55 protein-coding genes, 1 pseudogene and 1 riboswitch (1 of these 57 only partly in view) are annotated in these 57,671 nt (G+C 44.1%); of the genes and pseudogenes, 39 read left to right on the forward strand and 17 right to left on the reverse strand.

The genetic code is table 11. The annotated features are described in order from the left end of the window. From RB160_RS12645 to RB160_RS12680, 8 genes are all read left to right on the forward strand, one after another. On the forward strand, window positions 1-249 hold the end of the coding sequence (locus RB160_RS12645) for a branched-chain amino acid ABC transporter permease (protein WP_059172343.1). It extends 624 nt beyond the left edge of the window; 249 of the gene's 873 nt are visible here — the last part of the coding sequence; its start codon lies off the left edge, out of view; the stop codon is at window positions 247-249. Window positions 250-252: 3 nt separating this feature from the next. Further along, complete coding sequence (locus RB160_RS12650) at window positions 253-1,257, forward strand: branched-chain amino acid ABC transporter permease (RefSeq protein ID WP_316570747.1); 1,005 nt, start codon at window positions 253-255, stop codon at window positions 1,255-1,257. 2 nt (window positions 1,258-1,259) lie between these two features. After that, the gene (locus RB160_RS12655; protein WP_316570749.1) at window positions 1,260-2,042 is read left to right on the forward strand and encodes an ABC transporter ATP-binding protein; all 783 of its coding nucleotides are present in this window, start codon (window positions 1,260-1,262) and stop codon (window positions 2,040-2,042) included. Next, window positions 2,035-2,742 (forward strand): ABC transporter ATP-binding protein, encoded by a 708-nt coding sequence (locus tag RB160_RS12660; RefSeq protein ID WP_316570751.1) that lies wholly within the window; start codon window positions 2,035-2,037, stop codon window positions 2,740-2,742. Before RB160_RS12655 ends, RB160_RS12660 begins: the two co-directional genes overlap by 8 nt. Before the next feature lie 69 nt (window positions 2,743-2,811). Continuing rightward, complete coding sequence (locus RB160_RS12665; protein ID WP_316570753.1) at window positions 2,812-4,062, forward strand: ABC transporter substrate-binding protein; 1,251 nt, start codon at window positions 2,812-2,814, stop codon at window positions 4,060-4,062. Between the two features lie 495 nt (window positions 4,063-4,557). Further along, complete coding sequence (locus tag RB160_RS12670) at window positions 4,558-5,361, forward strand: alpha/beta fold hydrolase (RefSeq protein ID WP_316570755.1); 804 nt, start codon at window positions 4,558-4,560, stop codon at window positions 5,359-5,361. Window positions 5,362-5,411: 50 nt separating this feature from the next. Next, a complete protein-coding gene (locus RB160_RS12675) occupies window positions 5,412-6,455 on the forward strand; it encodes a 3-oxoacyl-ACP synthase (protein WP_316570757.1) in 1,044 nt (347 codons plus the stop codon). After that, complete coding sequence (locus tag RB160_RS12680) at window positions 6,439-7,779, forward strand: acetyl-CoA hydrolase/transferase family protein (RefSeq protein ID WP_316570758.1); 1,341 nt, start codon at window positions 6,439-6,441, stop codon at window positions 7,777-7,779. The genes RB160_RS12675 and RB160_RS12680 overlap by 17 nt, the downstream gene beginning before the upstream one ends. A gap of 185 nt (window positions 7,780-7,964) precedes the next feature. Here the strand turns inward: RB160_RS12680 and RB160_RS12685 are convergent, their stop codons facing one another. Then, window positions 7,965-9,317, reverse strand: coding sequence for a uracil-xanthine permease family protein (locus tag RB160_RS12685; RefSeq protein WP_316570761.1), 1,353 nt, complete (start codon window positions 9,315-9,317; stop codon window positions 7,965-7,967). A 299-nt stretch (window positions 9,318-9,616) separates the two neighbouring features. Here RB160_RS12685 and RB160_RS12690 point away from each other — a divergent pair, with 299 nt between their 5' ends. From RB160_RS12690 to RB160_RS12710, 5 genes are all read left to right on the forward strand, one after another. Then, entirely contained in the window at window positions 9,617-10,594 is a 978-nt protein-coding gene (locus tag RB160_RS12690; protein ID WP_316570763.1) for a Rieske 2Fe-2S domain-containing protein, read from the forward strand. A 483-nt stretch (window positions 10,595-11,077) separates the two neighbouring features. Then, a complete protein-coding gene (locus RB160_RS12695; RefSeq protein ID WP_316570765.1) occupies window positions 11,078-12,772 on the forward strand; it encodes a serine hydrolase domain-containing protein in 1,695 nt (564 codons plus the stop codon). A 381-nt stretch (window positions 12,773-13,153) separates the two neighbouring features. Then, entirely contained in the window at window positions 13,154-14,419 is a 1,266-nt protein-coding gene (locus RB160_RS12700) for an exo-beta-N-acetylmuramidase NamZ family protein (protein ID WP_316570767.1), read from the forward strand. Window positions 14,420-14,549: 130 nt separating this feature from the next. Continuing rightward, window positions 14,550-14,702, forward strand: a complete 153-nt coding sequence (locus RB160_RS12705) for a hypothetical protein (RefSeq protein WP_316570769.1) — start codon at window positions 14,550-14,552, stop codon at window positions 14,700-14,702. Window positions 14,703-14,816: 114 nt separating this feature from the next. After that, complete coding sequence (locus RB160_RS12710; protein WP_316570771.1) at window positions 14,817-16,277, forward strand: protein adenylyltransferase SelO; 1,461 nt, start codon at window positions 14,817-14,819, stop codon at window positions 16,275-16,277. Window positions 16,278-16,320: 43 nt separating this feature from the next. Here RB160_RS12710 and RB160_RS12715 read toward each other — a convergent pair whose 3' ends face one another. After that, a complete protein-coding gene (locus RB160_RS12715) occupies window positions 16,321-16,584 on the reverse strand; it encodes a hypothetical protein (protein ID WP_316570772.1) in 264 nt (87 codons plus the stop codon). A gap of 169 nt (window positions 16,585-16,753) precedes the next feature. On the opposite strand from RB160_RS12715, the gene RB160_RS12720 reads away from it, so the two are divergent. The 17 genes and pseudogenes from RB160_RS12720 (at window position 16,754) to RB160_RS12800 (ending at window position 31,138) form a co-directional block, all read left to right on the forward strand. Further along, on the forward strand, window positions 16,754-17,371 hold the full coding sequence (locus tag RB160_RS12720) for a LysE/ArgO family amino acid transporter (protein ID WP_316570774.1): 618 nt from the start codon (window positions 16,754-16,756) through the stop codon (window positions 17,369-17,371). A 239-nt stretch (window positions 17,372-17,610) separates the two neighbouring features. Then, window positions 17,611-18,714, forward strand: coding sequence for an ABC transporter ATP-binding protein (locus tag RB160_RS12725; protein WP_316570776.1), 1,104 nt, complete (start codon window positions 17,611-17,613; stop codon window positions 18,712-18,714). After that, a complete protein-coding gene (locus tag RB160_RS12730; RefSeq protein ID WP_316570778.1) occupies window positions 18,711-19,523 on the forward strand; it encodes an ABC transporter permease in 813 nt (270 codons plus the stop codon). Before RB160_RS12725 ends, RB160_RS12730 begins: the two co-directional genes overlap by 4 nt. Beyond that, entirely contained in the window at window positions 19,516-20,319 is an 804-nt protein-coding gene (locus RB160_RS12735; protein WP_316570780.1) for an ABC transporter permease, read from the forward strand. The genes RB160_RS12730 and RB160_RS12735 overlap by 8 nt, the downstream gene beginning before the upstream one ends. Then, a complete protein-coding gene (locus RB160_RS12740) occupies window positions 20,316-21,389 on the forward strand; it encodes an ABC transporter substrate-binding protein (RefSeq protein WP_316570782.1) in 1,074 nt (357 codons plus the stop codon). Before RB160_RS12735 ends, RB160_RS12740 begins: the two co-directional genes overlap by 4 nt. 272 nt (window positions 21,390-21,661) lie before the next feature. Continuing rightward, on the forward strand, window positions 21,662-22,444 hold the full coding sequence (locus RB160_RS12745; protein ID WP_316570784.1) for an amino acid ABC transporter substrate-binding protein: 783 nt from the start codon (window positions 21,662-21,664) through the stop codon (window positions 22,442-22,444). Between the two features lie 80 nt (window positions 22,445-22,524). Continuing rightward, window positions 22,525-23,184, forward strand: coding sequence for an amino acid ABC transporter permease (locus RB160_RS12750; protein ID WP_316570786.1), 660 nt, complete (start codon window positions 22,525-22,527; stop codon window positions 23,182-23,184). A 15-nt stretch (window positions 23,185-23,199) separates the two neighbouring features. Beyond that, window positions 23,200-23,946, forward strand: coding sequence for an amino acid ABC transporter ATP-binding protein (locus tag RB160_RS12755; protein ID WP_316570788.1), 747 nt, complete (start codon window positions 23,200-23,202; stop codon window positions 23,944-23,946). Between the two features lie 24 nt (window positions 23,947-23,970). Then, window positions 23,971-24,576 (forward strand): class I SAM-dependent methyltransferase, encoded by a 606-nt coding sequence (locus tag RB160_RS12760; RefSeq protein ID WP_316570883.1) that lies wholly within the window; start codon window positions 23,971-23,973, stop codon window positions 24,574-24,576. Between the two features lie 426 nt (window positions 24,577-25,002). Beyond that, complete coding sequence (locus tag RB160_RS12765) at window positions 25,003-25,170, forward strand: hypothetical protein (protein WP_316570790.1); 168 nt, start codon at window positions 25,003-25,005, stop codon at window positions 25,168-25,170. A gap of 15 nt (window positions 25,171-25,185) precedes the next feature. Further along, a pseudogene (locus RB160_RS12770) lies at window positions 25,186-25,503 on the forward strand (redoxin domain-containing protein); the annotation flags it as partial. Between the two features lie 153 nt (window positions 25,504-25,656). Then, window positions 25,657-27,870, forward strand: coding sequence for a sensor domain-containing protein (locus RB160_RS12775; RefSeq protein ID WP_316570792.1), 2,214 nt, complete (start codon window positions 25,657-25,659; stop codon window positions 27,868-27,870). 133 nt (window positions 27,871-28,003) lie between these two features. Continuing rightward, complete coding sequence (locus tag RB160_RS12780) at window positions 28,004-28,168, forward strand: hypothetical protein (protein ID WP_316570794.1); 165 nt, start codon at window positions 28,004-28,006, stop codon at window positions 28,166-28,168. Further along, window positions 28,128-29,177, forward strand: coding sequence for an aldose epimerase family protein (locus tag RB160_RS12785; RefSeq protein ID WP_316570796.1), 1,050 nt, complete (start codon window positions 28,128-28,130; stop codon window positions 29,175-29,177). The genes RB160_RS12780 and RB160_RS12785 overlap by 41 nt, the downstream gene beginning before the upstream one ends. A gap of 14 nt (window positions 29,178-29,191) precedes the next feature. Then, entirely contained in the window at window positions 29,192-30,184 is a 993-nt protein-coding gene (locus RB160_RS12790) for a LacI family DNA-binding transcriptional regulator (RefSeq protein WP_316570798.1), read from the forward strand. Window positions 30,185-30,234: 50 nt separating this feature from the next. Beyond that, the gene (locus RB160_RS12795; protein WP_316570800.1) at window positions 30,235-30,732 is read left to right on the forward strand and encodes an NUDIX hydrolase; all 498 of its coding nucleotides are present in this window, start codon (window positions 30,235-30,237) and stop codon (window positions 30,730-30,732) included. Window positions 30,733-30,757: 25 nt separating this feature from the next. Then, window positions 30,758-31,138, forward strand: a complete 381-nt coding sequence (locus RB160_RS12800; protein WP_316570801.1) for a YbaN family protein — start codon at window positions 30,758-30,760, stop codon at window positions 31,136-31,138. A gap of 161 nt (window positions 31,139-31,299) precedes the next feature. On the opposite strand, the gene RB160_RS12805 is transcribed toward RB160_RS12800, so the two are convergent. Next, window positions 31,300-31,788 carry a QueT transporter family protein gene (locus tag RB160_RS12805; RefSeq protein ID WP_316570802.1) on the reverse strand — a complete coding sequence of 163 codons (489 nt, stop codon included), beginning with the start codon at window positions 31,786-31,788 and terminating at the stop codon, window positions 31,300-31,302. 6 nt (window positions 31,789-31,794) lie between these two features. After that, a riboswitch (PreQ1 riboswitch) is annotated at window positions 31,795-31,839 on the reverse strand. Window positions 31,840-32,013: 174 nt separating this feature from the next. Between RB160_RS12805 and RB160_RS12810 the strand changes: the two genes are divergently transcribed. Together RB160_RS12810 and RB160_RS12815 are read left to right on the forward strand one after the other, a co-directional pair. Then, window positions 32,014-32,715, forward strand: coding sequence for a glycosyltransferase family 2 protein (locus RB160_RS12810; protein WP_316570804.1), 702 nt, complete (start codon window positions 32,014-32,016; stop codon window positions 32,713-32,715). Window positions 32,716-32,783: 68 nt separating this feature from the next. After that, entirely contained in the window at window positions 32,784-34,022 is a 1,239-nt protein-coding gene (locus RB160_RS12815; protein WP_316570805.1) for a glycosyltransferase, read from the forward strand. A 54-nt stretch (window positions 34,023-34,076) separates the two neighbouring features. Here RB160_RS12815 and wecB read toward each other — a convergent pair whose 3' ends face one another. The 10 genes from wecB to RB160_RS12865 form a co-directional block, all read right to left on the reverse strand. Continuing rightward, window positions 34,077-35,207, reverse strand: coding sequence for a non-hydrolyzing UDP-N-acetylglucosamine 2-epimerase (gene wecB / locus RB160_RS12820; protein ID WP_316570806.1), 1,131 nt, complete (start codon window positions 35,205-35,207; stop codon window positions 34,077-34,079). Window positions 35,208-35,252: 45 nt separating this feature from the next. Continuing rightward, complete coding sequence (locus tag RB160_RS12825) at window positions 35,253-35,621, reverse strand: hypothetical protein (RefSeq protein WP_316570807.1); 369 nt, start codon at window positions 35,619-35,621, stop codon at window positions 35,253-35,255. A gap of 118 nt (window positions 35,622-35,739) precedes the next feature. Next, window positions 35,740-36,813, reverse strand: coding sequence for a glycosyltransferase family 4 protein (locus RB160_RS12830; protein ID WP_316570810.1), 1,074 nt, complete (start codon window positions 36,811-36,813; stop codon window positions 35,740-35,742). Between the two features lie 9 nt (window positions 36,814-36,822). Then, a complete protein-coding gene (locus RB160_RS12835; protein WP_316570812.1) occupies window positions 36,823-38,073 on the reverse strand; it encodes a protein kinase domain-containing protein in 1,251 nt (416 codons plus the stop codon). A gap of 47 nt (window positions 38,074-38,120) precedes the next feature. Further along, entirely contained in the window at window positions 38,121-39,134 is a 1,014-nt protein-coding gene (locus RB160_RS12840) for a glycosyltransferase family protein (protein ID WP_316570814.1), read from the reverse strand. Window positions 39,135-39,166: 32 nt separating this feature from the next. Continuing rightward, window positions 39,167-40,111: a CgeB family protein gene (locus RB160_RS12845; RefSeq protein WP_316570816.1), complete on the reverse strand. Its 945-nt coding sequence runs from the start codon at window positions 40,109-40,111 to the stop codon at window positions 39,167-39,169. A gap of 149 nt (window positions 40,112-40,260) precedes the next feature. Next, entirely contained in the window at window positions 40,261-42,024 is a 1,764-nt protein-coding gene (locus RB160_RS12850) for a glycosyltransferase family protein (protein WP_316570818.1), read from the reverse strand. A 60-nt stretch (window positions 42,025-42,084) separates the two neighbouring features. Beyond that, window positions 42,085-43,920: a heparinase II/III domain-containing protein gene (locus RB160_RS12855; RefSeq protein ID WP_316570820.1), complete on the reverse strand. Its 1,836-nt coding sequence runs from the start codon at window positions 43,918-43,920 to the stop codon at window positions 42,085-42,087. 14 nt (window positions 43,921-43,934) lie between these two features. Beyond that, entirely contained in the window at window positions 43,935-45,191 is a 1,257-nt protein-coding gene (locus RB160_RS12860) for a nucleotide sugar dehydrogenase (RefSeq protein WP_316570822.1), read from the reverse strand. Window positions 45,192-45,347: 156 nt separating this feature from the next. After that, a complete protein-coding gene (locus RB160_RS12865) occupies window positions 45,348-45,812 on the reverse strand; it encodes a hypothetical protein (protein ID WP_316570824.1) in 465 nt (154 codons plus the stop codon). 116 nt (window positions 45,813-45,928) lie between these two features. Between RB160_RS12865 and RB160_RS12870 the strand changes: the two genes are divergently transcribed. The 5 genes from RB160_RS12870 (at window position 45,929) to buk (ending at window position 53,070) form a co-directional block, all read left to right on the forward strand. Continuing rightward, complete coding sequence (locus tag RB160_RS12870) at window positions 45,929-47,047, forward strand: YheC/YheD family protein (RefSeq protein WP_316570826.1); 1,119 nt, start codon at window positions 45,929-45,931, stop codon at window positions 47,045-47,047. Window positions 47,048-47,532: 485 nt separating this feature from the next. Further along, complete coding sequence (locus tag RB160_RS12875) at window positions 47,533-48,867, forward strand: hemolysin family protein (protein ID WP_316570828.1); 1,335 nt, start codon at window positions 47,533-47,535, stop codon at window positions 48,865-48,867. Window positions 48,868-49,134: 267 nt separating this feature from the next. Then, on the forward strand, window positions 49,135-50,496 hold the full coding sequence (locus tag RB160_RS12880) for an amino acid permease (RefSeq protein ID WP_316570830.1): 1,362 nt from the start codon (window positions 49,135-49,137) through the stop codon (window positions 50,494-50,496). A 555-nt stretch (window positions 50,497-51,051) separates the two neighbouring features. Next, on the forward strand, window positions 51,052-51,975 hold the full coding sequence (locus RB160_RS12885) for a phosphate acyltransferase (protein WP_316570832.1): 924 nt from the start codon (window positions 51,052-51,054) through the stop codon (window positions 51,973-51,975). 12 nt (window positions 51,976-51,987) lie between these two features. After that, window positions 51,988-53,070, forward strand: coding sequence for a butyrate kinase (gene buk / locus RB160_RS12890; RefSeq protein ID WP_316570834.1), 1,083 nt, complete (start codon window positions 51,988-51,990; stop codon window positions 53,068-53,070). Window positions 53,071-53,113: 43 nt separating this feature from the next. Here the strand turns inward: buk and RB160_RS12895 are convergent, their stop codons facing one another. From RB160_RS12895 to RB160_RS12905, 3 genes are all read right to left on the reverse strand, one after another. Then, window positions 53,114-53,725 carry a LysE family translocator gene (locus tag RB160_RS12895; RefSeq protein WP_316570835.1) on the reverse strand — a complete coding sequence of 204 codons (612 nt, stop codon included), beginning with the start codon at window positions 53,723-53,725 and terminating at the stop codon, window positions 53,114-53,116. A gap of 111 nt (window positions 53,726-53,836) precedes the next feature. Then, window positions 53,837-54,385, reverse strand: coding sequence for a hypothetical protein (locus RB160_RS12900; protein ID WP_316570836.1), 549 nt, complete (start codon window positions 54,383-54,385; stop codon window positions 53,837-53,839). Window positions 54,386-54,546: 161 nt separating this feature from the next. After that, on the reverse strand, window positions 54,547-54,666 hold the full coding sequence (locus tag RB160_RS12905) for a DUF4023 domain-containing protein (RefSeq protein ID WP_316570837.1): 120 nt from the start codon (window positions 54,664-54,666) through the stop codon (window positions 54,547-54,549). Between the two features lie 121 nt (window positions 54,667-54,787). On the opposite strand from RB160_RS12905, the gene RB160_RS12910 reads away from it, so the two are divergent. Then, a complete protein-coding gene (locus RB160_RS12910; protein WP_316570838.1) occupies window positions 54,788-54,934 on the forward strand; it encodes a hypothetical protein in 147 nt (48 codons plus the stop codon). A gap of 63 nt (window positions 54,935-54,997) precedes the next feature. Then, entirely contained in the window at window positions 54,998-56,674 is a 1,677-nt protein-coding gene (locus RB160_RS12915) for an SWIM zinc finger family protein (protein WP_316570839.1), read from the forward strand. Window positions 56,675-57,042: 368 nt separating this feature from the next. Here RB160_RS12915 and RB160_RS12920 read toward each other — a convergent pair whose 3' ends face one another. After that, complete coding sequence (locus RB160_RS12920; protein WP_316570840.1) at window positions 57,043-57,558, reverse strand: hypothetical protein; 516 nt, start codon at window positions 57,556-57,558, stop codon at window positions 57,043-57,045. Window positions 57,559-57,671: the final 113 nt, after the last annotated feature.

Consider the following 57,671-nt stretch of genomic DNA (forward strand, 5'->3'; position numbering starts at 1 on the left):
ACAACCAACGTGTCGACGACGATGATGGGAGAAGTACATTTGAAATCATTCATTGCTGCCGTCCTTGGCGGTTTCGGATCCTTTGTCGGTCCAGTTGTGGGCGGTTTTGTTATCGGGGTTTTTGATAACCTTGTTGGCTACTACATCTCGCTGCAATGGAAAACAGTCATCGTCTATGCTTTATTGATCATCATCCTAATCGTCAAACCTACTGGACTCTTTGGCAAAGTTCACCGGAAGAAGGTGTAAGGCATGAAGGGATTGTTAAAAAACAAACCATTCCTCTATATAGTGGCCGGGCTGATTGTCGCGATGATTCCATTACTGGTTGAGATGGATCGGTCGACGATGACGATGATGAACCTGATCGTCATTTATGCAATCGTTGCGATCGGCTTTAATATCCTTCTCGGCTATGCAGGACAAATCTCGCTTGGCCATGCGGCATTTATGGGACTCGGAGCCTATTTATCAGCTTATATTACTGCAAACTACGAACTTCCGTTTTTAGTTAGTCTCTTCTTATCCGGATTGATTCCGATGGTTATCGGGCTCATCCTTGGACTAGTGGCGCTTCGCCTTGAGGGCCATTACCTCGCGATTGCGACACTTGGCTTTGGCGTTGCCATCCAACAGACCTTTAAGGAATGGATTGCCTTTACGAATGGGTTCTCCGGGGTACGGGCGGCCACCCCTGAAATTTTTGGCTTTGCTTTGAGGGAACGTGAACACTTCTTCGTTTTGGCGGTCATCATCTGTGTTTTGCTCATTCTGTTTGCCCATAACCTTTTGTCCTCAAAAACCGGACGCGCCCTGATTGCGATCCGTGATAGTGAGCATGCAGCCCAGGCGATGGGCGTCAGCTTATTCAAATATAAATTGATTGCCTTTGCACTTAGCGCTTTTTACGCCGGGATCGGCGGTTCTTTATATGTACACTTGATCCGATATACAGAGCCGAATCAATGGGGAATCGACCTGTCACTGAATTTATTGGCGATGGTCGTTATCGGAGGTCTGGCCTCCATACCGGGAAGCGTATTGGGTGCAGCATTTATCGTATTTGTTCCTGAATTCGTAAAAGACATTGAATGGCTGCAGAACATCAAGAACGTTGCCAGCATTTTTACTGGGGTGGCGCTTGTCCTTGTCATCATGTTTTTCCCGTATGGGCTTGCGAGAATTGGATCGCAGCTTAAATCACTATTCATTGGCAGGCCGAAGCACACGAAACCGACGAAGGGAGTGGAGGGATAAAGATGGAACCGATTTTACAGGTAGAGGACCTGTCCATTTCTTTCGGAGGCTTAAAGGCAATAGACAATCTAAGCTTCACCGTTGAAAAAAATGCAATCTATGGCCTTATCGGACCAAATGGCGCAGGGAAAACAACCGTATTCAATTGCATCAGCCGATTCTATACTCCTGACAAAGGAAAACTCACCTTTCAAGGGCATATAAATCTGCTCGATTATAAGGTTCATCAAATGGTCAACATCGGTTTGGTACGGACCTTCCAGAATGTCGAACTTTTTAAAAACTTGACTGTCCTGGAAAACCTGATCATCGGCCAGCACAGCATGACAAAGGGAGGAATCCTCTCACAGGGCTTCCGCCTCCCGTTTGTAAAAAAGGAAGAAAAGCGTATCCGCGAAAAGGCCCTCGATATTATGGATTTCCTGGGCATTCGCGGGATTGAACACTATCCAGGGGCAGCCCAGCCATACGGGGTCATGAAGCTGATCGAACTCGGGCGGGCGCTGATGTCCAATCCGAAAATGATCATCCTCGATGAACCAGCTGCCGGGATGAACCATAGTGAAACACAAACACTAACCAACCTTATAAAAAAAATAAGGGAAGAATTTAACGTCACCATCATCCTCGTTGAACACGATATGAACCTCGTTATGGAGGTTTGCGAAAAAATTTGCGCGATAAACTTTGGCTCCAAGATTGCAGAAGGCAGCCCAAAGGAAATCCAAAATCATCCGGCTGTACAGGAAGCGTATCTTGGCAAGGAGGATGAGGTACATGCTTAAGCTCGAAAACATCAATGCCTATTATGGTTACATCCATGCCCTTAAGGATGTATCGCTTGAAATAAAGGAAGGGAATATTGTAACCCTCCTGGGTGCGAACGGGGCAGGGAAAACAACGATATTAAAGGTTATTTCCGGGTTGATCAAGCCTCAAAAGGGCGGCATCACCTTTGGCAATAAGAGTTTGACAGGACAATCCCCCGAAAGGATCGTGAAGTCCGGGATTGTTCAGGCACCAGAGGGAAGGCAAGTTTTCCCCGAACTGACCGTAAAAGAAAATCTGCAAATCGGCGCGTATACACAAAAAGATCGAAAGGAAGCGGCCAAGTCCCTCGAAAAAGTTTTTACATATTTTCCGAGATTAAAAGAGAGGGAAAAGCAGGATGCCGGGACCTTATCCGGAGGGGAGCAGCAAATGCTGGCCATTGGAAGGGCATTGATGGCCAAACCTAAACTACTTTTACTCGACGAGCCTTCCCTGGGTCTCGCACCGCTGATTGTAAAAGACATTTTTTCGATAATCCGGGAAATCAACCATGAGGGGACCACCGTTTTCCTAGTCGAACAAAATGCAAACTTAGCCCTGTCCATCAGCCATCATGCCTATATCCTCGAAACAGGGAAAGTTATTCACCACGGGCCCGCACAATTGATAAGGAATGATCCGAAAATCAAACAGGCCTATTTGGGCGGCCATTAACCCACGGCATTTACTAAGCGAATGCTTAGATGCATAGTTGAAAAAATTTAAAAAAGGGAGATCAAAATCATGGGGAAAATTTTCAAAAAAGGTTCATTGTTGGCTTTAGTACTCACTCTTCTGTTTTCGGTAGCGGCATGTTCAAACAGTGAAAAAACAAAGGGCAAGGACGGGAAGGACGAACCAGAAAAAGTGGAACTGGCCCAGGGTGTTACAGATAAGTCGGTAAAAATCGGAACCATTGGCGTCCAATCAGGTGCGTTAGCATTCATTGGGACTCCATACTTTCAAGGAATGGAAGCGTATTTGAAAGCAGTGAATGATGAAGGTGGAGTAAATGGCAGGACCGTTGAGCTAATTAAGAAAGACGATGAATTCAAGCCGGATAAAGCCGTAAAGGCAATGGAAGAACTCGTTTATGATGATAAAGTTTTCGCTGTTGTCGGCCAGCTTGGCACACCGGGAGTCATGGCGGCTCAAAGCATTGTCCAAGAAGAAGGAATCCCTGCCGTCTACTTCGGCTCCGGTGCAAAGCAGCTCACACAAGCCGGGAAAAACTTCTTCCCTGTCCAGCCAAACTATTTCTATGAAGGCAAGCTGATGGCTAAATATGCAGTTGAAAAATTCAGCGCTAAAAACGTTGTCGTCATTTATCAAAATGATGATGTGGGCCGCGATGGTGTCGAAGGTTTCGCGGAAGGCTTAAAAGCGCTTGGCCAGGAAGGCATCCTTAAAGAAGAAGGCAAATTGGCAATCGGAGCCGCGGATACAGACTTCACCGTTCCAGTCCAAAAAGCAAAGAGCCTTAACCCTGATGTCGTAATCGTCTACAGCCTTGCAGGCGCTACAACTGGCGTTTTGAAAGAATTCGAGAAAGTGAACTTCAACGTTCCAATGATCACAACCTATTCAAATGCAGATGCATCCTTCCTTGCACTGGCAGCACCAGGAGCTCCGAATGTAATCAAGAACCTCTATGTCATGGGCTGGGTAAATGCCGATGCAGCAAAGCTTCAACCGCTGATGGACGCAATGGCAAAATACTTCCCGGAACAAAAGGTAATCAATGCTTACACAATGGCTGGCTGGGTTGCAGCTGAAACATTTATTGCAGGACTGAAAGCAGCAGGGGATAACCTGTCATGGGATGGCTTTGTGGAAGCAATGGACGGCATGACATTCACAGACGGCCTTGCTCCCGAAATCAGCTATGTAGATGGCAAGCGTGAAGGCGTAACCAAAATGGCTCTGAGCAAAGTCGCCCAGGATGGAGGCAACTTCATCTTTACCCTGGATTCCGAGTTCACAGAATTCGAATAAATCTGGCCAGGAGAATTAATTGGAACTGTTGGGTACTGAATTTCTGTGGCCTTATGTTCTAAAAGTAAGGGTTCCTAAATGCTCTTTCCTGGCATTTAGGAAACCCTTATTCAAATAGAGGGTCAAATGTTCGATTTCTGAACAGTGTCCAGGAAACCGACAGGGCCGATCCAAAAGGCCAGGAACGGCTTTTTCATTTTTAAGAAAACAAAGTCTTTCATAAACTTTAACTATATCGGGTTGGAAAAAATTTTTACACACTATTCCATTTTGAATGTAAGTTGATTGGAGCGGAAGGCACCGACTCCTGCGGGATGCAGCGGCAAGGTGGAGACCCCACAGGCGCTAGCGCCGAGGAGGCTCCACTGACGCCCCGCGGAAAGCGTGTGCCTGTAGCGGAAATCAACCGCAAGGTTACTTTAGTATATAAAATCTATGATTCAACATATATAGAACGGTTTCCTATAAAAGCTTCAAGGAAGGGAGGTATTGAGAATGCCAAAAGTAAAAGCCAATGGAATTGAATTTTACTATGAAATACATGGAGAAGGTCCGGCCCTTGTCTTATTGGAGGGGCTTGGGTATGCAAGCTGGATGTGGAGACGGCAAGTAGAGGAGTTATCCAGCCATTTTAAGGTTGTTATCTTTGATAACCGGGGTGTAGGGCATACCGATAAGCCTGAAATGGAATACTCGATCCAGCTGTTTGCGGAAGACACGGCTGAGGTTCTTAAAGCTTTGAATATTGATAAAGCGCATATTTTAGGAGTTTCAATGGGAGGCTTCATCGCTCAGGAATTTGCCATTTCCTATCCCGAAATGGTTGATAAATTAATTCTTTGCTGCACCTCATTCGGAGGCGCCAATAGTATCCCGATCCCGAAAGAAACACTCGAAATCATGCTCCAGGGTGCAAGCAAGGATCGTACTCCTGAAAAAGCGAGATACGCTGTTTCCACCGCTTTAAACGAAGGGACATTGAACGAAAATCAGGACATTCTTGATTTTATCCTACAAGAGCAGAGAAATAATTCACAGCCAAAACATGCTTATCAGCGACAGCTGTTTGCCGGTGCGTCCTTTAATAGCGAGAACAAGGTAGACACGATAGTTGCTGAAACGCTCATACTCGCAGGTCGAGGTGATCGAGTCGTACCTTTTGAAAATGCACAGCTTCTTCATGAAAAAATTGCCCATTCAAGAGCATTCATCTTAGATGATGCCGGACATCTGTTTTTTATGGAGAAACCCAAACAAACAAACAAATTAATCATAGATTTTTTGAAAGATAACAATTGAAACTAAGCGCTAAAAACAGTCTGGATAATTATAGACAGGAGGCGTTAAGAATGACAACCAATCATGTTGGAATTGTCGGAACAGGCATCTATATCCCAGACCATAGAATGACCGCGAAGGATATTGCCGATGCAACAAACGGTGTTTGGACGGAGGAAGCCATCACCCAAAAGCTGGGGATCAAGGAAAAACGGGTTCCCGGCGAAAATGACGGGACACAGGAAATGGGCGTCCGCGCAGGCCTCGATGCACTCAAGAACACCGGAATCGACCCGAAGGAAATCGATCTGGTCATCTCAATCGGTGAAGAGTGGAAGGAATACCCGCTAACCACTTCCGCAATTTACATCCAGGAACAAATCGGCGCAACCAATGCGTGGGGCATCGATCTCCAGCAGCGCTGCTGTACAGCAGTTTCGGCCATGAAAATAGCAAAGGACATGATGCTTTCAGACGAGGACATTAACACCGTCATGATTGTAGGCGGCTACCGAAATGGCGATTTCGTCGATTACACCGACCGGGCGATGTCAATGATGTATAACCTATCAGCAGGGGCCGGAGCGATTATTTTAAAAAAGAACTACGGACGCAACCTCCTATTAGGCTCGCATATTATGACAGACGGAACAATGTCGCGCGACGCCGGGGTGGAATTCGGTGGAACCGAAAAGCCGATCACCAGTGAAAATCTTAACGAAGCCTACAAATCTTTAAGGCTATTCGATGAAAAGCATATGAAGGATCGCTTGAACGAGGTGTCCATGCCTAACTGGCTGCACTGCATCGACCGGGCATTTGAAAAGTCGAAAGTGGCCAAAGAAGAGCTCGGCTATCTGGCAGTCCTTCATTTCAAATATTCCATGCACAAGTATCTGCTCGACCTTCTTGGCCTGACTGAAGACCAATCAATCTATTTAAGCGAATATGGCCATATGGGCCAGGTGGATCAGATTCTTTCCCTACACTTGGCATTAGAGCAAGGCAAGGTGGCTGACGGTACCGTGGTTTCAATGATTTCAGCGGGAATTGGCTATGCCTGGGCAGCGAATGTCATTAAATGGGGGCCGATAGAAAATGAACGCTATGTCTAAAACGAATAAGTATCAAGACCTTTATTTTTCAAAAAAAATAACAGTGGAAAAAGCATTGAGCTTCGTCAAAACCGGGGACCATATCGTCTCGGCACTTGCGGCTGCTGAACCGAGGAATATACTTTCCAAGCTCCATACGATTTCTGAGGATATTACCGATGTAAGAGTTTCAACGTGTTTGCCAATCCTTGAATATCCGTACTTTTGCGACCCAGCATATAAAAATCAATTTCTGATGGAGGGTTGGTTTTATATGCCTGCTGTAAGAAAGATGCACGAGGCGGGCACGGTTTCCTACATCCCAAACCATCTCCATTTTGCGGGGGTCAGGCGGAACGAACACCGCCATACCAACATCTTTATCGGCACCGCTTCACTGATGGATGAGCATGGCTATCTGTCGCTTTCCTTAAGTGCGACCTATGAAAAAGAAATTGCCCAGGTTGCTGACCTTGTGATTCTGGAGGTCAACCCGAAGATGCCAAGGACCTTTGGAGACACAATTATTCACATTTCCGAAATTGACTATGTGGTTGAAGCCGATTACGATATCCCACTTTTTCAATCGCCTGAACCGAACGAAAAAGATAGGATAATCGGTAGGCAGATTGCAGAATTGATTGAAGACGGCTCCACGATCCAGCTGGGCATCGGCGGCATCCCGAACGCTGTCTCGGCCGAGCTCATGAATAAAAAAGACCTCGGAATCCATACCGAAATGTTTACCGACGGAATGGTTGATTTATTTGAAGCGGGCGTTATAACCGGCAGGAAAAAAACATTGCAGCCAGGCAAGATGGTCGCAACCTTCGCGCTCGGTACGAAGAAGCTGTACGATTTTATCAACAACAATCCAGGGATCGTCATATTGAATGGCAGTTACGTAAATGATCCATATGTCATCGGCCAGAACCACAAAATGGTTTCCATTAACACGACCCTGGAAATCGACCTGACAGGCCAATGCTGCTCTGAATCAATCGGCCACCGCCAATTCAGCGGAACCGGCGGCCAGGCGGACACAGCAATCGGCGCCCAGCTTTCAAAAGGCGGCAAATCATTCATTGCCCTTTATTCAACGGCTAATATCAGAGTCCCTGGCAGCAACGAGCGGAAAACGATTTCGAAAATTGTACCTAGGCTTACTCCCGGTGCCGTCGTTTCGCTGTCCCGAAACGATGTCGACTACGTTGTAACCGAATATGGCGTTGCCCACCTAAAAGGCACCTCCATTAGGGAAAGGGTAGAAAAGCTGATAGCCATTGCCCATCCTGATTTCCGGGAGCAACTAAGGCGTGAAGCAAACGAATTAATGATTTGGTAAATAGCCTAATAGATAAGAGAAAGGTTTTTACCATTCTCTTATTTTATAAGGGAATTATGTGAAGTTTTGAACAAAGTTAAAGGAGTAACCAACCAATGGGAGTTCGAAATAAGTTCAGCCTTTAATAAAAAATCACCCCGGCTCCAGCAAAAAGCGGCGGAGCAAGGGTGATTTTTTTGGTGTGCCTATGCATCCTGGGAAACAGTTTTTGCCTCTGTTGTAGCGGCTGATTTCCGTTCGTGAGGGACAACCAAATTTAGAATGAGCACCGCGATGGCACCGACGGCCGTTCCGGATGATAGGATGTAATTCGCAAAGTCGGGTACGCTGTACAGGACTTCTTTTGGAAGGACCATTGTGCCCACCGTTAAAAGGATTGGGACTCCGATGACGATCATATTTCGGTCATCGATTTCGACATGTTGGATGACTTTAAGCCCGTTCATAACGATGGCAACACAGACGACACCGAATATTCCCTGAATGACAGGCTGGGGAACACAGGTGATGATTGCCGATAATTTAGGAACAAGCCCGAGTGCGATGAGGATGATTCCGGCGGCGATAATCGCCATCCTGCTCGCGACACCTGTGATGGCGATAATGCCGGCATTGGAGGAATACCCCGTCATTGGCGTTCCGCCGAAAAGGGAACCGACGAAGCAGCCAAGGCCTTCACCAAAAGAAGCCTTGTTCAATCTCTTTTCATTCAATTCACTGCCCGTGACAGTAGAAACAACAAACCAGGTTCCTGTTGTTTCGATAAGAATAATCATGTAAATAAAAATCATCGTCAGGATTGCCTGCAAGTCAAAAACCGGTTTTCCAAATGGGAAGAGGCTTGGGAACGAAATCCACGCCGCATTTTTAACAGAAGAAAAATCGATGGTGCCAAAAAACGATGCTGTTATGGTTCCGGCGACAATCGCCAGGATAACGGAGACGAGGCGGAAAAACGTTCCGTATCCCTTCGCTTTTCGTCCTAGAAGAATGCAAGTGACAAGAACCGCGGCAGATACAAATGCAATCAAAACGTTGTGCCCGACATTTCCGGGAGAAGTATAAATGCTATTAAAAGCACTTGGCATTAACGAAATGCCTACGATGACAATGACCGTTCCTCCGACAAGAGGCGGGATGATTTTTTTGACAGCCTTCGCGAACCACTTCAACGGATATCCGAGAATCGCGATAAGCAAGGCGCCTGGCAAAAGGCTTCCGAAAACAGCTCCCATTCCAAGCTTTCCGCCAATCGCGGCCAAAGCGCCGATCGGTACATAGGATGGCCCCTGGACAACTGGAAGGCGCAAGCCGCCAATTGTCTGAATCAATGTCGCCAGTCCGGCTGCAAGAAAACACATTTGAATAAAGAAGGTTGTGTTCATTGAATCCAGCGAAAGCAATCCAGCAATAATAATTGGCGCGATGTACAGGTCCATTGCAAGTACATGCTGCATGCCGAGCAGGAACGCCTTCCTCCAACTGATTTTTTCGTCAATCCCTACTGTAATGTTCGTGTTTTGCCTGTTTTGGTCCACTGAGTAAAACTCCTTTATTATTATTTTTTGGTTTAATAGAACGATAGGATTGGCAAATTGGTCATTCGATTAGTACGTTTGAACTGTAATTTGGCCTGTTATTTGGACTTGAAGAATTCATTGCTATCTAAAAATTTGAAAATTATAGTTGAATTATAAATAAGGATTTACAAGATGTAAACCCTAAAAGCGTATATTTATTTATTTAAAAATATTAATGTTCGTGTTTCGTATTGACTTTAAATGATGTCCTCCACCATAATATATAGATAGTGAGACTATTTGAAGGAGTGGTAAAAGTGCTAGTGGAGGATAATGTTTTACGCAGCGACTGGATAGTAGCTAGTAAAATAGAAGATGTAAAAGAGAAGCCGCTACAGGTGATTGTTATGGGGGAGAGAGTGGTTCTTTTTCGGAATGAAGAAGGAATCCATGCTTTTAAGGATTTATGTATTCACCGAGGCGCCGCATTGTCGCTTGGTTGCGTTAAAGACGGAAATCTTGTCTGCCCATATCATGGTTGGGAATACAACTCGGAAGGTGCCTGTACAAAAATTCCCCAGCTCCCGGAAGGAAGATCGATTCCTTTAAAGGCAAGAGCTTTCAAATATGCCTGCAAGGAAGCGTATGGGTTTGTTTGGATTAATTTTAACAACAACAACCCGGAGTTCTTTTCCTACCCCCAATATGGCGAAGAAAGTTACCGCAATATCCTTTGGGGCCCGCAGCAGGTCAATGCAAAGCCGCCAAGGGTTGTCGAGAACTTCCTTGATGTTGGCCATTTGGCCTTCATCCACGAAGGCTTCCTTGGGGTGCAGGAGCATCCTGTTATCGGGGATTATGAAGTCCATACTGAAGGAAACAGGATATACAGTGATGAAATCGCGATTTTCCAACCGGACCCGGATGGCACGGGGGTGGCCAAGGATGTTTATTATACGTATGAAATTCTCAGTCCATTGACAGTCCTTTTCACCAAAAGGGACCCTGAAACGGATAACAAAATGACCATTTTACTAACCATCCTCCCGGTTGATGAAAGCAAGTCCGTTGCGTATGGAATCATGTCGTTTAATTATGAAACAGGGACAACCGACCAGGAAGCCATTGAGTTCCAGGACATGATTTTTGCCCAGGATAAGCCGATAGTGGAGAACCAGAAGCCGGAGGACCTTCCGCTTGACTTGCAGGCTGAGCTGTCATTGAAATGCGACCGGATGAGCATTGCCTACAGACAATATTTGAAGAGAGTTGGCGTAACGCTTGGGACTGACTAAGCTGGTAGCTTGTTAATAGTTTGAAAGACAGGAACAGATCCGTTCCTGTCTTTTTTTTGTAAAAAAACGCCCGGCATTCCTGTCGGGAAAAACAGTCCCTTCGCATTGCGCTTTTATAGCGTATAAATAATCAGGCAGATGTGGGTAGAATAGTTCATTGCAACAAATAGGATAAAGCTTTGAATGGCAATTCTGATTTTGCCCATCCCTCCAATTGCCTAATTTTCCGACAGGGAAGATGGGACCAAAAGCAAGGTGTGGGGTGGAGGAAGTTAGCTGAAAAGGCTCGGTTTCCAGGTAACCTTCCTTAGTTGCGTAATTATTTTTGGAATTTTGTCGAATGGACAGTGCTTTATTCCTACGAGATGTCCTAGCTATAAAAGCTTTGTCCCATAGTTGGGTCCAAGGTGGTATAGACACCTAGTTAGTACATTCGCTAAGCTGAGAATATTAATGAAAGCCTTTTCATTTCTGGGAGGGAGCATGATGAAGAAAACAATTACAATCGCGGTGGCCGCTGTTCTAAGCTGTGGCGCGCTAATTCCGCTCACTGGCGCGGAAGCAAATCAGGGTCCGCGAATGTCGGAAGAGACAAAAACGGTAAAAGCCGCCGGTGATAGCATTCATCCTGTTTTTACCTGGGGTAATCCTGGTCCGCTTTCGCCAATCCTCCATAAGGGCTCAATCAAGGGAGCGGGAATGATTCAACAGCCACTGGACGGAATTGATGCCCAATTGAACAAATTCATTTCCGAAAGGGCGATGCCTGGGGCGGTGGCGTTTGTAGCGCGGAGCGGCCATATTGTAAAGCATGATGCCTATGGATATGCCTACCGGTATGAGGATGATCAATTCACGGAGTCTGAAAATCCAATTAAGATGAGGGAAGATACGATTTTCGACCTTGCCTCGATCAGCAAAATTTTTACGACAACAGCAGCGATGATCCTCTATGACCAAGGGCAGTTCGGCCTTGATGACAAGGTTGCGGAGTATATCCCTGAATTTGCGGCCAATGGAAAGGAAAATGTAACCATTCGCCAGCTGATGACCCATACCTCGGGGTTCGCCGCATGGATACCCCTTTATACAAAAGGGAACAGCCGTGAAGACAGGATCAAGCTCGTTTTAAACGAGCCGTTAAGCAATCCTCCGGGCAGCAAGTATACATACAGTGATTTGAACATGATAACACTCGGGGTTTTAATCGAACGGCTATCAGGAAAGAGACAGGATGAATTTGTCAAAGAGTATATTACGGAACCATTGGAAATGAAGGATACAATGTACAACCCGCCGGCCGCATTGAAAGACAGGATTGCCGCAACAGAGTACCAGCCGTGGACGAACAGGGGGATTGTTTGGGGCGAAGTCCATGATGAAAATGCATGGTCGCTAGATGGCGTGGCTGGGCACGCGGGTGTCTTTTCGACCGCTGAGGATTTGTCGAAACTGGCCCACATGTATTTGAATGACGGCCGCTATGGGGACAAGCAAATCTTGAGGACGGAAACAGTCAGTATGCTTGTGGAAAACCAGATTCCCGAATTTCCGGGGAATGAGCATGGATTGGGATGGGAAATCGGCCAGGGATGGTTTATGGATGCCCTCGCGGATGAATCCGCGCTTGGCCATACAGGCTACACGGGTACTTCCATCGTTGTGAACAGGGCTAATGATACAATCTCGATTTTCCTTACCAATAGGGTGCATCCGACCCGGAATACAGTTACGACCAATACGGCAAGGAGAGCTTTTGCGAGGCAGGTTGCGGACGCCATTCCGGTTTCAATTCCCGATGGACAAGCATGGTTTTCGGGTTATGGGGACAAAATCCAGCATGCATTAACAGCGGCTGTGGATGTGGAACAGCCGGCGAAAATTTCTTTTAAAACATGGTATCGGACAGAAAAGGATTCGGATTATGGCTACCTGGAATGGTCCATTGACGGCTTGAACTGGACGAAGGCAAAGCAATTTACTGGCAACAGCGATGGCTGGGTCGATGTTGAGGCGCACTTGCCGGCAATCGCCAAATTCGTCCGATTCAGATATGAAACCGATAACACAGTGAACGGCCGCGGATGGTATGTCGATGACATCAAGATTGAAGATGTTGGCGGAAAAACCGTTGAGCCAAGTTTCAAAGGAGAAGGTTGGGAACAGCGAAGCTATTAGGGTTGTATTAGTTAGATTGATATAAAATTCTGCACAAATTAGCTTTGAATGGGAATTGATTGGAGCGGAGGGCACCGACTCCTCGAAAACGCTACCGCGTTTCCTTAGTGCGTGGGCAGATTCGAGGATGCCATTCAGTGTCCTGCAGGATGCAGCGGCAAGGTGGAGACCCCACAGGCGCATGCGCCGAGGAGGCTCCACTGACGCCCCGCGGAAAGCGTGTGCCTCGGGACAGGCAAAAGGCAGCCTGTCCCTGCGATGATTATTCTTGGGAGCTTTCCTTATGTAGCGGAAATCAACCGTAAGGTTCTCATTAGAATAAATCTTTGATTCAACCTATGTAGCAATGAAAATGAAAATTTTAAAACAGGGGTGATTATTTTGAAAAAATGGCTATCTGCAGTTGTAACGGTAATCCTGATCCTCTCAACCTTAACAGTGGCTTTGGCAAACCATGACAAGGGCAATGGGAAAAGCCAGGACCATAAGAAATTCATGGTTGGAGCCGAAGTGTTGCTGAAGGAGCATAAGGATTTAATAAAAGGAAAGCGGGTCGGCTTAATCACCAATCCGACTGGAGTCGACCAAAATCTCGTCAGCGTGGTTGATTTATTGTTCAATGACCCGGATGTGGAGCTGACGGCATTGTACGGCCCGGAGCATGGGGTTAGGGGAAGCGCCCAGGCTGGCCAGTATGTTGAGTATTATATTGATGAAAAAACGAAACTTCCTGTATACAGCCTTTACGGAAAGACGAGAAAGCCAACTCCGGAAATGCTGGAAAATGTAGATGTCCTCCTGTTTGATATCCAGGATGTGGGGACAAGGTTCTATACGTATATTTATACGATGGCGTATGCGATGGAAGCAGCGAAGGAAAACAATATTCCATTCATCGTCCTTGACCGCCCGAACCCGCTTGGAGGCACAAAAGTAGAAGGCCCAGTGCTTGATGCATCGAAATATACTTCCTTTGTCGGGAATTATCCGATTCCGCTTAGGCATGGGATGACCGTTGGCGAGCTTGCGATGCTGTTCAATAAAGAATTCAACATCGGGGCGGATTTGACGGTCGTTGAGATGAATGGCTGGAAGCGCAACATGTACTTTGATGAAACCCCGCTTGAATTTGTGATGCCATCTCCTAATATGCCAACATTGGAAACAGCATTGGTGTATCCTGGTGCGGCATTGATTGAAGGGACGAATGTATCGGAAGGGCGAGGGACAACGAAGCCGTTCGAGCTGATCGGCGCTCCATTTATTAATGCCGATGACCTGGCGGCGAAACTGAACGCCTTGAAGCTGCCGGGAGTGAAGTTCAGGGCAGCGTCGTTCATTCCGACGTTCTCGAAGCATTCCGGGGTTCTCTCCCACGGAATCCAAATCCATATCACTGACCTTGATTCGTTCAAACCAGTTGAAACAGGCCTTCATATTGTAAAGGCGATTCATGACATGTATCCAAATGACTTCCAATTCAGGGCGCCGGACAGCAAAGGCATTTCGTTCTTTGATTTACTGATTGGAAACGGCTGGGTACGGGAAGCGATTGAAAACGGAAAGACAGTCGATGAAATGAAGGCGCAGTGGCAAGGCGGCCTTGAAGAATTCAAGCAGGTTAGGGAGAACTATCTGATCTACTAATTTTTGGGTAAATCGCCGTTCCGGTTGGGGCGGCGGTTTTTTGTGGCCAATTTTAACAGAACCGTATGTCCCGCATAGCTAAAGCTGTTTCTTGGGATAGTAAAAAGGAAACTTGAAGGAGGCGGCGGAAATGGATAAGGACATTAAGCAGGATGAAAGAAAGCCGGATAAATCGAAAGCTGGCATGATCCACGTTGGGTATCGTTTTACGAATGAAAAGGACGGAAATGCCCAGCAGGACGGCTTTCGCTATGATTATGACGACTCGTCCGATTTAACTTAACTTGGTCGGAAAAATCGGTTACTAACATGGAACGCAAATAGGCGTCTATTGATAAAAGAAAGGGTATAATGAATCAACTGGTAAATGAAAAAAGGCAATTAGGAAGGAGATTCCATGGGTAACGAAATAGGCTGGAATTTTGACAACAGTTATATAAGGCTTCCGAAGCCATTTTATACGATGCTGGACCCTGATCCGGTCCGTGATCCGAAGCTCGCGGTCCTTAATGGCCCGCTTGCGGAATCACTCGGGCTTGATGCGAAGGAGTTGTCTACGGACGATGGCGTTGCGGTTTTGGCTGGGAACCGGGTACCCGAAGGCGCGGTACCATTGGCCCAGGCCTACGCCGGCCATCAGTTCGGCCATTTTACAATGCTCGGGGACGGGAGGGCTATCCTCCTTGGAGAGCATATCAGCCCCGATGGAAAAAGGTTTGATATCCAGCTGAAAGGCCCGGGCAGGACGCCTTATTCGCGCGGGGGTGACGGACGCGCGGCGCTAGGCCCGATGCTTAGGGAATACATCATTAGTGAAGCGATGCATGCACTTGGCATCCCAACGACCAGGAGCCTGGCGGTTGTGGAAACAGGGGAACCGGTATACCGGGAAACCGAGCTTCCCGGGGCAATCCTCACCCGGGTGGCGGCAAGCCATCTTCGCGTCGGCACGTTCCAATATGCTGCCGGTATGGGAGAAATCGATGAATTACGAGCCCTTGCCGATTATGCGATTGAGAGGCATTATCCGGAGATTGAATCCGAAGGGAATAAGTATTTGTGGCTTCTAAAGGAAGTCATAAAGCGCCAGGCCCGACTGATATCCCAATGGCAGCTTGTGGGCTTCATCCACGGTGTCATGAATACCGACAACATGACGATTAGCAGCGAGACGATTGATTATGGGCCGTGCGCCTTCATGGATGTGTACGACCCGGCGACTGTATTCAGTTCAATCGACAGGGAGGGCCGCTACGCCTATGGCAATCAGCCGTATATCGGAGCATGGAACCTCGCCCGTTTTGCCGAAACGTTATTGCCACTTCTCCATGAAGATGAGGAGGAGGCTCTTAAAATGGCCAATGAGGCGATTTCCGGTTTTGCGAAGCAGTTTCAACAGTACTGGCTGGACGGAATGAGGGCAAAGCTTGGGTTGACAAATGAGGAGGCGGAGGATGAAACACTCATCAGCGATCTTCTCAATTTAATGGAAAAATATCGTGCTGATTATACAAATACGTTCCGTGCTCTAACCTTCGACAAGCAGGAGGATACGCTCTTGCATGGAAAAGAAGAGTTTAAAAAATGGCATGCGCGCTGGCAGGAACGTCTTGGCAGGCTAAAGGATTCGAAGGAAGTTTCCCTTGAGTTGATGAGGCGAAGCAATCCAGCAGTCATCCCCAGGAACCATCGGGTGGAAGAGGCGCTTGACGCGGCGGTAAAGAAAGGGGATTACAGCGTGATGGAGAATCTCCTAACAGTATTGTCGAATCCATACGCCCATTCCCCTGAGCAGGAAGAGTACTGTAAACCGCCTGAACCAACGGGCTTGCCTTACAGAACTTTTTGCGGGACATAATATGAAAAGACGAACGGCTTACACGGCTGTTCGTCCTTTTTTCTTAACTCCAGCGATTTTCTATACCGAGCTCTTTATCTTCATATTCTTTCTTTGCCTTTTTTCTATATTGATACGATGTAAATATGAAACCAGCTAAAATAGCAAGAGTCCAATAATAATAGCTTTTTCCCTCATGGGAGGAAAAGGCTCTAAAACCAATATTCATTCCAATAATGATGAAAAATAGGGACAAAAAATAATAGAAGCGAACTCTCCAGCTAAACATGTATAGGCCAAGCGCCCACCATTTTTTCCGTTTCCCCATGCCGTTCTCCCTTTTTGCTTTTTGTTTATTATAGGGAGTAAGAGCCAGCTTTTCAATTAAGTGGATTTCGGACATGGCAGTTAGTGATTTGCTTTTTTTAAAAGGATGGTTTAGATTTACAAAATATATTGATAAGGAAAGAGTTTTTAATAGAAGGCAGGGGGATTGGATGGAAGCGCTCGTACATGGGATTTTATTGGCCTTTGGCTTAATTTTGCCGCTTGGCGTTCAGAATGTATTTATCTTTAATCAGGGGGCGACCCATAAAAAATTCTCAGAGGCCGTTCCGGCGGTTGTAACAGCAGGGATATGCGACACACTATTGATTTCAATGGCGGTTGCGGGCGTGTCTGTCATCGTCTTTAATTTCGGATGGATAAGGAATTTGTTTTTTCTAATAGGATTTTTATTCCTCGCATACATGGGCTGGTCCATTTGGAAATCTGCTGGCGATGGGGTCCGAAACGACGCACAGGCATCTTTTTCCGCTAAGCGGCAGGTCATATTCGCGGCATCGGTCTCGCTTCTAAACCCACATGCCATTCTAGACACAATCGGGGTAATCGGGACCGCATCCCTCGTTTATGTTGGATCTGAGAAGTGGCTGTTCACGCTAGCTTGTATAACCGTATCCTGGATCTGGTTTTTCTCGTTGGCGGTTGCTGGCAGGAGGGTTGGGCAGTTTAGCCAGAAAGGAATATTCCTGAAACGCCTAAACCAGGTGTCCGCATTCATTGTCTGGGGGATGGCAATATATATGGGATTTCAGATTCTCACTTACATATAATAGTACTCTATTAAATAGTCATGGGCCTTTTCCTCTTGGAGAAGGCTTTTTGGCTTATTAAAGAGGTTTTTATTATTATTTGCTCGCATTTTTTGTAAAAAATAGAAAGAATATTGAATTTTTGTCCCCCTCATGTATAATTGTTCCGAATGTACCATAGAGATTTGTCGAAAATCGACATGATTTGCCGGGAATAAAAGAGTTGTAATCATAAATAACGCCCGGAAAAGGAGGCTGCCATGAATAGTTCCGTAATTATTCAATTTGAGAATGTAACAAAGCAATACGACCAGGACCGCCCCGTACTCGATAACGTTAGCTTTGAGATTGAGAGAGGGAAGTTTTATACCCTGTTAGGTCCCTCAGGTTGCGGCAAGACGACCATTTTGAGGCTGATTGCTGGATTTACGGAGGCAACCTCCGGTGACATTTTTTTTAACGGGAAGAGAATTAACAGCCTTCCAGCGAATAAACGCCAGGTAAATACCGTTTTTCAGGATTATGCGCTGTTCCCTCATTTGAATGTGTTTGAAAATGTCGCGTTTGGCCTCCGAATTAAGAAAATGAAGGAAGCCGATATTAAAGTGAAGGTAAAGGAAGCCCTTCAGTTTGTAAACCTTGTTGGCTATGAAAATAGGGAAATTACAGAAATGTCCGGCGGCCAGCGCCAGCGTGTCGCGATTGCAAGGGCCATTGTCAATGAGCCAGAGGTCATCCTTCTCGATGAGCCGCTATCGGCGCTGGATTTGAAGCTGCGCACAGAGATGCAGTATGAATTGCGGGAACTTCAGCGCAGGCTTGGCATCACGTTCATCTTCGTCACGCACGACCAGGAAGAGGCGCTCGCGATGTCGGACGAAATCTTTGTCATTAATCATGGGAAAATTCAGCAGAGCGGTAGCCCGACTGATATTTATGATGAGCCGATCAACCGCTTTGTCGCCGATTTTATTGGAGAATCGAATATTGTCAAAGGGACAATGATACGCGATTATCTAGTTGAATTTACAGGCAAGCAGTTCGAGTGCGTCGACCAGGGGCTAAACCCGAATGAGCCGGTTGAAATTGTTATCCGTCCGGAGGATTTGGAAATCACCTCGCTTGAAAAGGGCAAGCTTCAGGTTCAGGTTGATTCCCAACTTTTCCGAGGCGTCCATTATGAACTGAGCTGCTACGACAATGCCGGTAACGAGTGGCTTGTCCACTCGACAAAAAAAGCGGCCGTTGGCGACCAGATTGGCTTGTATTTTGAGCCGGAAGCAATCCATGTTATGCGATTGGGTGAAACGGAAGAGGAATTTGACCGGCGGTTAGAGGCTTATAAGGATGGGGAAGGCGAATGAACCGGAACCTGACGCGCCAGCTATATATGCTGCCCTATACACTGTGGATGGTTTTCTTTGTCATTGTTCCTATTTTACTCGTAGTCTACTATTCTTTTCTTGATATTGACGGCCATTTTTCCCTGGAGAATTACCAACGGTTCTTTACGCCGGTCTATTTGAAGATGACCCTCAGTTCCTTTTGGTATGCATTTTTGATTACGCTGTTTTCCTTGCTTGTCGCTTATCCAACTGCGATGCTGCTGACGAAGACAAGGCATAAGCAGCTTTGGCTTTTGCTCATCATTGTTCCGTCCTGGATTAATTTGCTTCTAAAGGCATATGCATTCCTTGGCATTTTCGGCACGTATGGGGCAGCCAACCAGTTCCTTGAGACGATCGGGATCGGGACGAAGCAAATCCTGTTTACTGATTTCAGCTTTATTTTTGTTTCGGTTTATATTTTTATCCCGTTTATGATTATGCCAATCTTCAACTCGCTGAATGAATTGAACCCAGCGCTCATCGATGCAGCTAACGATCTTGGCGCATCGAAGTGGACGACTTTCAGCCGTGTAACCTTCCCGCTCACAATCGAAGGGGTAAAATCAGGCTGCCAGGTTGTCTTCATTCCGGCCCTTTCCCTGTTCATGCTGACAAGGCTGATTGCCGGAAACAGGGTTATCACGCTCGGAACAGCGATAGAGCAAAACTTCCTAGTAACCCAGGATTGGGGAATGGGTTCGACAATCGCGGTGTTTTTAATTATTGCGATGTTTGCCATTATGGCGATGACAGGCATCCGAAAGCGGGGTGTTTCACGTGGATAAAAGGCTGTCCCCACTCTCAAAACTGTTTTTGGCCCTGATATTCTTTATCCTGTATGCACCTATTTTCTTCCTGATCCTTTACTCTTTTAACAGCGGGGGGAAAATGTTCGGCTTTGAAGGGTTTACCCTAGAGTGGTACAAGGAATTGTTCAATGATACACGCCTGTTGATCATTGTCCTGAATACACTCGTCGTGGCGCTGCTTTCCGCGCTAATTGCTACGATTATCGGTGTCGGCGGCGCGCTTGGAATTCACTACATGAGAAAGCGTACGACGAAAAACACGTTATTGTCGCTTAATAATGTATTGATTGTCAGCCCTGACGTCATTATTGGGGCATCGTTCCTGATTTTATTTACCGTTTCTGGTTATAAACTCGGATTTTACTCGGTGCTGTTATCCCACATTGCGTTCAGCGTGCCAATCGTCGTCCTGATGGTCCTCCCTAAGTTGACCGAAATGAGTCCCACCTTGGTCGATGTTGCTAAGGACTTGGGAGCAAACAGCTGGGACGTGTTGACGAAGGTAGTTTTGCCTTATCTGACGCCGGGAATCATGGCTGGATTCTTCATGGCGCTGACCTATTCGCTTGATGATTTTGCAGTAACATTTTTTGTAACAGGTAACGGATTCAGTACGCTTTCGGTAGAAATTTATTCACTTGCACGCCGGGGCGTTTCCCTGAATATCAACGCTCTTTCGACGCTGTTGTTCCTGTTCACGGTCATTCTTGTGGTGGTTTACTACTTCATTACGCAACGGCAAAGGCCGGCCGGAATGGGGGTCCGTAAATGAAACAGCTAATGCGATTATTTATTTCAATCGTCCTTGCATCGGCCCTTTTGCTCGGGATTATCTCAAAACTCAATGCGTCCAAAGGGTATTCAGGCGGCAACACTTTGACGATTTACAACTGGGGAGATTACCTTGACCCCGATTTGATCAAGCGGTTTGAAAAAGAAACCGGCATCAGCGTTGTCTATGAAACTTTCGATTCGAACGAAGCGATGATGACAAAGATCAAGCAGGGCGGGACAGCCTATGATATTGCTGTTCCTTCTGAATATATGATCGACAAGATGCGTGAGGAGGATTTGCTGATCCCCCTCGACCATTCCAAGCTTCCGAATCTAAAAAACATCGATCCGCGTTTCATGGATTTGCCATTCGATCCCGAAAATAAGTATTCAGTTCCTTATTTCTGGGGGACGGTTGGAGTTGTCTATAATCCAGAAATGCTTGGTGGAAAAAAGATTACAAGCTGGAACGACCTATGGGATCCGGATTTGAAAAATGAAATCCTTTTGATCGATGGCGCCCGTGAGGTAATTGGCATGGGGCTGAACAGCCTTGGCTACTCGCTGAATGATACGGACAAAAACCACCTCCAACAGGCAAAAGCTAAGCTCGATAAGCTAACGCCGAATATCAAGGCGATTGTCGGCGATGAAATCAAGATGCTGTTGGAGAATGAAGAAGCTGCAATCGGGATTGTTTGGTCCGGGGTGGCTGCTGATATTATGGGAGAAAACGAAGACATTGAATATGTCGTCCCAAGTGAAGGATCGAATCTATGGTTCGATAACATGGTCATACCGAAGACGGCGAAAAACACAGAAGCAGCCCATAAGTTCCTCAATTTCATACTTGACGCCAAAATTGCCGCCCAGAATACGGAATGGGTATATTATTCAACACCGAACAAGGAAGCCCTGAAGTATATGCCGGAGGAAATGACGTCAGACGAGCGCTTCTATCCTTCCGAAGAACTGACAGAAAAACTTGAGGTGTACGAAAACTTAGGACCGCGGAACCTGGCCTATTACAACCAGCTCTTCCTAGAATTTAAAATGCACAGAAAATAAATTTTGAAGGCACCCGGTTGGGTGCCTTTCTTTGTTGAGAAATGCGAACAGTGCCTGTCACCCTTCCCGAAAAATCTTGTTTCACAGTAGTCTTTTCGCCCCGAATAAATGCCCCCTCCTATGTGAATGCCCCTCTAATTGGTAATTTTGTGAATATTATTTGGGCTATTGTCCAATATATATTTTAGTGTTATAATCTGATAGTGTGATAATATGGTAACGTACTAAAGCGATTTTAACTAAAATAAACTTACAAAAAGGATGGTCAACATATGAAACGTTTAGCGATGATTACATTTCTTGTCTCAGCGTTGTTTATGGTTCTTACAGGATGTTCGGGCAGTTCCACTTCAGGAAAAGGGAACGGCGATACGCTCGTAATTGGAATTGATGATAAGTTCGCGCCGATGGGCTTCCGTGATGAAAACAACGAGCTTGTCGGGTTTGATATCGATTATGCCAAAGCAGCGGCGAAGGAAATGGGTATGAAGGTGAAATTCCAGCCAATCGACTGGAAAACAAAGGAGTCTGAGCTTAGCAGCGGACGGATTGACTTGATTTGGAACGGTTACACTATTACGGACGAACGAAAGAAAAAGGTTCTTTTCACAAAGCCTTATCTTGAAAATGCACAGGTAGTCGTAACACTTGCCAATTCAGACATCGAAACTCTCGCTGACCTGGAAGGAAAAGTCGTTGGGCTGCAATCTTTGTCTTCTGCGTCTGATGCGCTTGATGCGGACCCGGTTAAGCCGAAAATAAAAAAAGTGACTGAATTTGCCGATAACGTCATGGCTCTCAACGACTTGAAGAGCGGCCGGCTTGATGCGGTCGTCATCGATGAAGTTGTTATAAATTACTACATGGCGAAACAAGAAAACACATTCAAAATCCTCGACGAAAGCCTGGCGCCGGAACAATACGGAGTTGGTGTGAAAAAGGGGAATGAAGAGCTTCGCGATAAGCTGCAGAAAGCCCTTGATAAACTCAATGAAGACGGCACCGCCGCCGAGGTTTCGAAAAAATGGTTTGGGGAAGACAAAGTATTAAAATAAAAGCCAAATAAAGAAACAAAACAGGATTTCCGGGGGAAACCCTGTTTTGTTTTCGCTTAGTGAACCCGGAGGAATTACGTATGTCTCTCGATTATATTATTTCAATCAGCGGGCCGATGCTTGAAGGGGCAAAAATGACAATTCTGTTGTTTTTCATCGCCATCATCGCGTCCATCCCGTTAGGATTTTTACTTACACTTGCAGTGAAGAGCAGCTTCAAGCCACTATCTTGGCTTGCCCAGGGATATATTTATGTCATGCGAGGCACGCCGCTGTTGCTTCAGCTCCTGTTCATCTGTTTCGGCCTGCCGATGATTCCCGTAATCGGCGAATACCTTGTCCTTGATCGATTTGTCGCCGCCTCACTTGGATTTGTGCTGAACTATGCGGCTTATTTTGCTGAAATCTTTCGCGGCGGCCTGCTCGCCATCGACAGGGGCCAGTATGAAGCCGCACAGGTGCTCGGCCTGAATAAATGGCAAACAACAGTAAGGGTCATCCTCCCTCAAATGTTCAGGATTGCCCTTCCGGCCGTTGCGAACGAATCTGTAACACTTGTGAAAGATACGGCACTGCTTTACGCGGTCGCGGTACCGGAGCTGCTCCATTTTGCCCAGACCGCGGTCAACAGGGATTTCACCATCGTTCCATTCTTCGTCGCCGGGGTCATTTACCTTGCTATGACATTGGTACTCACGGCAATTTTCAAATCGGTGGAACGGAACTTTAAATTTGAATAGAAAGGGGTGGGGAAAATGGCTATCATTGAAGTAAGCAATCTTAAAAAGTCTTTCGGCCAAGCCGAAGTACTGAAGGATATTTCTTTCAGCGTAAATAAAAATGAAGTAATCGCCATTATCGGGCCTTCCGGTTCGGGAAAAAGCACGATGCTCCGCAGCCTCGTCCAGCTCGAAAAAATTGACGGGGGCAGCATAGCCGTAGACGGCGAATACCTCGCAAAGGACGGCGTCTATCCAAGCCAGCAAGAAATTAAAAGGATTACAGCGAAGATGGGAATGGTATTTCAGCATTTTAACTTATTTCCTCACTTGACCGTGAAAGAGAACCTCGAACTTGCGCCAAAGGTAGTAAAGAAGGAAGCATCCGAAGGACTTAAGAACCGGACCGAGGAGCTTTTGGGGAAAATTGGCCTCTCTGGCCATGTGAACGCCTACCCGGCAAAGCTTTCAGGCGGCCAGAAGCAAAGGGTTGCGATTGCCCGGGCCCTCATGATGGATCCTGAAATCCTCCTCTTTGATGAGCCCACATCAGCTCTTGACCCTGAATTGACGGGTGAAGTGCTCCAGGTTATGAAGAAGCTTGCCGAAGAGCATATGACCATGCTTATCGTCACGCACGAAATGGGATTTGCCCGCGAGGTGGCGGACCATGTTATATTCATGGATAATGGGGAAATCATCGAATCGGGTCCTCCTTCCGAGATTTTCACTAACCCCCTTAACGAACGGACGAAGGCGTTTTTAACCCGGACCCTGAAGTAATTAAAGGAAGAGATGCAAGTGGAAATGGAACGCTATAAAGATGCTTTATTGAATATCAAAACCGCCGGCAGCCAAAAAGGGTTTTTAAAGTCGGTTCATTACCATCCTTATGAACCGACCCCGTATGACGCGCTCGATGCCCTGTTTACTGAATACCAGCTCGGAAGCCGGGACAGCCTTGTCGACTTTGGCTGCGGCAAGGGCAGGTTGCCGTTCTATGCCAATTACGTATTCAACGCGCATGTTACCGGCGTTGAGATGAACGAGGTTTTTTACCACGAGGCAATCCAGAATAGGAATAGCTATCTATCGAAAATGAAAAACCGCGCTGACAAAATCCATTTCCATTGCTGCCTTGCCGAAGACTATCAAATCCAGCCTGGGGAAAATAAGTTCTACTTTTTTAACCCGTTTACTCTGTCGATTTTTATAAAAGTTGTCAATCGGATCCTCGAATCGGCAGAGGAAAGCCCCAGGGACATTGACTTGATTCTATATTACCCGTCCGGTGATTATATCCAGTTCCTCGAATACGACACAGGCTTCGAGCTGATAAAAGAGGTCGTTTTGCCGAATTTGTACGAAAAAAATCCAAATGAGCGGTTCCTTGTGTACCGAAATGAAGTATAAAGGGGCATTCCGTTTAATGACGGTGTGCTTTTTTCTGTTTTGGAAGATTGGAACGGAGTTGAATTAAAAATCAGTAGCAAAAATTCTACTTTTCGTATACTTTAACACAATTTCACTTGTTTCAAATAAGGCATGAAAATTTATTCGCCCCATTATTTTTGACATTCACCCCATTTTTAAAATTATTCGCCCTATAATTTTCTCTATTCGCCTTTATCTAAAAATTCAGAAAGAAATAAGGGGAAGATTTTTCTCAAAAACATCCCCGCATAATCAGGAGATTCTAATAAATTCCTCTTTGGTCTGCTGAAAGAGGTTCTTCATCCGTACTCATACCTGAATTGTTAAATAATTCACAAACTTGATTCTTGCTCTCCCAAAACGGTACGTTATACTTATCATATATAGGTTGAAAGGGGATCACACATGCACAAGCGGAGTTTTTTGCGGACCATTTTATTCCTTGCAGCTTTCGCGCTCGTTTTGGCTGGCTGTTCAGGAAAAAAAGTCCTCCTCGATGAACAGGGCAAGGAAGTATCACTTGAAAATAAGGACAAGCCGACCCTCGTCTTTTTCTTCACCGGCAATACCTGAGACTACTGTAAATCGCAACTGGTCGAGTTGCAGAATAATAAGGAATTATTTGCCGATTTTCCGGGAGATATTTATGCATTAAGCGCTGCTTCTCCGGAAGACCATAAGGAAATGAAGAAAGAGCTTGGCCTTGACTATACTCTTCTCTCCGATAAATATTTAACGCTTATAGACAAGGCAAAAATGAAGGATCCTAGCGGTCCCAAGTCAGTGAGGGGCTTTGCGATTCTTGACAAGACTGGAAAGGTCCTGGAATCCCAACAGCTAGATCCGTTTGGCGATCAGGTTGGGGATATCATTCCGTATGCGGCCCAAAAGGTTAGCGGACAATAGCAATTTCACACCCGTTTGTTCCCTCTGGGGCAGGCGGGTGTTTTTTTGACAAAAGGGCCCATAAAAAACCACATTGAGCTATTTGTGGAAATTTGTTATTTTAAGAGTATCAGAAAAAATGCCGGAAAAATTATGCAGCATTAAGGGGACAATATGAAAACAAGGCCTTTCAGCAAGAATAAAGGAAAACTAATTTTGCTTTTCTTCATCGGTTTGGTACTGATTTCTGAAATCGGTTCCATGTTTCTTCCTACTAACAAACAGTTTTTTCATTTCACTGCCCTGATTGTTTCGGGCCTTTTAATTCTCGCTGTCCTTAAAGGGGTGGACTTGACAGCGGAGGAACTTCAGAAAAACAGGCAGCGGCTGAGAGACATTTTTGATACGCTGGATGTCGCGATTTGGTCGCATGATATGAAATCGGATTATCTGATGGTCACTCCTGGAATAGAAAAGCTTTATGGTTATACTCTCAAGGATTTTTACGAGGATCACGAGCTTTGGAAAAAGGTGATTCACCCTGATGACCAAGCAGTTTTGCCGATAAGGGAGCAGGCTTTTGCAAGAGGGGAAACAATGACGAGCGTCTACCGGATCATCCGTCCAGACGGTGAAATCCGCTGGATACAAGACCGGGGAATTCCGACAGTCAAGAATGGGGAGCTAGTCGATTTTAGCTCAGTGCTTTTTGACATAACGGATCGAAAAGAGAGTGAAAACCGTTATAAAAGCCTCGTTGAGATGTCACCTGACATTATTGCTGTTTACAGCAGGGGAAAGATTGATTATATAAACGAAACCGGCGCGATGATTTTTGGGGCGGAATGCCCAAAGAAAATAATCGGGATGCCGCTCTCAAGCCTCGTTCCGAAGTCGGTTATCAGCGAGATGCGATACCGCGAGCTGACCATTGGGAATGAAGCCGGGGAAAAAATAAGTTTAGAGTTCCAGACAGCAAAGCTTGATGGTACAAGGATCGACCTTGAAATGGTTTCGATGCCGATCTTTTTTGAAGGCAGGGCGGCACGGCAAATTGTGGGCCGTGATATTACCGAACGGAAAAAGGCTGAACAGACTATCCAGCATATGGCCTATTATGATGGCCTGACCGGATTGCCAAACAGGAACCGGTTTAGGGAAAAACTGAACGAGGCGCTTCAAAGCCAAGGAACGCAAAAGCTCGCGGTCCTGTTTCTTGACCTCGACCGTTTTAAAATCATCAATGATACGAAAGGGCATACTGTTGGCGATCTTTTGTTAAAAGCGGTCGCATTAAGGCTCACCCAGGCTGTTAAAAAGGATGGCATCGTTTCCCGCCAGGGTGGCGATGAGTTCATCATTCTGTTGTACGACGCCAGCCGAGAAAAGATTGTAAGGGTCTCAAAAAGGATCTTAAATGATTTTTCAAGGCCATTTGGAATCAATGGCGAGGAATTTTATGTAACACCGAGCATCGGCATTAGTATTGCCCCTACCGACGGGTTTGACGGGGAAACTTTAATCAAAAATGCCGATACAGCAATGTACCTGGCAAAGGACCGCGGGAAAAATAACTATCAGTTCTTTTCTTCGCACCTCCATGGGCTTTCTTCCAGGAAAATGGAGCTCGAAACGGGGTTGAGAAAGGCGATTGAACAAGGCCAGCTCACGCTTTATTACCAACCGCAGGTGGAACTTGAAACCGGAAACATCATCGGCGTTGAGTCGCTGATAAGATGGATGCATCCCGATAAAGGGCTTGTCCCACCATCGGAATTCATTCCGCTTGCCGAGGAAACCGGTCTCATCGTCCCAATTGGGAAATGGGTGCTGAAAAAGGCATGCGAACAGCATCGGATGTGGCAGGAAAAAGGGTATCCGCCGTTGACCGTTTCCGTCAATATTTCCGTCCGGCAGTTCCAGGATGATAACTTTGTCGATACAGTAAAAAGAATACTAATGGAAACCGATATGGACCCTAGTTCACTTGAACTCGAGATAACCGAGAGCATTATGCAGAACATCGAGCGCTCCATCACCATCCTCGGACAATTGACCGAGTTGGGGGTAAAAATAGCCCTTGATGATTTTGGTACAGGTTATTCATCCTTAAGTAATCTTAAACACTTGCCAATTGATACGATTAAAATCGATAAATCATTTCTTGATGATATTGAAGCCGAGGCGCTTGAAGGCGCGATGGTCAAGACAATTCTCGATATGGGCTTAAATATGCGATTCCATGTTATTGCCGAAGGAATTGAAAAACAGGAACAGGTCGGCTACCTGGTTTCAAACGGATGCACCGTCGGCCAAGGCTACCATTTCAGCCGTCCGCTTCCCGCCCCACAGGTTGAAAAACTACTGAATAAACCGATTCCCGTTTGAGTTGCGGGACAAACAGAGGCAAATCCTCCTGAATAGCGGGGATTTGCCTTTTTTGTAAAGACGAGAATAGCGAAAACGAAAACATAAAATAGCTTTTTAAGAGTGCAAGAGGTTGCAAAAGAAGGGGTTTTGTATGAATATGGCTTTTAGAGGCACTGTTAGGAAAACCGCAAAAAGCGTTTCAGAAGAGTTACCAATTCAGCACCTTTTCGTGATGCAAGTGATAAAAAATGAAAAGTTTTGGGAGGGATCAGAAAATGGAAGTGATGATAAAGAAATTTGGGGAGCTGGATGGTAAAACTGTCAATAAGATATCCATAACGAACCATAACGGCATGGGGCTCACTTGTCTGGACTATGGATGCATTATTACCGAAATCCGTGTTCCGGATTCAAAAGGCGACATTGAAAACGTAGTGCTCGGCTTCGACAATCTTGAAGATTATCTTCAGCACTCGCCTTATTTCGGGGCAGTTGTCGGCAGGGTTGCCGGAAGAATAAAGGATGGCCGCTTCAGCCTTGATGGCCATGATTATGTCCTCGCCAAAAATAATAATGGCAACCATCTTCATGGAGGGCTGAAGGGGCTCGACAAGGTCATTTGGGATGCCAAAGTCCACGCGGAGGGTCCTGTTGCCAAGATTGAATTTACATATGAAAATCCTGACGGCGAGGAAGGCTACCCCGGCAACGTTTCACTCAGGACAGTCTATACTCTAACAGATGAGAACGAACTTATTGTCGAATTTTTTGGAACAACGGACAGGAAGACAATCCTTAACCTGACCAACCATACGTATTTCAATTTGGCCGGAAACTCAAAAACGACAGTTCTTGGGCACACGCTCAAGTTGGATAGCGAAAGATTCCTTGAGTTAGATGAAAATCTCATTCCGACCGGAAATGTGCTGGATGTTGAAGGCACTGCCTTCGATTTCCGGAAGGGGAGAAAGCTTTCGGACGGTCCTGTTTCGAGCCATGAGCAAAATCTTCTTGCCGGAAAAGGCTATGACCACCCGTTTGTACTGAGTAAAAAGAAGGGCGCAGTCATTGAATTGCGCTGTGATGATAACGGAAGGAGAGTGGAAGTCGAAACAAATCAGCCCGCGGTCGTTGTTTATACTTCGAACCAATTGGATGGCGACTTCCTGCTCAGCGGGGGTGCAAAGCCGGAACCGTATTTAGCCATCTGCCTTGAGACTCAGAATTATCCGGATGCGATAAACCATCCCCATTTTCCCTCCACCGTAATTGATGAAGGCGAGGAGTATTATTCGTTTACAAAGTTTACATTCAAAACCGTGTAGAAGGGGAAGGGAAAATGGCCACCATTAAGGACATTGCCACAAAAGCCGGGGTTTCCATAGCCACTGTTTCCCGGGTATTGAATTATGATCCCTCATTGTCCGTAAGTGATGAAACAAAAAAGAGTATTTTCGAGGCTGCGGAAGAACTCTCCTATAAGAAGCGGGGGACAAAAAAGTTTTCTTCAACAAAGATAGCCATTATCCACTGGTATACGGAAATTGAGGAACTGAATGACTTGTACTATATGTCAATCCGCCTCGGCATTGAGAAACGCTGCAAACAGCACGGCATTTCTATTAAGAAATATTTTTTGGATGATATGGATGAATTGAAAAAGCTGGATATTAAAGGGATCATCGCCATTGGGAAATTTAGTGAAAAGCAGGTGAGCCAGATGGAGTCAATCACCGGCAATATCGTGTTCGTGGACTCCTCTCCTTCAGATGAAAAATTTGATTCCATCGTCATTGATTTTAAAGCAGCGACCAAACGTGTCCTCGATTACATAATTGCAAAAGGGCACACCGAAATCGGGTATATAGGCGGCAGGGAAACCTTTAAAGACCAAACGGCCGAGATTGCCGATGAAAGGGAAATCACCTTCCGCAGTTACATGAAGGAGCTTGGCCTGTTCAAAGAGGACGCCTTTTATATCGGAGCGTTTAAGGTGGAATCTGGCCATGAGTTGATGGCCAAGGCGATAAAGGACCATGGGAGCCGGCTGCCAACGGCATTTTTTACGGGGAATGACTCGATTGCTATTGGCGCGTTGAGAGCCCTGCATGAGGCAGAAATCGATGTACCCGGGCGTGTTTCCGTAATAGGGGTAAATGATATAAGCATTTCGAAATACATCCACCCCCCTCTATCAACGGTCAGAATCTACACCGAACTGATGGGTGAAACCGCGGTTGATACACTTGTTGAGAGGCTGGATGGCCGGACAGTAGCCAAAAAAGTTTATATCGCTACAAAACTTGTTGTAAGAAAAAGCAGCAATGAATAGTAAAAAATGGTACGATATAAGTTCATTCTGCCATTTTGGAGGGAAACCCTATGCCTGAGTTTTGGGATGTATATGACCGGAACAGGAACAAAACAGGAAGAACAGCAATCCGTGGGGAAAAACTCGCACCGGGGGAATTTCATCTTGTCGTCCATATTTGGATAATGAACAGTAATGGGGAGTATTTGATCCAGAAACGCGCCCCACATGTGAAGGGCTTCCCGAATATGTGGGCTACCACAGGTGGTGCCGCGGTCATGGGCGATGACAGCGCTGCCGCATGTGTCCGGGAAACGAAGGAGGAGCTTGGCATCATTCCTGATATGGAAAAAGCCGAGATTGCTTTTACTGTTTTTAGAGAGAAGAGCATTTCGGACGTATGGCTCATCAGGCAAAATGTCGACATCACGAAATGCGTCCTTCAGGAAGAGGAAGTAAGCGCGGTGAAATGGGCCACAGCCGAAGAAATCCTTTCCATGGCCAACCGCGGCGAATTTGTCCATTATCGGTACCTGCAGGAATTGTTCGCTTCTGCATTGCCTGCATAGTAGTTATTTTTTCCGAAAGGAGTCGTTGGATATCGTCAAGAAGCCGCTCCGCCTGCTTTTTATCTTGGCGGGATTCCTGTCTCTCGGGCTTGGCATAATCGGAATTGTGCTGCCGGTTATTCCGACCACACCGCTGCTATTGTTGGCGTCGTACTGTTTTATGCGGGGCTCGAAGAAGTTTGAGGCATGGTTCAAAGAAAGCCGGCTGTATAAAAAACATCTCGAAGGCTTTGTGAAAAAACGGGAAATGACGTTAAAACAAAAGCTCTCTGTCCTCCTCTTTGCCGACTGCATGATCGCCATCCCGTTCATCATGACAGACAGCTGGATCCTTAGGGCGGGGCTGGCAGCCGTTGTTCTATACAAATACTATTACTTTTTCACTAAAATCAAGACGATTGAATAACAGCGCTCCTTCCCTTGGATTACGGGAGGGGCGCTTCTTTTTTGATATCTTACCAAGATGGAAAAAATAGTACAAAATGTTTAACCCCTTGGAAATAGGGCAAGGCCGAATGAATAAAATATCGAAAAAGGCCAAACCCGAACAGGTCTGGCCCTCATCTATTAGTCAATAAGCTTTTCAAAATTGATGCGTTTATGAATAGCATACATCAATGGGGCGCCGACCGTAAGGACAACGAATTCACCAAATGCAACTGCCAGCCAAGTGGCGAAAAATGGGAATCCTGCGGCAATATTCAATTCCCAGGCAATCAGGAACATTGTGAATGTAAAGACCACAGTATTGATCGCCATGCGAGCCCAAATTCCTTTAATATACCGCGATGAAAACATGGTAATCAAAAGGGCCAGTACCGATTGGCCGAAGCCGAAAATAAGGTCAAGGCCGGGATTTGGCGAAAGGAAAAGGTTCGCCAGGAAAACGCCAAGAATAATCCCAAAAAAATACTTTTTGTTAAATACGATGAGATGGTTGAACATCTCTGATAAACGGAATTGGATATTTGAGAAGCTTAGCGGCTGGATCAAAAACGTCACCACAATATACAGCGCCGCAATAATCCCGTTCACTGCCAATGATTTAATTTTCATCTTTCTCTCTCCTTAGTTTTTTAGCGTGGGAGGTTCTCGAACCACGTCGGGCTTTACCCGAAAGTAAAATTATAATGCGCGCATTATTCTTCGTCAACAGGGTGGGCTTATCTTCCAGATGTATTTAATTTAGACTTATCAATAGGAATGCTTTGGAAGATCAAAGCATTATATTTCTTCCCAAGTCATAAAAGTAATACTAAAAGACTGAAAGGGAGGATTGTTGTGGTCTCTGTCATTACGTGTACGAAAAGGCCGGATTTTCTTCAAGCAATCCTTCGTAATTTTGAAAACCAAACAATTGAAGAGAAGGAACTCGTGCTCATCCTTCATGGATTTAACAAACATCTAGTTAAAGGCTTGTCCGATAACCCGCTTATTAAAGTCATTGAACTTCCATTTGAAGAACCGCTCGGCTCTTGTATAAACAAGGGAATCCGCCAGGCAAAATACAATATCATTGCACGGTTTGATGACGATGATTATTATGGTGCCCATTATCTTGAAGAAGCATTGGATGAAATGGCGAGACACGGGGCCGATGTTGTCGGAAAGCAGTCAATATTTATTTATTTTAAAGACGAGGGGCTACTCGGATTGCTCTTTAAAGGCAAGGAAAATACATTTATTAAAAATATCGATGATACATTGGCCGGCTCGACTCTTGTTTTTAAAAAAGTTGTTGCCGAGAGAGTACTGTTTCCTCCGATTTCGGTGGGGGAAGACGCAGTTTTTTTGGAGGAGTGTAAAAATCTTGGGATCTGTATGTATGCATCTTCTCCATTTAATTATGTGTATATCCGTTATTCTAGCTCCCACCACACCTCGGATTCAGACAATAGGCGGTTAAAAAAACATTGTTCTCCGCTTGTATTAACAAATGATTTCCAAAATTTTCTCCCTGAAAGCAAGCCTGGCTTCATGTAATTAAATACAGCGAATCTGAAAAAACCACTATAGCAATAAAAAGCTAATTTGAAAGGGGGGTAGGATGGATGGATAACGATTACTTAAGCGGAGAGCGAATGAGAAAAAATCTTTTAATGAGAAAAGAGCATTTTAAAAAAAGGCGGATAGGCCTGAATTCCCCTCCACAACAGTTGATTCTTAAAAAGCTTGGATCAATTGTAGAAAATAATCCGGGTAAGCCGATTGTTCTTTTTCCCTCTTTGGTTGATTGGAATATTCCTCTTTTTCAACGTCCCCAGCATATCGCCCTCAATATTGCGAGCGAAGGAGTAGTGTATCTTTATGGGACGGCTAATCAATATGATCAAATTGATGTTGTTGAGGAAGTCATGCCAGGCTGTTTTTTAGTAAATATGAGAGAACCGGAAGTTGAAGCGGCAATCCTCTTATTTTTGGCCAAACAAAAAAATAGGGTCATTGTGCATATGTACTCCGGAGATATTGTAAGGGAATACGGATTTGTGAGAAAGTGCCTTGAAATGGGATTTGACATCTTATATGAATATATCGATGAATTATCCCCGAGTATATCCGGTGTTCCCATTCCGAGGCCAATCCTTGAAAGGCACTTGAAAATACTTGAAAATCAATCGTGCTATGTGGTTGCGACAGCGGATAAACTTTACAATGATATATTGGATAAAAGGCCTCCTGTTAGATGCGCGCTTGTTTCAAATGGTGTGGATTATGAACACTTTCATACAGTCCCCAAGAATGGTTCCACGCCGGTATTAGTGGACGGCCTCCATCTGGGGGAAAAGCCTGTTATTGGCTATTTCGGGGCACTGGCGAACTGGGTTGATTATGCCCTTCTTGAGAAGCTCGCCTTCTCAAGGAGTGACTGGCAACTTGTTCTCATAGGTTTGGACTATGACGGCAGTATAAAGAATAGCAGGCTGCTCTCCATGCCGAATGTCCATTATTTAGGCACGGTAAGGTATGAGGAGTTGCCCGGCTATGCCCACCGATTCAACGTTTCTATAATCCCGTTCCTTGTCAATGAAGTGACAATTGCGACATCTCCTATTAAGCTCTTTGAATATATGGCTGTGGGGAAGCCGATTGTTTCAACAAACCTTCCGGAATGCAGGAAATACAGTGTTGTTATGGTTGCTAAAGATCATAAGCAGTTCATGGAAAGAGTGGAGACTGCCCTTGAACTGGGAGGAGATGCAGAACTTATGAAACAGCTAAAGGATGAAGCCCGGAAAAACACATGGAGGGAAAAAGCCAGATCCATTTTACACCTGCTTAACACCGAATAATCATTCCTTCCCGGCTGGAAATAGGGTAAGGAATGATTAATTGGTTTTTCTATATTACTTTGATTCCGTGTGAAGGCCAAAATAATGGAGGATGGCGTCCACTATTCTTTTTGATGCAAAGCCATCCCCATAGACGTTAGAAGGGACCGACATGTTTTTATACAAAGAATCATTTGTCAATAATTCCTTTGTTAACCGGTAAATTCCTCCCTCTTCTATTCCTGCAAGTTTTAATGACCCAGCTTCAATACCCTCGGGCCGTTCAGTCGTATCCCTTAATATGAGGACAGGCACTCCAAGGAAAGGAGCTTCCTCCTGAATTCCTCCTGAATCGGTAAGAATCAAATACGATCGTGCGCAAATATTATGGAAATCAATTACATCAAGAGGATCTGTTAAATGAATGTTAGGCTGGCCAGCGAGTATTTCCGCAGCTAATGTTTGAATAGAGGGGTTTAAGTGGACTGGATAAACTACTGCAACATCGTCAAATTCCCTTGCAATCCTTTTTACAGCCTGAAATATATTGATCATTGGCTTCCCGAGGTTTTCCCGTCTATGTGCGGTTAGGAGGATAAGCCTTTTTCCTTCGGTTGAATTGAGCAGGTCATGTTTATAGCTTTTGGTTACAGTTGTTTTCAAAGCATCTATTACAGTATTTCCTGTTAAAAATAATGTCCCAGGGTCTTTGTTTTCCTTGTGCAAGTTGCTTATTGCTGTCGCCGTTGGGGCAAAATGAAGGTCTGCAATAAGCCCTGTCAGTTGTCGATTTAATTCCTCTGGAAAAGGAGAATGCTTATTAAAGGTCCGAAGCCCGGCTTCAACATGGCCAACCTTTACATTGTTATAAAAAGCAGCCAGGGTGGCTGCGAAGGTAGTTGTAGTATCCCCGTGAACGAGAACCAGGTCAGGCTTACTCTTTTTAATGACCGTGTCTAGGCCACTTAAGGATCTGGAAGCAAATTCCCCTAAGCTTTGCCCCGACTGCATTAAGTTAAGGTCAAAATCCGGATGGATGGAAAAGGCTGTTAAAACCTGGTCAAGCATCTCTCTATGCTGGGCTGTTACAGTTACGGATGTTTCAATCAAATCTGGGTGCTTGGCAAGTTCATTTACCAATGGAGCCATTTTAATTGCTTCGGGCCTCGTACCAAAGATCACCATGACTTTTAGTTTTCTTTTCACATCTATTGATCCTTTCCCATTTATTGAGTATCGAGAAAGAGATGGTTACCAGTGATCGACCTCAAAGGATATGCTTTCGATGTCACGGCATGAAATGATAACTGCAACCGGAGGAAGCTTTGGTGATTTCATTCCTGGCTGAATAATGACTACACACCCGGTGCACTTATCAAAACATTTGATGGTACCAATGATTTCATCACCGCTCTTTGTTCTAAAACGTAATGTTTTCTTTTTGTTTTCCAGTTCACATAAAATCAAGCAAATGCAATGTTTGTTGTCTTTGCAATGACAGTCATCCTCGCATTCGTCGTGGTGCTCATGATGGCCTGTTTGCTTACAGGAAATAGAATTGAATACCTCCTCCAGGAAATCTTCGTGCTCCATCTTGCCTTTCTTATGACCAATATCCATTTAAATGCTCCTTCCTTTGCGTAGGTAGGTTATTATACCACCATGTTATTCGTGGAGGAGAAAAACAGTGTTAGGCGATTTAATTAGTTAGGAGTAATTCCGAAAAACCATCTTCTTCTTACTGGCGGTATTGTTCATAAATCCTTACCAATTGCTCGGTGATTATCCTACTGTCATATGCCTTTGTTACAAACTCATAGGATTCACGGGCTGATTGTTGTAGAAAGCTTCGTTGATTGACCACTTTTACCAACTCGTTTATTAATTCACCATCAGATAGCTGCCTGAAGGCTCCCCCCATCATAATTAAATCGTGGTTGTCTTTTGTAATCACACCTCCGAACCCATCCCACATTGCATAAACAGGTATTTTGCAGGAGAGGGCTTCCAGTGCGACTCTCCCACTGCCCATCACCAAGTCGGATATCCGGTAGAAATCCTCGATATTTTCTTGCCATCCCAATAATTTGATCTTAATATTGGAAGGTACTTTTTGGGGAATGGCTTTTTTCACTTCGTTGAGCTTTCCACCATCACCAATGACTAAAAGGTTTATCCCTTCTACAAACTTTGAAAGCAGGGGAGTGCATTTTAATAATTGGATGATCGGCACTTCCTTGTCATCATCAAAACGGCTTACAACTGAAAGAGTAAAGTTGGCTGGGTTAAGCCCCAGAGAGGAGATTAAGCTCCTATCTCCCGCTTTGGGATAAAACTTTTGAAAGTCTATTCCGTTTCGGATAACGGAAATTTTCTCAGGCTGATATGCATTGCTCAAAAGATACAGTGCCACCCTAAAGTCTACGGCTATTATTCTCTTTAATACTTTGCTAACTTCATAACCTAGAGGAGAATCATCCACCCCGAAATCATAAATGCCATGCATTGTAACAATTAAAGGTTTTTTAAAATGAATCGCAAATTCTCGTCCTTTATCAATTGCTGTAAATGGATGTGAATGGATGATATCTGGCTTGAACTTCTCAATTTTTTTAAAAGAGCCATCTGACCAATTAAGATATGTGAATTTTGAAGGGGTTATTTGCGAAAGAATTTGTGGTGAGATTGATGCGGTGAATAAAAAAATTTCATGTCCAAGTTTTGTTAGTTCATTGACAAGTGTGACAACATGGGTCTCTAATCCACCTTGTACCAGATGGTCTGCAAGCATGAGTATTTTAATAGCGGCCACTCCTTTCCATCATTTGTGTTTTTTGCCATCTTGAACTTTTGTGAATTTTTCATACTCCAATTCTCTTAAATTCATGTAGTAATCTTTTTGGAAAACGAAGAGTTCATACTGGTGAAGAAGTTTTAGTTTTTCCTTCAAAACATTCTCGGGGAGCTTTTTATCACCATATCCAAATACATATAAATTTTTATTGCATAAACTGTGGACAATTTCAGATAGTGCGATATGCTGTGTATGGCCATATTCCCCATGTAAATTATGGGTGACAATTTTTTTATAATCCTTCCCTCTCAACTCGTTTTTTATTTTTTTTGTTAAAGCAGGCCTGTCAAAATCCCCTTTCCAAACGTCAGGGAAATCCCATATTTCATATTCAGCTCCCAGTCTTTTCATGACAAATTTAAATTCGGAAGCTCGTTCTTTATTATTGCCGTTTGTAACGCAAATTACCTTCCAGCCTTTTTCCTTAATTAGTTCACCGCCGCCGAATAAGACTTCATCATCCGGATGCGCGACAATCATCAGTTTATCTGCTTTTATTCGAACATCTTCCTTTCCTTCCGATTCGATTGTTTTCAAATAGGTTTCCAAGTCATTCTGGAAATCCTTTGCAGTTTGGTAACGTTTTGAGGGGATCTCGTGCATTGCTTTTTCAAGGATTTTTCTAAGCCTAGAGTCTTCCAGGGTGGAAGGTTTACTGTCCCCATTTATCATGTACACACATACGGCCGCTGTTGCATAAAGGTCGTAATTATCGCTGGCTTCATTTGCAAAGGGGGCCATCCAGGCCTTTACTTTCCCGCGGTATACCCCTTTTATGTCCTTTACCTCCGAAGAGCCGAAATCGATAAGCTTAATTTCACAATTCTCCCGGTCGGTCAATAAAATGTTTCTGGGGCCTATATCAGCGTGCAAGATCCCTTTGGAATGCAACTCATTTAAGGCTTTTAAAATATTGATGGTGATTTTCAAAGAGCTGATTAAATCGTATTGTTTTAATACACTTCCGTGTACTCTTTCCATGACAATCCACGCATGGCCTTCATGGATAAAGAAATCATAAAATTGAACCAATCCTTTATAGTCCCCATAGCTTTTCATTAACCATGATTCCCTTAGCGCCTTTGCGATATTGGACATTTTTTTTACAGCGATTTCCCTCTTCTGGATTGAATCAAATCCAAAGTAAACAAGACCGGATCCCCCATAACCCTGTTGCTTCATCTGAATGATGTAGTTTCCCCAAGTTAGTTCTGCCACTTCGGCGGTTTCCTCCTTTTGTTAGAACGATTAGATTCGCATTCCTCCTATTTTTTCTTTAAGGCTTTCTGGATGATTTTCAACGCTTCTTCTGCCCGCGAAACCCAATCGTGTTTCATGGCCTCTTTTTGTCTTTCATGGATTTTTTCCACCGTATTCTCCATAAATGCCTCTTCAATCTTTGCAATGACATTTTTCTTTTCTGCAAAATAGCACAAATGTTTGTATTTGGAAAGTTCGGGCAACGGGGCGCTCACAACCGGTTTTCCTGCTGAAATGTATTCGTAGAATTTAATTGGATTTGTGGCTTTTATCATATCTGTCATTTTAAAGGGAATGATGGCGACATCAAACCAGCTTAAATAATGGGGCAGCTCTTCGTAAAACTTCATGTCCAACATCGTGACATTGCGATGTTTTATTTGGATATTCTGAGAACCGATTAGCACGACTGGGTACCGATTCGCGATTTTCTCAATTATTTCAACATCCAGCCACGAATAAATAGCCCCGTAATAGCCGATTAATGGAAGTCCCTTTGTGGACGGCAAATCTTTAGGGCGGTCTCCAATCGGACTTGAAGCCTTTTTAAAGTGTTCAAAGTCCGCACCGTTTGGCAATAAATAAACGTTCTTCCCGTTTGCCTTATGCTCGTTATAAATTGGAGGGGAGGTAGCAAAGATAATATCGCATTTTTCTTCCATTTCCGGGATGTACGATTTCCAGACGGAAAACTCATCAGAAGGAAGATCGCAGGAATCAAAAATAGCTAAATCAGGTTTATGCAGGTCGATTTGCTTTGCTTGATTCACCGCGCACCAAAGAACTTTCTTTCCTTCAATAAATGGTGAAATATCGACGTCCTTTTTTACCACCCTGAAATTTGGAAGATGTGAAAAAGGGACTTCAACCGGTTTATCCTGATCGAAAAAAGTTTCAGGATTTAAAAAAAGGACATTGACTCCTAACTCCGCCATCGCTTTCATCATTTGTTGGGGCCTTTGGTGCATGAATTTATAATCAATGGCTGGAGGATAAATAATGGTTATCTCTTTTTTCATCTTAAGCCTCCCTCTTTTCTGTCGAGTTATTTTTACTCATTAAGCGTTTTTATGATTTCTGCTGCGCGCTGTTTATACGTATGGTGTTTATAGACAAACTCCTGACCCGCCGAGGCTATTTTTTCTCTTGCCTTTTCATTCTTTAAATAAAAACCCATTAATTCAACTGTTTCTTTATAATTGCTAGACCAGATGAGATGCTTATGATTTTCAAACATCGATTCAATTGCTTTCGTCCGCTGGGTTAAAAAGAAGCCTGCGCAGCCTAGAACTTCAAATGTCCTCATTGATTGCATCGTAGCCGAGTCGGTTATTGAATGGACTCCAAGGGTAATCTTTGCAGACGAATAGGCGTAAACGGATTCCTCATGTGAAAGATAGCCCTTTGCATATGGACCGGGGACATTAAACCGGTGATCTGGATTCTGCCAGTCCATCCCATAGATGGCAATCGCTTTTTCTTTATCTATAAATGGCTGTAAGATATATGTGTACGCTTCATACCGCTCGTCAAAAACGTCATAATTATTTCCAATGTGAACAGCATCAAGGCCCGAATACGGTTTTTTTGGCTTTTTCCGATTGTAGTAATCCGGGTCCATCGCAAAGGGTACGCAAATTGCCTTATGGTTCCTTTTTTTGTAATTTTTTAGCATTTCTACACAGGGAGTAAGCGTCAAAACGGATTTTTCAGCCCATTCCATTGCAAGTGAATCATTGGCGACAGGATCCTCAATCGCCCAATAAATATGGGGGATTTGGAACTTTTCAAGAACAGGAAAGACGAACCTTTTCGTATCGACTCCGCCTTCCGTGAAAATATAATCTGGTTTAAACCGGTTGATTTTTTCAATCATGCCTTTTTCCGACTGTTCGGGAACCTCCAACCTGTCCGTTTCCCAGCCCATTTTTTCAAAGCCGGGCTGCATCCCGTATTTAATGATGGGCGGCGGATTTGTAAAAAGAATTTTCAACATGCAGCACTCCTTATCTTTCACTTGTTGGTGAATCAATGTGGCCTTTAACCTTTCTTGGCATAGTATGAAGGTTTCAGAAAAATGTAAGGGTATTGGCATAGTAATTTAAATTAATCGGAAAGAATTCGTCTAAAAGGTTTTGGAAACGACTATACGGTTACATAATCCTTAAAGTTCTCAACGTTTGGAATAATCATTGACTTGTTGATGAATTCTTCATCTGATATTTTCCAGCTATGCAATGTGTGTTCCCTAGATTTTACCCGGACATGGTTAAACCGGTCATTTGAATAGATGGTGATTCCTTTTTCATTGCAATCCTTTAAAAACTTTGTGTCAGTTCCTTCATTGCCCTCTGGATACGATACTAGTTTAAACACCTCTTTATTGATGACCATTGTTGTTCCCGAAACAAAATTAGTGAAGGTATGCTCCTTATCCAATTCCCTCAGAACAAATTTATTTGCAGCTTCAACATGAGCATAATAGGTGCTTTTTCCAACAATTTCAGCCTTGGACCAGGTAAATGCATGCATTGTATCAAGCAAATAATTAGGAGCATAATAATGTTCTTCATCGAAAACAGCAGTATATGGATGCCTGCTGAATTTTATGCCTGCTGAGAAACTTTCCCCATAAGTAGTACCGGCAGGCATCTTTTTGACTTGAATGTCGTCATCGTCATTGATCAACCTCATCCAGTCATCTTCTTGAATAGAGCCTTCATTTATTAAAACAACGAGTTCTTTGTTCTCGTAGTTGAGTTCTCTATAGTTCTTTAGAATATTGGCGATGTGCTCTTGGCTTGTATTAACGGTTATCAAAGATACTCCCGGCAAATCGCCTTTTCTCTCATACTGTAAACCAATAAGGTCCAGGATTTTTTCAAACCGATGCTTATATAAATGGTGTTTATGAATTTCACGGATTCCTAACAAGCTCAATTTTTCTCTTTCCTCTTTGTTTTTCAACAATCTTTTCAAGTGATTTTCCACATCTTTTTCTGAGGAAGCGACTTTCACAATACCCGGAAACATGGAGGAAATGCCATCCGATATGGAACTGATTACACAAGTTCCCGAGGCCAGAAGTTCGAATACCCTTCTTGAGAACATTGTCGGGCTGCTCGCCACCGAATTTATATTTAAAAAAACCTTAAAGATTTTGTAGGCTTTGACCATATCAAGATAATCAAGATATCCAATAATATTATTCTGAAAATAATCGGGGAATTGATAATTTTTGTTGCCTTTAAAAAGATACATTCGATCAAAAATTTTTAAGTCATAACGGAGAGCGGGTTTTAAAAGAAGGTTAATAAACTCCTGCCTTTTTAAATGTTTGAAAGAATACCAAGTTCCTGCAAAGGCTACGTTCTCTTTCGGTGAGTTATTTGAAAAAATAGGATTATGAACTGCAGGCTGTGCCGCAAAGGGAAGTGGATATACCCGCTCATGGTTAACCATCTTTTGATATTTTGGAATACAATTACTATCAGTGGTAAAGACATAATCAAAAAATTTCGCTGTGGTAATAAAATAGGGGAAGTTAGGTGGGTCTTCCTTATTCCAGAATACTGTAGGAATGCCTTTTTTATTGCAATATTGAATTAATGCCTTTATTTGGGAATGATCGTGCTTTCCCACGCTTGTCAGCAGGTTCCGCCATGAATCATTAACTCCCCGCCAAGCCGATTCCACAAGCAGGAAATGGGGCTTAAATGCTTCAATTTTTTCAACCCAGTCAGTTAAATAAAGCTGCATTAAATTGCACTCATACTTAAAACACTCGAAGCTAAAGGTGTCCAAAATACACGCGACTCTAATTTCAGGGTGCTCACAGTGGTTTGTCGATATTTCTGGGATTGCCTTGATTTTCTGATGAAGAGATTCATCTATCAAAAAAGAGCCCATCAATTGTTAACTCCTCTCTGCCGTATTGAGTTATTTGTTCAAATGTGTAAGGAAGGATGTTCAGCCCTTTAATTCCTTCCACCTTTTCTTCACTTCATTTTCCAGTTGAGTTTTTGGAAGGCTGAGCCAATTCATTTTCTTACCATTCAGGTAAAGTTCATGAGTATATTGGTGTAGAATAATCATTACTTCCTGTTGATTGATTTTGAATTTCACAAGGTTGCCATACCATGAAAAGTTGTCAATGGCCGGTTTGTTCTTATCAATCAGCATTTGGGTGGCAAAACGCGCTTCCTTCCCTGTTTGTGTGAATTGGGCATTCCATGTCGGTTCAAGAATAGAATGCTTCGGGGAATACCAGCCTTCCAAAGGACTTATCCGGCCTTTTTTTAATTGGGTAACCCCATGATTGTGGATTAGCGGTATTAGAGAAATACACTCTTTTCCTCTAAACTTTCCAATAACCGTTCTTCCATCTGAACTGCAATCAATGGAAGGGTGAAAAAGAAAGTTTTGAACCACAGTCTTTGTATCCTTGGCGATAACCCAGTCGATTAATAGGAAGTTGCTCGGTTTTAGGAAGATTAGCAGCCTGTAATGGAGCACTCCTCTATATAAGCAATGTGTTCCGGAAACCACGGATAGGTTATCACAAGAAAAATATCCATTTAGCCCTGACTTGCCGATATTTGCTTTAGATGTGTCCATTTCCTCTCCGGCAACGACAATTGTATTATGTGCTCTTGCGGACTCCGCGTATATTCTTCCCGGGTCGGAGTAGTTGTAACTGAACTTCCCCGCATCTGTCAGGATAGGTACGCCATTTCCGTATAAAATAAGGGCAAGTTCATCCTTATGTTTATGGACCCGTGAGTGGAAGCTGCTGTAAAGAATCGCCTGGACAGTTTCTTTCGTATAATTCCATTGATTTCTTAGAAACGCATAGCCTCCCTCACTAAAGACTTTCTCCAAACTAAACTCATTAAGGAGGCTATGAGGCTTTTTTAAAAGTTTTGCTTTATCTACCAAAGATTCAGGAAGCTCATTCCATAAGATGAAGGGACTCATTTCACTATCGCCGATTGGAGGTATTTGCCCATCCGGCTGAACGATATAGATAAAAAAAGTTAACAGCTTATCAAGGTGCTCAATCAGCTTATTGGCGGCAGCTGGATCGTATTTATTTAGAAAATGATAAAATGTGTAAAAGCGGCCTAAAAAGATATAAACGTATGCGGGGGAGTGCTCTTTGTAACTGCCATCCTCGGCAATTAAATGGTCAACCTGTTTCCAAAAACGTTTTAAAGAGGTTTCCTTCCATTCCTTCGATTCTTTCAAATAGCTCAACGTAATCGAAGCTGTGTAGAGGGCGATATCTTGATCAAGACCATGATTATGATTTGGCATATAAAAGGAATCGTTCATCAGTTTCTGACAATGTTCTTCAATTATTTTTTGGAAGAAGAGATGCTTCTCCTCTGAAAAAAGAGCTTTTCTCCAAGATTCATGCAATTTGCAAATAATAATAAGCCGTAATGCAGTGGAATGATCATGCCAGGCCATTTCGGATACGGCAGTTGAATCTGGTGGATTTTTTGAATGCCAATCTTCAAGGAATAAAATTGCTTTATTTAAATATTGAATATCACCATATAATTCATAACCATAAATGAGATTTTCAATAATTGTTAATGTGTGAAGCCAAAATCTCCAGCTTCTGTCATTTAACGGGTCCGCAGTCCATAAATCTCTATCTGCTAAAATGGTGGGATAGCGTTTACTGATATAAATTTTATTGTTTAGCAAACCATCGCAAACTTCTTTTATATTCAGTCCCGGCTTCGTAACTGGAATTATATTTATTCGTTCACGTTTAATAATAGATTCATACTCCATTGTAATACCCTCACCTAGGACAAGCCGAGCTGATAAACCGTAAATCCATCTTCAGCCAGACCGCAATAATTGATACTATTTCGTGTATCAAAAATGTTCTTCGTCCGAAAATTGTTCAGATACTTTTTAAAATCTATTTCTTTGAATAACGTATGATTCGTTAGAATAACACAACAATCTGTATCCTTTAAAACTTCCTCAAGGGAATCCACCTGTTCATCCAATACTTTTTTATCTACATTGGGATCAAACACTTTGACGGAAACCGGAATTTCTTTTAGTAATTGAAGTACTTTAAGAGAAGGGCTTTCCCTCATATCGTCGACATCGCCTTTGTAAGTCAAGCCTAGGAGTGAAATGACTGGGTCAGGTATTTGATTTACTATTTTCGCTATTTTATCAGCAATACAATAGGGCATTCTGTCGTTAATGAATCTCGCTTTTCTTATCAATCTAGCTTGATCAGGGGCTTTTTCGATGATGAACCATGGGTCCACGGCGATGCAGTGGCCGCCAACTCCCGGACCTGGATTGAGAATATTCACCCTGGGATGTTGATTGGCTAAAGAAATCGCTTCCCATATATTGAATTTTTCTTTTTCAGCGATGAGGGCGAATTCGTTTGCAAGGGCGATATTGACATCCCGATACGTATTCTCCATAAGTTTGACCATTTCCGACGTGATTGCATCTGTTAAATGGATTTTTCCTTTCACAAAATGTCGGTATAGGTTTGCCGCTTTTTCAGCCGACTCTTCATTTATCCCCCCTATAATCCGGTCATTCTCAACCATCTCCCTTAGTAAATCCCCGGGAATTACACGTTCTGGGGAGTGGGCAATAAATAGTTCTTCCCCGATAACCAAACCTGTGGCACTTAGCAAAGGAGTGAGAACTTCATCGACAGTTTTAGGAGGAACTGTTGATTCAAGGACAACAAGATTGCCCTTTTGTAAAAAGGGACAAATCATTTTTGCTGCTGTTTTTACAAAGTTTAAATTGGCTCTATTGTCTTTATCCAAAGGGGTAGGGACAGAAATAATAAACGCATCTGCGGTGCAGGGTTCAGGAGAAAATGTAAATGTTTCTGTTTCAATAACATTTGTAAACAATTCTTTAAGGCCTGGTTCGCGGAACGGCAATAATTGGTTGGATAGTTTATCGATTAATTCCGTGTCAATGTCGACTCCGTGGACTTGAAGGCCTTTAGATGCAAATAAAAGCGCGGAGGGTAACCCGATATAACCAAGTCCTAATATACAAACTTTCATAGTATCACCTTTACGGAAAAATGGTTGCGTTACAGGATATTCTTCTGTCCACCATACTGCCAATACTTATGCCTATGTGAGAGGTGCTAAGTTCCAGGGATAAAAAAAGGAGGCTAATGCCTCCTTCTATTATCTTGAAGAAACCACTTTTATCTATTATGGGCATCCTTTAATTCCCGAACAGACAGGCCCGCATATTGTGGTAGGGGATACAAATGGATTTTGGTTTCCAGCTTTGAAGCCAACCCGGACTTCACCCAATTCCATTGGAGTATCGAATTCAACACAGAATGTAGCGGAGTTATTTGGCTGCCTTCCAAGGTTATAGTTGAAAACAACTCCGATGAGCGGAACCTGGTTTGGCGGAACTTGAGTTCTTTTTTCGCAGTTCGCGCCTGTTTGGGCTGGGCTGAAAGTACACTCTTCAATATTGATAAACTCCCTGAAGAAATCCGGGCAATCAGGGCACACTTCCAAAACCCAGTTGCTCAAATTGTTTTGATTCATCGGAGTGGCACTCTGGACACTATAGCAAAAAAGCCCTTGAGCTGGATCCGATTGAGCGGCCAAGTACGTAAAGGTATACCCGTTAAAAGTAGTTGTTGTGTTTGTACAAACCATTGTTTTTCCCTCCTTTCCAGTGGAATGGACTTACATCAATAGCTTATTTCGATTTTTAATAAGTGCTTGTATGTATACCTAAATTCTCTTAAGTAAAAAAGTACAAGCTTAGAGGGATGCCTTTTTTAGGACCCCTGCTGAAGAAAATGCATAAGATAATTTACGTAGGAGGAGATAATATGAATATACATCCCTTCGTCGGAGTATGCGTTGGAGAAACAGCGGAGACAATCCACGATCCTAATTTTAAGCTTCTTCACATTAGGCTCAACAGTTACAATGGCAAGCCAGTAAACTTTATTAAATTTACTCTCGATAAGCTGGATTTGAGAAATAAGAGTGTGACTGGTGACCTATGGGTGGAGGAAGACCCGGAATTACCGTGGAAAGCGGGAGTGTATCCTTTGCCGCAAGTCATTTTTATGCAGTGCAGATTCGGGAAGAAAAGCCTAGAACCCTTCATTAATAAGGGGATAACTATTTTCAACTCTGTTTTTTTTGATAAAATTGATAATATTAATTTTTTTGCAGCCCATCCAGAGCTAAGTCCCTATGCCCCTGAAACAAAACTGATAAACGATAGTAGTGAAATAGAGGAGTTTCTTTTTAAAAGGGAAAAGGCATTCTTAAAGCCTGTTAATGGCTTTAGCGGAAGAGGCATTGTGTATATAGAAAAAACGGGGGATGGAACAATAAAAGCGAATTACCATCTGAATACACGTTCTGAAGAAGCTTTTTTTTCGAATTTTCCAGAATTGTGGAAATGGATAAATGAAAGCTATTTCCAGGATAGATATGTTATACAGGAGTGTATTGATTCAATTAGAAAAAGAGGAATGCCGACAGATATCAGGCTAAATATGAACCGAAATGAAAAAGGGGAATGGGAGGTCATCAGGCTATTTGGGAGAATGGCATTGAACGGAACACATATGGGCAGCAAGAAAGGAATACATTTTTTTCCTTCAACCTTAAGTTCTATTCTTTCTGAGAGATTAACCAAAAAAGCAATAGAAAACATTGAACAGAAATTAATCGAACTCGGTTATACAATTTGCAACTGTTTCGAGAAAGACAATGAACATATGGCTGACTTAGGAATCGATTTTATGATTGATCAACATAAACGTATATGGTTGATTGAAATTAACACTTTTCCTTCCCCTGCCGGTAATGACCCTTCCGTTACACTCCCACTTGAATATGCACGGTTCATAGCAACCGGCACTCCTTAAAACATCCCTTATTATTGGATTTCACCATAAGCCTTTTTTCAAAGAGACCGCATAATTGCGGTCTTTTTTTCCTTCTAGAAAGGTGTCTACTCAAGGTCCAATGGAAACAAGTTAATAAAGAGCAATTTTTTAAAGAGTAAATGGAGCTAATTAAATAAAGTATCAGCCAAAGAATACACTAAGTACGCTTCGGGTATAGCGTAATAGATTAAGTTTCATGTTACCATTTTGTCAGGGAACAGGTTTAAAGCTAATGTCAGCCTATTTAAAAATTGTTAAGGAATATTTACCTGGCAGTAAGCGGAAACATAAAAGGAATCCATGTTCTTAATTTTAGGAAGACTGGAGTATGAATCCCGGTAAGGGAACAACTTTCATTCTTTATTTTCTAAACATCTTTTTTATCGATAAGGGTAATTTGAGCAATATACCTTCCTTTTTGAAAAAGGACATTGGCAATTACTCATATATGGGAGCTGGTTCTGTTGTTTATTGAAATAGTGGTTCTAATCATACTTATTTTTATCAATGCCTTTTTTGCCGCGTCGGAAATTGCCTTTATTTCGCTGAATGACAACAAAATAAGGATCATGGCAGAGAATGGGAACAAAAAGGCGATTGCGCTGGAAAATTTCCTCTCAGAGCCAAGCCGCTTCCTTGCTACAATCCAGATCGGAATTACGCTCGCAGGATTCCTTGCGAGTGCTTTCGCGGGAAAAAGCTTTGCGGGAAGGCTTGCGGATTGGCTTGTGGAGCTCGGAGTCCCTTTAAACCAAAATTTGCTTGAGTCATTATCGCTTATCATTATTACCCTTGTCCTTTCCTATTTTACTCTTGTACTCGGAGAACTGGTCCCGAAGCGGCTTGCCTTGCAAAAAGCTGAACCAATTGCGTTTTTCGCCGTCAAGCCACTGGCGATTTTGTCCAAGATCACTTCGCCATTCGGGAAACTCCTTACTCTTTCAATGAATGCGATTGTCCGGCTTTTCGGGGTTGACCCGAACGCGGAGGAGGAAAACGTTACGGAAGAGGAAATCCGGATGATGGTCGATGTCGGAAAAGAAAAAGGGACGATCCAGGAAGCAGAAAAGGTGATGATCAACAATATTTTTGAGTTCGATAACAAGACGGTTTCGGACATCATGACGCACCGTACGAATATTGTCGCCCTTCCAATCAATTACTCCCTTTTGGAAACGGTCCGGGTTGTGAATGAAGAAAAGTATACTCGTTTCCCGGTATATGAAGAGAACATTGATAATATCGTCGGAATCCTTCATGCGAAGGATTTACTCCAGTTCATTGAAAATTGCTCCGAAGTCGGATTCAGCCTTAAAAAGCTTATCCGTGAGCCCCATTATGTGCTCGAGTCCCAGCGCATTGACCATTTATTCAAGGACATGCAGACGAACAACGTCCATATGGCCATTGCCATTGATGAGTATGGCGGGACTGACGGAATTGTAACAATTGAGGATGTCATTGAAGAAATTGTCGGGAATATTTTCGATGAATATGATGACCCAGGCATTGATGAGGAAGAAATCATTGTAGTTGATGACAAAACGTATCTCATCCCGGGGACCACGAACCTCTATGAAGTGGAGAGGCTTTTGAAAGTGGACTTGCCCATCCATGAATACGATACACTAAGCGGGTTTGTTATCGGACAGCTCGGTTATATCCCAGGTGAACTTGAGCAGCATACGGTCCAGCATGGAAATATTTTGTTTACAGTGGAGGAGATGAACGACCGGAGAATAACAAAAGTCCGCGCCGACATCCTTGATGGCCAAAAGGTTGAAGATGTTATCGAATAATGGATGCAGCCGGCGATTAGGAACAATTATTGCCGGCTGTTTTATTTGGGTATAAGGAAGTTGGGTAGGGCGGCCTAAACGGTCCGAATTTTACTGATAAACTATATTGAAGTAGGGTTTTTCATGGTAATTATGTTATGAATGGCGCGTTTCTGGAGAACGGGATAACTTGACACCCAATAGTTAAAATTTTTTAAAAATAGTTAATGGCTTATATGGTATTATGGATAAATCGTATTGCACTAATTAGCCGTGGGGTGTTACACAATGGGGAGTCATAATCATGAAAAAGAGGAACTGAAGAGGGGATTAAGCAGCAGGCATATTCAATTGATCGCACTAGGCGGCGCGATTGGGGTCGGCCTTTTTTATGGGTCGAGCGCAACCATTAAGTTGGCGGGTCCTGCTGTTATCCTGTCGTATCTGGTTGGCGGCATAGTCATTTTCGCAATTATGCGGGCGCTAGGCGAGATGGCCGTGGCGGAACCTGTTTCAGGTTCATTCAGCTCGTACGCAAACCGGTACTTGGGTCCTTTTGCGGGCTATTTGACCGGTTGGACATACTGGTTTATGTGGGTCGTTGTCGGCATGGCGGAAATCACTGTCGTCGGGGTGTATGTGAATTACTGGTTCCCGGATATTCCGCAGTGGGTTAGCGCGCTTGTCGCCTTGGTGGTCATTACTGTGATTAACCTGATTAACGTAAAGGCGTTTGGCGAATTTGAATTTTGGTTCGCAATGATTAAAATTGTTGCTATTATTGGAATGCTTCTTGCCGGACTGGCAATTATCCTGTTCGGTATCGGCAATGGCGGGCAGGCGCTAGGCTTTGATAACCTTTGGGCACACGGAGGGTTTATGCCAAATGGCATCAATGGCATTCTGCTTTCCCTTGTCATGGTCATGTTTTCCTTTGGTGGCGTGGAGCTCGTCGGAATTACAGCTGGAGAGGCCGAAAACCCAAAGAGAACAATTCCAAAAGCAATTAACAGCGTGATTTGGCGCATCCTCATTTTCTATATTGGCGCGCTTGGCATTATGATGATCCTTTTCCCGTGGAACAAGGTTGGCTCAGAGGGCAGCCCGTTCGTCCAGATTTTTGATAGTATCGGCATCCCCGGAGCAGCCCATATCATAAATTTTGTCGTGCTGACAGCCGCCCTATCATCATTCAATAGCGGTTTGTTCAGCACAGGCCGGATGTTGTACAACCTTTCGTTGCAAAAGAACGGTCCGGCCTATTTCAGTAAGCTGAATAGTTCCAGTTCCCCAAGCAGGGGGATCCTGTTCTCGTCACTATTTTTACTAGTCGCTGTTTTTCTTAACTATATCGTCCCCGAAAAAGTATTTATTTACATCTCCGCGGTCGCGACCGTTGCGGTCATTACTAGTTGGACAATCATTCTGTTGACCCAGCAGAAATTCAGGAAGGCGCGGTCAGCGGCGGAGGTTGCTAAGCTTGAATTCAAGCTGCCTTTCTATCCATATTCATCGTGGTTCGCACTCGCGTTCCTTGCGTTGGTCATCATCCTGATGGCGTTCATCGAGGGAATGAGGGTAGCCCTGTTCGTAGGCCCTATCTGGTACGCGATTTTGTATATCGGGTTTCGGATGAAGAAAAGTGCATAGTTTATGTGAGCGCCAGTCCTTTTGGATTGGCGTTTTTTTATTTGGTTCTCAGTTTTGGCGGCAGGTTGATAGAGACGGTTTTTTGAACCAGGCCAGGGTTAAAGTGACAACTAAACGGGATTATCGCTGTAGGTTGTCACGCAAGCTGGTTAATCGTGACAACTGAACCGGGTTATGTCTGTAGGTTGTCACGCAAGCGTGTTAATCGTGACAACTGAACGGGATTATCGCTCTAGGATGTCACGCAAGCGTGTTAATCGTAACAACTGAACGGGATTATCGCTCTAGGATGTCACGCAAGCGTGTTAATCGTGACAACTAAAACGGGTAATTGCTCTAGGTTCTCACGGAAGCTTGTTAATCGTGACAACTGAACGGGATTATCTCTGTAGGTTGTCACGCAAGCTGGTTAATCATGACACCCATTCCGCCAATATCACATTTTCAAAAAGTTGTAACAAAGTTGGCATGAAGCGGGCGGCTCCACTGTATTGGAAGCGTTTACAATAGTAGTAAGCCTGAATTTTAAAAAAGTTAGCCTTTAACGGGGTGAATATGATGAAATATAGAAGCTTTTCGGATGTTGTGGAAGAAGCCCTGAAAAGAAAGCCGATTAGGATGAGTGTTGCCGCGGCCCATGACCTGGCTGTTCTTGAGGCGGTTAAAGACGCAGCCGGCCTTGGAATGATAGAGCCAATCCTCATTGGGGATGCAAGGCAAATTAACCAGATGGCCGGTTTAATGGACTTCAGGACGGAAGATTTTGAAGTCATCCACGCTGATACGGATGAAGACGCCTCCTTTACCGCGGCAAAAATCGCGAGTGAAGGAAGGGCCCAGGCAATCATGAAAGGGCTGGTGAACACAACCCCTTTCCTCAAAGGAGTCCTTAACAGGGAGCTTTCATTGCGGACAGGACGAATTTTCAGCCACTTATCGGCATTTGAAATTCCAGGTACAGAACAGCTCCTTTTTATGACGGATGGGGGAATCAATATTGCCCCTGACTATGTACAAAAAAAGCAGATTGTCGTGAACGCGCTTGAGTTCCTTTATCAGATTGGGATTGATTGCCCGCGGACAGCCATCCTCGCCGCCAATGAGCTTGTGATGGAAACAATGCCCGTGACGTGCGAGGCGGGCAGGCTTGTAGCGGAATTAAAGGCGGATTACGGCAAACCTCTTTTATTGGAAGGCCCGCTGCCGCTTGACCTTGCCATCAGCAAGGAATCGCTACTCCATAAGGGCATCGAAAGCGAGCTGGATGGCAAAGCCGATTTGCTAATTGTCCCGACAATAGAAGCAGGAAACATCTTTGGAAAGGCCATTACGTACTACGCGCATGGAACGATGGCGGGAATCGTGCTCGGAGCCAGGGTGCCGCTTGTCCTTAATTCCCGTTCCGATTCCGCGAAGGCAAAGCTTGCGTCAATTGCACTCGCCGTGGTTTCAGCGACGAGTGCGGCGATTCCGGTCTAAAGGGAGATATGCATGATGGCTCATTATATTCTTGTAATCAATCCTGGTTCAACGTCCACGAAGCTGGCAATATACGAAGAGCAGAAACTTCTCTTCTCGGAAACAGTCCGCCACAAGGACGAAACCCTTTCTGTCTTTTTGAAAATTGCCGACCAACATCAGCTCCGTTTGCAAGCCATTTTTGAATTCCTTGAGAAGCATGGCTTTGAAGCCAATCGGCTCACCGCTGTTGCAGGACGGGGAGGCTTGCTTAAGCCATTGAAGGGCGGGACGTACGAGGTTTGCGGAGAAATGCTTGCCGACGCGAGGTCCGGTGCATTTGGGGAACATGCTTCAAATCTCGGGCCGATTCTTGCTTATGAAATAGCTTCGAAACTTGCGATCCCGGCCTTTATCGTCGATCCGGTTACTGTGGATGAGTTCATCCCGGAGTCGAGGCTGTCCGGGTTTGCGGGGATCGAGCGAATTAGCCAGCTCCATGCACTGAACATTAAGGCTGTTTCGCGAAAAATAGCCAACCAATTGGGCCGGACGCTTGACGATTTAAATTTTGTGGTTGCCCATTTGGGCGCCGGCATTTCGGTCGCGGCCGAGCGGCAGGGGCAACTCATTGATGTTAACAATGCCGATAATGAGGGCCCATTTTCCCCTGAACGGTCGGGGACGCTTCCAATAAAACAGTTGATTGGGCTGTGCTATTCAGGAAAATACTTGGAAAAAGAAATGGTTGAACTCGTGACACGGAGGGGCGGCCTTTATTCATATTTGGGAACGAAAAGCGCGCTTGAGGCCGAGAAGCGGGCACTGAGCGGGGATGCCCAGGCAGAGCTTGTCCTAAAAGCGATGGTCCACCAAATCGCAAAGGAAATCGGAGCAATGGCCGCGGTTCTTGATGGGCAGGTGGACGGGATTATTTTAACAGGCGGGCTTGCGTATTCGGAACATATTGTGGAAAAGCTGCGTAAAAAAATCGGATTTTTAGGCAAAGTATTTGTGCTTCCGGGTGAGGAAGAATTGGAAGCACTGGCGGAAGGTGCGCTAAGGGTGTTAAAGGGAGAGGAAACTAAAGGGGAATACAATTATCAACTTGTATAAAAAAGCGGCTCCGATGGAAAAGCCGCTTTTCTTTTTGAAAAAATTATTGATGCCTATCAAGCGCCAATTTTAACCCAAACCCGATCAAGACAATGCCGGTAACCTTGTCCATTACTGTCTGGACGTTGGGTGACATCAGCCAATCACGCAGGAAATTTATAAAATACACATAAAGAAAAAACCAGCTAATAGAAAGGAGTGTGTATATAACGCCCATCAGGACGAGCTGCCTGGTTGTATCACCGCCAGGCTGGACAAATTGCGGCAAAAAGGTCAGGAAAAACATTGCAACCTTCGGATTGAGGACATTCGAGAGAAGTCCCTGCTTGTATGCAGATCCTGATTTTTCACCGGTATTTTTGGCCTTACCCGATTTCTGGCGGGTGATAAACGAGGATATCCCGAGATAGATTAAATAGAGTGCACCCGCGTATTTTACGATTTCAAATGCCAATGCCGATTGCATAAGGATTGCGGAGAGCCCGAATGCGGCTGCAACGGTATGGACCAACGAACCGGTTGTGATTCCAAGGGCGAGCCTGTAACCATCCTTCTGGCCGCCGGCAATGGTCCTTTTGGTAATTAGCGCGGTGTCGATTCCCGGGCTCATGACTACAAAAAGCGAAAGCAGCAAGAACGTAAAAAAGTCATTCATGGCCTAAGCTCCTCCCGGTTTGCTTGAATTTTCCCCTTAGTTTACCATGGCAGGCGGGACGAGTAAAAAGAAAAACAGCGCGGGCATATGCTCGCGCTGTTTTATGTAAGATTAGGCAAAATAGTTCTGTGTTTTTGTTTCCCTATCGCGAGAAGCGAACTGCTTGGACTGCAGCTTTGTTTCCCTATCGCGAGAAGCAAACTGCTTGGATTGCAGCTTTGTTTCCCTGTCACGAGAAGCGAACTGCTTGGATTGCAGCTTAGTTTCCCTGTCGCGAGAAGCGAACTGCTTGGACTGGAGCTTTGTTTCCCTATCGCGAGAAGCAAACTGCTTGGACTGCAGCTTTGTTTCCCTGTCACGAGAAGCAAACTGCTTGGACTGGAGCTTGGTTTCCCTGTCGCGAGAAGCGAACATAGTGGCCTGTTCTTTCGTTTCGCGGTCCCTTGAAGCAACTTGCGTGGTTTGCTCTAACTTGGTTTCACGGTCCCTTGAAGCGACCTGTGTGGCCTGGTCAAGCTTGGTTTCACGGTCTCTTGAAGCAACTTGTGTGGCTTCTGTTTTTGTTTCCCTGTCACGAGAAGCAAATTGATCGGCTCCGGAGTCACTTAAACCCAGACAAAGGACAATGCCGCCGATAAGCGCCCATTTCAATTTAACCAATTAACAAACCCCCTTATGGTATATTGGAACTACTTACCATAATAATAAAGTACAAAATATTCAAAAACAAGTAAAAATTTGTATAATTTTTGTGAAAAAGGAATTATAATACCAGGCATAAAAAATTACCCTGCAAGCTAACTGGCTGCAGGGTTTTGAACTTAGTGCTGTTTGTTTGGAAGCTGTTCACTGGGATTTCCTTTTCCTTGGCGTTTCTTGTTTTGTTCGTCCTTTTTCTGTTTTTCATGGAGCTTTTCGACAAAATTATGTGTGTTTTCCATCGGGGCTTCCTCCTCAAAAATATAGTGATGGGCCTATTTTTCCAAAAGGGCCTTAAAAAAATGCGTAATATTTTCATTAATTAAAATCGATCATTTCTTCGATAGGCAGGTGGGTTATTGGATGGACCGTGGCCGCCGCTTTGCCGATGGCCGGGAAGTAGCGATCCTGAAACCGAACTGTCCCATGAACAATGATCCACCAATTGGCACGAGGGCATTGCCGGATACTGCCTGTTGGGAGGATTGTCTACAGATTATGCTTGTCTGATATACTAAGAAATAACCAAAATTGCAAATAGTGTATAATATGAGGCTTGAACGGAGGTAAGGTATGGATATTAATAACTTTGAAGAGTACTTTGATCCGGTTATATTAGAGCGTGGTAAGGATTATTATTATGAAAATAAAGTTGATCACATTATTCAGGACATAAACGGAGAGTATAAAGCAGTAATTACAGGTTCGGATGTTTACTCCGTTACTGCCCGTTTGAATTCGGAACGGGAAATCGATGAATTAACATGTGATTGCCCGTATGATTGGACAGATCATTGCAAGCATAAGGCTGCAATTTTATATAAGATTAGGGATTTAATAGAGAATAACGGAATCATTAAACAGCAAGAAAATCCCAATGGCGCCAATACACAGAAATCTTTGCAGGTCATCCTTTCAACTGTGGACAAGGATGAATTAATAAGGATTATTTGTGATTTGTCGGATCAATACCCTGAGATTGAAAAGGCAATCCAATTTAGGTATTCAGTTGACGAGAATGAGGTTTCCCAATGCAAGACACTTGTTACGGAGTGTATTAACAAAGAAAAATATAAAGGGTTCATTTCGTGGAGTAAGGTTGGCCCCGCAGTGAAAGGTGCGGAGCTGGCTTTGGAAAGGGCAGTACAGCGGCTTGAGGGAGGCTTCTATAACCAGGCTATTGATATTTCTCTTGTTGTTATGCCTCCAATCGTGAAGATGATCGACTTTTCGGATGACTCCGGTTATATATCGCCTATATTGAATGAGGCAACGGAAATTATAAAAGAATCAGCTCAAAAGGTATCAGAAGTAGAATCAGAACAAAGACAAGAAGAACTTTTTAAGAAAATAATCAAAGAGGCAAAAAATAAGCGGTATGACGGCTGGAGTGAATGGAGGCATGAATTATTAAAGGCAGCGGTGGCATTTTGCGGGATTAAAAAATTGCGAAGTCTCCTAGAGAAGCTTCTTGAACAGCTTTTGGAAAATGAGGAACCTGATAACTGGTCTTCAGATTATGAAATAGAAGAACTAAAGGTACTCCAATTAATGCTGATTGAGAGGTTCGATACAGAAGAAAAGGCAGAAGCATTTATGGAATCAAATATCCGATTTAAAACATTTAGAGAAAAAGCTATTCTGAGAGCATTGGAGAAGGAAGATTTTACAAAGGCGCTCCAGCTATGTGAAGACGGCATTGTACTTAATTCCAGGTTGCCTGGACTGGTTGACATGTGGAAAAGGTACAGATATAAAACATGCGAGCAAATGGGCGACATCGAAAATCAAAAAGTGCTGGCCCGTGAATTATTGATGAATAATAACTCGGATTTTTATCCGATCTATAAGGGGTTATTCCCGCCGGCGGAATGGGAACGGGAGAAGGAGTCGCTTCTTAATGAATTAGAGAGTAAAGATTTCTCCAGTGTGTACAGACATATAATTGAAAGCGAGTCCGAAACCAGCCGAATCCTGCGGTATTGCCAAAACCACAAAATTGAAATCATGAACTTATATGAGCATATAATAGAAGATTACCCATATGAAGTAAGTGAACTTTTCAGCAGCTATATAGAATATCTTTCCAAGGAAGCGGGAGACCGCAAGAAATATCAGGGAGTTTGCAAAGTTATCCGCAAGTATAAAAAAGCTTGCGGTTCGGAAAGTGCCAAATTGCTCATTGATCATCTAAAGAGCCAGTATCAGAGACGTCCGGCATTTTTAGAGGAACTCAACAAAATCAAATAGTACATTCCGATGAAAAAAATCGCCTGGGGAAAACGGGCGATTTCTTGTTTTAACAGGGTTTCTGAGAAATCAATCAAACGTTTGATTGAAATTTTTTGGCGGCTAAAAAGAGGTCCCGACGAAGTTTTTAACGTTAAAAGAATAATCCTGGAACAAAAAATCCCACTCCCAAAACGGGAGCGGGATTCACGGAAGGAGCAAAAAATAGACTAAGTTTAGCTATCAGCCGCCATTGCACTAGTTGGTAATCGGTCAAGGGTGACATAGTAAATGGAAATCGGTCATGGGTTTGCCTTTTGCCATTACAATTACCAATTAATTAGGGAGGCTCCTTCCGCGCCTTGAAGAGGAGTCTCACCTCTTCAAGGTTAGAAATATTTCTCCGCATCGAAATCAAGTTCGATAGAGTAGTTTTTCGCGTTGATCAGGTTGGAAAGCCTGTTGGCTTGGCGTTCCGCTTCGAGCCCTTTTGTACGGTATTCCTCGGGTTCGAAAAGGGCGACCCGGACGATTGTGACGTTTTCGCCATACGAGTAGGGATAAGTTTCTTTCTGTGCCGCGCCATATTCCTTGTATTTTCTAGCCTTTGCCCGAAGCTGGGTGGCAAGCTCGATCGCTTCCACAATCGGAAGTTCTTCACCGTTGAAGCTAACTGTATTCTCTATGTTGGCTGCATACACCAATTTGTCCAGAGTGCGCATATCTTTCCGGACATCCTCCATATCTCTTTCTACTTCCAAAAGAGTCCGTGGAAGTTTTGGCGGTTTTGCCCCTTTTTCCATTTCCGCAAATGCAACCCGGTCCATTTCCCCTTCAAGTTCCTGAATCCTCTTATTTAAAATACTCTTTAGTTTAACGGCTTCCGCCAATGAAATCTTAGCCATGATCCCATTCCCCTTTGCCTATTAGGATTCATTCATGCTACCATTATTTGGTGGAATATTCAAACGATTTGATAAGTAGAACCATAGGGATTTTAAAAGGAGTTGGAATGTTT

It is taken from the genome of Neobacillus sp. YIM B06451, from assembly GCF_032667185.1.
Lineage (GTDB): Bacteria > Bacillota > Bacilli > Bacillales > Cytobacillaceae > Bacillus_D.

Excerpts from the sequence above, each read along its gene's own strand:
- RB160_RS12680 (WP_316570758.1), top strand. The coding sequence starts at position 6,439 with ATGAACGCTATGTCTAAAACGAATAAGTATCAAGACCTTTATTTTTCA.
- RB160_RS12775 (WP_316570792.1), top strand. The coding sequence starts at position 25,657 with ATGAAAACAAGGCCTTTCAGCAAGAATAAAGGAAAACTAATTTTGCTT.
- RB160_RS12840 (WP_316570814.1), bottom strand. The coding sequence starts at position 39,134 with ATGAAAAAAGAGATAACCATTATTTATCCTCCAGCCATTGATTATAAA.
- RB160_RS12740 (WP_316570782.1), top strand. The coding sequence starts at position 20,316 with ATGAAACAGCTAATGCGATTATTTATTTCAATCGTCCTTGCATCGGCC.
- RB160_RS12655 (WP_316570749.1), top strand. The coding sequence starts at position 1,260 with ATGGAACCGATTTTACAGGTAGAGGACCTGTCCATTTCTTTCGGAGGC.
- RB160_RS12695 (WP_316570765.1), top strand. The coding sequence starts at position 11,078 with ATGATGAAGAAAACAATTACAATCGCGGTGGCCGCTGTTCTAAGCTGT.
- RB160_RS12785 (WP_316570796.1), top strand. The coding sequence starts at position 28,128 with ATGGAAGTGATGATAAAGAAATTTGGGGAGCTGGATGGTAAAACTGTC.
- RB160_RS12670 (WP_316570755.1), top strand. The coding sequence starts at position 4,558 with ATGCCAAAAGTAAAAGCCAATGGAATTGAATTTTACTATGAAATACAT.
- RB160_RS12880 (WP_316570830.1), top strand. The coding sequence starts at position 49,135 with ATGGGGAGTCATAATCATGAAAAAGAGGAACTGAAGAGGGGATTAAGC.
- RB160_RS12765 (WP_316570790.1), top strand. The coding sequence starts at position 25,003 with ATGCACAAGCGGAGTTTTTTGCGGACCATTTTATTCCTTGCAGCTTTC.
- RB160_RS12760 (WP_316570883.1), top strand. The coding sequence starts at position 23,971 with ATGGAACGCTATAAAGATGCTTTATTGAATATCAAAACCGCCGGCAGC.
- RB160_RS12905 (WP_316570837.1), bottom strand. The coding sequence starts at position 54,666 with ATGGAAAACACACATAATTTTGTCGAAAAGCTCCATGAAAAACAGAAA.
- RB160_RS12705 (WP_316570769.1), top strand. The coding sequence starts at position 14,550 with ATGGATAAGGACATTAAGCAGGATGAAAGAAAGCCGGATAAATCGAAA.
- RB160_RS12845 (WP_316570816.1), bottom strand. The coding sequence starts at position 40,111 with ATGTTGAAAATTCTTTTTACAAATCCGCCGCCCATCATTAAATACGGG.
- RB160_RS12750 (WP_316570786.1), top strand. The coding sequence starts at position 22,525 with ATGTCTCTCGATTATATTATTTCAATCAGCGGGCCGATGCTTGAAGGG.
- RB160_RS12885 (WP_316570832.1), top strand. The coding sequence starts at position 51,052 with ATGATGAAATATAGAAGCTTTTCGGATGTTGTGGAAGAAGCCCTGAAA.
- RB160_RS12725 (WP_316570776.1), top strand. The coding sequence starts at position 17,611 with ATGAATAGTTCCGTAATTATTCAATTTGAGAATGTAACAAAGCAATAC.
- RB160_RS12795 (WP_316570800.1), top strand. The coding sequence starts at position 30,235 with ATGCCTGAGTTTTGGGATGTATATGACCGGAACAGGAACAAAACAGGA.
- RB160_RS12745 (WP_316570784.1), top strand. The coding sequence starts at position 21,662 with ATGAAACGTTTAGCGATGATTACATTTCTTGTCTCAGCGTTGTTTATG.
- RB160_RS12675 (WP_316570757.1), top strand. The coding sequence starts at position 5,412 with ATGACAACCAATCATGTTGGAATTGTCGGAACAGGCATCTATATCCCA.
- RB160_RS12730 (WP_316570778.1), top strand. The coding sequence starts at position 18,711 with ATGAACCGGAACCTGACGCGCCAGCTATATATGCTGCCCTATACACTG.
- RB160_RS12710 (WP_316570771.1), top strand. The coding sequence starts at position 14,817 with ATGGGTAACGAAATAGGCTGGAATTTTGACAACAGTTATATAAGGCTT.
- RB160_RS12915 (WP_316570839.1), top strand. The coding sequence starts at position 54,998 with ATGGATATTAATAACTTTGAAGAGTACTTTGATCCGGTTATATTAGAG.
- RB160_RS12665 (WP_316570753.1), top strand. The coding sequence starts at position 2,812 with ATGGGGAAAATTTTCAAAAAAGGTTCATTGTTGGCTTTAGTACTCACT.
- RB160_RS12895 (WP_316570835.1), bottom strand. The coding sequence starts at position 53,725 with ATGAATGACTTTTTTACGTTCTTGCTGCTTTCGCTTTTTGTAGTCATG.
- RB160_RS12790 (WP_316570798.1), top strand. The coding sequence starts at position 29,192 with ATGGCCACCATTAAGGACATTGCCACAAAAGCCGGGGTTTCCATAGCC.
- RB160_RS12755 (WP_316570788.1), top strand. The coding sequence starts at position 23,200 with ATGGCTATCATTGAAGTAAGCAATCTTAAAAAGTCTTTCGGCCAAGCC.
- RB160_RS12780 (WP_316570794.1), top strand. The coding sequence starts at position 28,004 with ATGAATATGGCTTTTAGAGGCACTGTTAGGAAAACCGCAAAAAGCGTT.
- RB160_RS12865 (WP_316570824.1), bottom strand. The coding sequence starts at position 45,812 with ATGGTTTGTACAAACACAACAACTACTTTTAACGGGTATACCTTTACG.
- RB160_RS12855 (WP_316570820.1), bottom strand. The coding sequence starts at position 43,920 with ATGGAGTATGAATCTATTATTAAACGTGAACGAATAAATATAATTCCA.
- RB160_RS12815 (WP_316570805.1), top strand. The coding sequence starts at position 32,784 with ATGGATAACGATTACTTAAGCGGAGAGCGAATGAGAAAAAATCTTTTA.
- RB160_RS12870 (WP_316570826.1), top strand. The coding sequence starts at position 45,929 with ATGCCTTTTTTAGGACCCCTGCTGAAGAAAATGCATAAGATAATTTAC.
- RB160_RS12650 (WP_316570747.1), top strand. The coding sequence starts at position 253 with ATGAAGGGATTGTTAAAAAACAAACCATTCCTCTATATAGTGGCCGGG.
- RB160_RS12825 (WP_316570807.1), bottom strand. The coding sequence starts at position 35,621 with ATGGATATTGGTCATAAGAAAGGCAAGATGGAGCACGAAGATTTCCTG.
- RB160_RS12715 (WP_316570772.1), bottom strand. The coding sequence starts at position 16,584 with ATGGGGAAACGGAAAAAATGGTGGGCGCTTGGCCTATACATGTTTAGC.
- RB160_RS12660 (WP_316570751.1), top strand. The coding sequence starts at position 2,035 with ATGCTTAAGCTCGAAAACATCAATGCCTATTATGGTTACATCCATGCC.
- RB160_RS12805 (WP_316570802.1), bottom strand. The coding sequence starts at position 31,788 with ATGAAAATTAAATCATTGGCAGTGAACGGGATTATTGCGGCGCTGTAT.
- buk (WP_316570834.1), top strand. The coding sequence starts at position 51,988 with ATGATGGCTCATTATATTCTTGTAATCAATCCTGGTTCAACGTCCACG.
- RB160_RS12850 (WP_316570818.1), bottom strand. The coding sequence starts at position 42,024 with ATGGGCTCTTTTTTGATAGATGAATCTCTTCATCAGAAAATCAAGGCA.
- RB160_RS12860 (WP_316570822.1), bottom strand. The coding sequence starts at position 45,191 with ATGAAAGTTTGTATATTAGGACTTGGTTATATCGGGTTACCCTCCGCG.
- RB160_RS12920 (WP_316570840.1), bottom strand. The coding sequence starts at position 57,558 with ATGGCTAAGATTTCATTGGCGGAAGCCGTTAAACTAAAGAGTATTTTA.
- RB160_RS12720 (WP_316570774.1), top strand. The coding sequence starts at position 16,754 with ATGGAAGCGCTCGTACATGGGATTTTATTGGCCTTTGGCTTAATTTTG.
- RB160_RS12910 (WP_316570838.1), top strand. The coding sequence starts at position 54,788 with ATGGACCGTGGCCGCCGCTTTGCCGATGGCCGGGAAGTAGCGATCCTG.